Genomic DNA, 57,671 nt, shown 5'->3' with positions numbered 1-57,671 from the left:
TTCGGCGCCGCGCAGGTGCTGCTGGCCGCCGTCGCCGTGATCCTGGTGGGCGTCATCGGCTACGTCGGTGTCGCCGCCTACGCGCAGATCTTCGCCGCCGCGCTCGCGGGCGGAACGCTGGCCGCCATCGCGGCGCTGCTGTGCCTTGCCGGCATGGAACAGGTGGAGGCGGCCGCGGTCGCGCTGACGATCGCGATCGGTGGCCTTCCCGGTTACCCGCTGCTGTCGGCCTCGCTCGGCCGGATCCCGATGCCGGAACTGCCGGAACGGGCCGAGGACATGCTCGACGACAAGCCGTCGCCGAAGCGCTCGGCGGTGTTCGCCGCCGCCAGCCGGGCCCACCAGCTCCTCAACGGCCTGCTGCTCGCCGCGTCGGTGGCCACCCTGATCTGCACGCTGATGCTGCTCACCGAGCCGTCGCGCTGGGCGGTCCTGCTCGCCATCACCGCGACCGCGGCGATCCTGCTGCGGGCCCGGCTGTTCCCCACGGCCCGCCAGCGCCTGCCGATGCTCATCAGCGGCATCCTCACGGCCGGCGTGCTCGCCTGGGCGGCCGTGAGCGGCGAGTCGCCCACCAGCCGCCTCATCAGCTGGTTGGTGGTCATCACCGTCGTCGCCGGGCTGGTGCTCGCCGCCGGCCTGGTCTTCAGCCGCCGGTCGCCGTCGCCGCGACTGGGCCGCATCAGCGACATTCTCGACGTGGCGGCGATCATGGCCCTGGTTCCGTTGGCCTGCGGGGTGGTGGGGCTCTACCAGCGCCTGCAGGGAGTCTTCGCCGGGGTGGTGTGAGCCATGGCCACGCGTCGCGACCAGTTCCAGTCCTACCAGTTCCTGGTGCAGCGGGTGCTGTCGGCGTTCGTCATGCGCGAGACCGACCCGGCCCAGTCGCCGTTGCGCCGCGGCATCGGCGCCGTGTTCGCGGGCGCGATGATCGCGGTCATCCTGTGCGCGGGGTTCGCCGTCTTCGGCCTCATCACGAAGATCGGCAGCGGCAAGTGGCGGGTGCAGGGCGCGGTCGTCATCGAGAAGGAGACCGGCGCACCGTTCGTCTACCGCGACAACATCCTGTACCCGATGGTCAACTACACGTCGGCGGTGCTCGCCGGTGACCCGCCGACGAAGGTGTTCCGGGAGTCGCGACGCACGCTCTCGCGCGCCAACCGCGGCAACATGCTGGGCATCCCGAACGCGCCCGCCTCGCTCCCCGACGCCAAGAACACCGTCAGCGGTCCCTGGACCCTGTGCGCGGTGCCCGGGACCAACGTCGCCGGCCGGCCGTCCACCTCCACGTCGCTGATCCTCGGCTCCGCGCTGACCGGTCGGCAACTCGAGGCCGACGACAGCATGCTGGTCCGCAACATCGCCGACGAGTCGGTGCACCTGGTCTGGCAGGGCCGCCGGTTCGAGGTCAAGGAACCGGACAAGACGCTCGTCTCGCTCTTCGGCGCGCAGACCGCGCCGACGCCCGCCGCCCCGGGGTGGATCACCGGGCTGCCCCTCGGCACGCCCATCGCGCCGCTCACGGTCGCCGACGCCAACCAGCCCTCGAGCGTCACCGGTCGCCGGGTCGGCGAGCTCATCGTCGCGCAGACGGGGTCGGAGCAGCAGTTCTACGTCGTCATGAAGGACGGGCTCGCGGCCATCACCGAGCTGCAGAAGGCGATCTACACCGGGCAGACCAACAGCCAGCCGGTCTCCATCACGGTGTTCGAGGCGAACAGCGCACCGAAGAGCGCCCAGCTCACGAGGCCGACCGGCGACCAGGCGCCACCGGTGCGGGTGCCGCGGCTCGTCACGGCGGCGACCACCGAGTCCGCGTGCGCGCAGTTCCGCGACGCACGGTCGGCGCCCACGGTCTCCGTGGTGTCCGGCGCCCGGCAGCTCACCGCCGGGATCCCCACCGCGGGCGCGCTCGGTTCGGGCACCAGCCTCGCCGACCGCGTCTACGTGCCGCCGGGCAAGGCGGTCCTGGTCACGGCCGTCATCTCGGGGTCGGCCACGGCCGGTGCGCCCGGCGTCATCACCGACATCGGCATGCGGTACCCGATCGCGACGCCGGAGGTCGTGCAGGCGCTCGGCTACCCGCCGCAGCGCTTCGTGCCCATACCGGCGAGTCTGGTGAACCGGATCCCGCCGGGGCCGACGCTCGACCAGCAGGCGGCCCGGACACCGGTCGACCAACAGGTGCGGATACCGGGCCGCTAGACACCTTCAGGGGTCAGGGTTTCGCCGGCCACCGGCGCAGAACCCAACCATGATCGAAAGTGGTGGGACCTTCCTGCTGTTGTGGCCAGAACAGCAAAGGTCGCCACCACTTTCGATCATCAGCTGACGCGGCACCGCACGACAGCGATCCGTGCCCGGTCGTGGGTGCTGCACGGTCCAGCCCGGACCCTGACCCCAGAAGGTCTCCAGCCCGGCCCGTCCACGCCACCGTTCACCGGTTCCGGCTGGTCACGCTTGCCCGTACCGGTTACCGTGAGATGGAAGATCGGTGTCTGTCGCATCGATGTCGTGACGCCCTCGAAGACGGAGGATCACGTTGTACGGGGGCCCGTCCTACGAACGGGGTGTTCTCGTTGGGTCAACCACTAGGAGTAACCGCTGCCGAGGTGATCAGGGCCGCCGACGCGGCGGACGAGGCGGCAGCTGACATCCGCACGAAGTCGCAGTCCTTGGTCAACAGCATGATCAGCCGGTCGGCGCAGTTCCAGGGTGGTGCGGGAAATGCGTTCCGTAAGGTTCTCGTCGAGTTCGTCGACGACCTGAACGTCCAGGTCCTGCAGAAGCTCGAAGACCTGTCGAACAAGACGCGCACGTCGGCCAACGAGCTGTTCAGCCGCGACGACATCAACGCCGCGGAGCTGACCGCCAAGGGCAACAACTTCGGCGGGTCGGGCCCCGGTGGCCTGGCGGACTCCGGCCAGAGCGGCCACGTCAAGGGCGGTGGGGTCACCGCCTCGCTGGAATCCTAGTCCACCGCCCACTTTCGACATCGAGGTATCTACATGGCTGACATGACCTATGAGCACAGCGCCATCGAGCAGATGGTCGAGGAGCTCAAGGCATTCGTAAACCAGATGGACGTGCACCTGAGCCAGACGGTCGAGGCCGAGTTCAACAAGCTGGTGCAGGAAGGCTTCACGGGTGTCGCGGCCAACGCGTTCCACGACGCCTCCCGCTCGTGGAACGCCCTGGTGCAGGAGTACCAGACGGGCCTCACCACGTTCTCGACGGCCGTCCAGTCCACCAACCAGGACATGCAGGCCACCGACCAGAGGTTGTCGACGCTGTTCTGAGCCGTTCCGCCGGCCACGATGCCCCGTCCGCCGACCAGGCGGGCGGGGCGTTCTCATCAGCAGAAGGCGCACCCGAAGGCGCGACGGATCAGGTCTCCCGGTCGGCGAACAGGCGCACGGGCGGCTGCGGCTCCTCGTCCTCGTGCCGCTGGACGGGCCGCCGGGTGATGCTGGGACGCCAGCGCCGCCGCCGGCCCCGCGGCACGGCCGCGCCGAGGCCGATCAGCGCCAGCGCGACGAGCACGCCCAGGCCGGCCAGGAGCTTGGCCAGGTTCCCGCTCGACGTCCAGTTCCGCTCGCGGGCCAGGTCGCTGGCGTCCTCCTGCGGCATGCCCGGCACGCTGACCGGCTCGGTGTCCATCAGCTGGTCGGCCAGCGCGCCGTACGGGTTCACGATTCCGCCGCCGTAGCGCAGGCTGTCGACCCCGCCGGGCGCCGGCGCCGCCGTGGCCATCAGGCGCTTCGCGACCTCCGGGGCGGGCATCTGCGGGAACCAGCTACGCACGAGCGCCGCGGCGCCGGCCACGTACGCGGCAGCGAACGCGGTGCCCTCTGCCGGCGTCACCCCGCCGCCGCGCTGCGTGGACACGACCGCGACTCCCGGCGCGGCCAGGTCGACGAACGTGCCCTGACCGCTCTTCTCGCTGACCATCGTGTTCTGTTCGACGGCCGAGACCCCGAGAACACCGGTGAACGCGGCCGGGTACGGGATGCGGTTGAGCCCGTTGCTGCCGCTGTCCTCCCCGGCCGCGGCGACGACCAGGACGTCGTTGTTCACCGCCTCCGCGACGGCGGCGGCGAGGTTCGGGTCGGCGATGTACGACACCGGCGACACCGAGATCACCTTGGCCCCGCGGGAGACGGCGAACCGGATGCCGGCGGCGAGCCCGGCGACCCCGGCCGACGGCCCGTTGGTCTCGCTGTCGGAGACCCGCACCGGCAGGATCGTCGCCTGCGGCGCGAGGCCGTGGAAGCCGATGTTCGGCTCCTGCTGCGCGGCGATGATGCCCGCGGTCTGCGTTCCCCGGCCGGCGCAGTCGGCTCGACCGTCGCCGCCCGGAGTGATGAGGTCGGTACCGCCCGCCACCCGGCCCCGCAGCTGCGGGTGGTTCGCGTCGACACCCGAGTCGAGCACCGCGACCAGAACGTTGGCCCCGCGGGTGAGCGCCCACGCCCGTTCGATGCCGAACATCTTCTGCGGCCACGGCTCCGGGGCGTACGCGGTGCCCGGGTCGACACAGTTCGGCGCCGCCGACGCCGGAGCCGCCGGTACCGACAGGGTGCCGACGACCGTGGCTGCCACCGCCACGCCCGCGACCGCGCACAGCCGGGCCCGTATCAGCAGACCGCCCGCCATGTTCGCCCCCGTCTCGTCACCTGCCGGCCGCCTCAGTCGGCGACCACCTCGTTGCCACCGGCCACCGCGTCGGCGAGGAACTGGTGCAACCCGTACGCGCCCAGCCATTCGAGCCGGATGGACCTGCGTACCTCCTCGACCGGACGGCCGACGTACCGCTGCGTCCACGGTAGCTTGGGCGCCAGGTCGGCGACGGTCGCGTCGGCGAGCTCCCAGTACCCCTCGACCGGTCCCCGCGGGTCGGGCACGCGACCGGTGACAGCGCTGAACCGGCGCAGCCGCTCACCGGTCCACTGCGGCGGACTCTGGCGCCAGCCGTCGTTGTGCAGCCGGTCGAACTCGGCCAGAGCGGCCGGGTCGGCCCCGCCCAGCAGGATCCGCAGGACCTCCACCAGCTCGTCGGGCTTGTCCAGCTCGTCGACGGACCAGTCCTCGATGTCGGCCTCGTCGTCGTCCCAGAGCGGGATGAAGCCCGGCCGTACGGAGATCCATCGCACGGGCAAAGCGTAGCCACCCGGTAGGGTCGACGTCATGCCGCTACGAGTCGCGCGGACGAACGCCGAGGCACAGCTGTTCATGGAACTGAACCCGTGTGAGAACTGCGGCGAGCGCGAGTTCGAGCCGGCCGACACCATCATCGTCGCGGAGGGTGACCTGGCCAGCCGCTACAGCGGCAGCTGCCCCCGCTGCGGCATCCACCGCGAGTTCCTCTTCCGGATCCCGGACGAGCCGATCATCCCGAGCCCCGACGAACCGGTCTTCGGCGACGACACCCCGTCCACGCTGATCGACCCCGGCGAGTGGATGTGGATCGCCGACCTCATCGCCCGCAGCACGCCCGGGGAGCCGGAGGAGGGCATGAGCGCCGCCGAGCGGCAGCAGATCCGGCTGGAGCTGCGCACCGCGGCGGCCGCGGTCGGCGAGGCGGCCAAGTTCGTGCCGCCCGGTGGCGACCGGGTCCCCCACGACGCGGTGTGGAGCGACCGCGGCCGCGCCGTCTACGAGGACGAACCCGGCCGGTTCTGGCTACCGCGCCTGCAGGCGGTGCGGCGCACGTACCGGGAGATCGCCGACCGGTTCGCGGACCAGCCCGCATGACGGAGGCGCTGGTGCTGCCGGTCGGTCAGCTCGTCGGCACCTACCACGACCCGGCCGACGCCGGGGGTCACCACCACGAGGTGCGCGTCGGCGGGCAGATCCACGAGCTCACCGACACCGAACTGGTCACGTGGGTCTCCGCGCACGCCGCGCCCGACGACCGGGTCGACGACGGCCCGTGGACCACCGCCGCGCTGCTGCGCCAGCTCACCACGCAGGGCGTGCCCCGGCCGGCGGCGCTCGTCGACACGCTGTTCGACCGGCGGCTGCTCACCGAGGTCGTACCGGGCGGCGACGGCGCGGTCACCTTCGCCCGGGCTCACCGCGTGGTGCCGACGATGCTCGGCCTGGGCAACCTGCCGGACCAGCCGTGGCTGTACGCCATCGGGCTCATGGGACAGGAGCGGATCCGGGTCTCCCGCCTCGTCTTCGAGCTGTGGGCCTGGGGGCACCTCGACGAGAACCTCTGGCACGCCTGCGACGCGCTCGCCGCGCTGGAGAAGGCCGACGGCGAGGTCGCCGGCCCGGCCGAGGTCCTCGAGGGGTTCCTGCACACCCTGCACGGTCTCCTGAACGCGCAGGCGGCGTACCTCGACACCGTGGAGCGCGCGTGACGGACACCTGGGTCTTCCCGGTCGGGCACTACCTCGGGCCGCACCACCCCGCCGCGGGTGCCGCGCCCGACTCGCACCGCGTCCGCGTCGGCGACGAGGTGGTACGGCTCGCCACCGGGGCCGAACTTCTGGTGTGGGGGCTCGCCCACGGCCTCCCGGCCGCCTCGTCGACCCCCGGCGCGGTCTGGACCCGCGACGACGTCATCAGGCTGGCCGCCGAGCGGGTCACCGCCGACTTCTCCGGCGTCCTCGCCGACCTGCTCGCCGCCGGTGCGCTGGTGGAGGTGGGCCCCGACGGGGTCGCACCGGCCGTCTTCGCCCGGTCGCACCGGTTGCGGCCGCTGCTCTCGGGCCTCGGCAGCGGCGCGGGCCGGCCCGACCGGTACCGGATCGGCGTGTTCGGCGAGGAGCCCGTCGCGGTGGTCGACGTGCGGGTGTTCGACCTGTGGCAGTGGGCCACCCGCGTCGGGACGCTGGCCGACCTGAACGAGATGCAGGCGCTCACCGGTCCGCTGCTCGGCGACGACGACGACGGCGTGCCCGGCCTGCTGCACCGGGTGCACCTGCTGCTGGCGAACGGCTGCGGCTACCTCGACGTCGCGGCGTCGAGGGTCGCCACCGGCGCGACGTCGACGTAGACGGCGCTCACCGCCAGCAGCCGGTGCAGCTCGGCGACCATCGCCGCCAGGGCCGCCGCGGGCGCGCGCGGGTCGGCGTCGGCGCACGCCTGCCGGAGCGTCGCGAAGTCGGCGCCGCGCTCCCACACCGCCAGCACCGGCGCCCCGACGCTCACCCGGCGCCCCTCGGTGCCGAGCGCGAAGCCGCTCTCGTCGTACTGCCAGCCGACGCCGAAGGTCAGCGGCACCACCCGGTACCGGTCGGCGAAACCGTCGTCGACCTCGGCCAGCAGCCCGTCACGCAGAAGCGTCGCGAACGCGTCGACGGCGCCGGCCGGATCGGGCAGCAGGCCGAGGACCCGCTCGCGGGTCCACACCGTGCCGGGTGGCAGGTCGGGGTGGCTGTGCGCGGCCAACCACACCGCGGCCTCGACCGCCGTGTCGAGCGGCTCGGGCTCGCGGCCCACCCGCACCCGGAACCGCACCTGGCCGGCCGCCTCGTCGTGGATCGGGCCGAGGTAGTGGCCGACCGGAACGACCGCCGTCATGCCGGTGCCGCGTCGAGGCAGGCGGCGTTCGTCGACAGGAGCTGGTGCAGGGCGCCGAGGATCGTGGTGGCCAGTGCCCGCGGATCGCCGCTGCCGTCGGGCAACGCGGTCTTCGCGCCGCGTACGCACGCGGTCCACAGGTTGTCGTCGAGGCCGGCCCACGACCAGAGAAAGAAGATCTCCGCCGGAACAGCCACCAGCGCCGCACCCGGATGACCGAGCCGGAACCGGCGGCCCTCGACCGGATCGTTGCCCAGCCCCAGGGCCTGCGGCAGCAGGCGCACCGAGCGGGCGAACTCCTCGACCGGACCGGCCACCTCCAGCAGCAGGCCGCCGCCGACCAACCGGTCGATCGTCGCGTCGGCGCCGGCTTCTCCGGGAAGGTGCCGCATCAGGGCCGCGCGGTCCCATCCGCCGAGGTCGGGCGCGCCGGGGACGCCGTGCGCGAGCGCCCACACGAGCTGCTCGTCGTCGGCGAGCTCGACCCGCCGGCCACCCACCCTGACGACATGCCGCAGCCCCGCGCCGACCGGCAGCATGCCGAGATAGCGCCCCACCGGCACGACGAGCGGGCCGGTCACCAGCCGTTGCTCTCGCGGAGCGCCTCCACCCGCGCGGTGAGGTCGACGAGCACCCGGCGCCGCTCGGCCAGCGTGGCCTCCAGCCGCGACCGCTCGAACCGGCCCGGGTCGGCGGCGCGGATCGCGTGCCCCCGGCCCGACGTGAACGCCTCCTCCGGCACGGAGTCGGCGCCCGGTGGCAGGAACTTGAGGATCTCCTCGACGGTGGCGACCGCGTCGATCGCCGCGTCGTAGGCGTCGGCGACCTCGTCGGGCGACGCGTCCGGTGCGACCTTCAGCGCGCCGGCCGCCCACTCCCCCACCTCGAAGAACCCACCCGGGTCGATGATCGTGGACGGTTCGGGACCGCCGAGGCCGGGCGGCGGCAGGTTCGGGTCGAGCACGACGAACTCGAACCGGCGGTGGGTGCCGCACGAGGGGCAGTCACCCTCGTAGGACGAGATGCGCTGCCCGGCGCGTTCGGCCGCCTCGTGCACGGTCCACGGGAAGTCGGCCTCACCGCACCGCTCGCACGGATGGAGATCCATGTACATGTGGCACTCGGACATCGCGCGCGCTACCAGCACGGACCCCCACCTCCGCTCACTCGGCAGATATCCTCGACGATGTGATCGCCCCACTCGCCCGGACGCCCGCCGAAGCCAGGCTCTACATGGACATCAACGCCTGTCCGGCATGCGGTGGCAACGGCTTCCAGGGCACGAGCGTGGTCATGCTACAAGACGGTCAATTCTACGAACGGCACACCGGACCCTGCGAAGAGTGCGGCTCACCGCGCGAGTTCGTCTTCCGGATGCCGACGGAACTGGAGCTGCGGCTCGGCGCCGCCGACTTCGGCGGCCCCGAACCGTCGGAGCTGCTCGACCCCGGCGAGTGGATGACCGTGGCCGAGGTCTCGGCCGACCGCGACGCCGGCGCGACGAAGGCGGACCTGGAGTACGCGGCCGCCGCCGCCGAGGAGGTCCTCAAGTTCCTGCCACCGGGATCGGACGTCGCCGACGCGATCCCGGCGAGCGCGTTCCACAGCCCGGTGGGGCGCGACGCGTACGCGCGCATGCCCGAGCGGTACACCCGGGGACGGCTGATGGCCATCGCCAGGGCGCTGCGCGAAGCGGCCGAAGCCCCGTACGACGACCCGCCCGGGCCCGCGTAACCCGCGGTCACGAATACGCCGCGGGCCGGCGCAGCCACGTCGCCGGCCCGGTCGGCGGCACCCGCACCGACCACAGGGTCACCTCGGGACCCGCGGCGTCGGGATCCTGCCGGGCAGCGTGGAACGCCACCCACCGGTCGCCGTGCTCGTCGTCGAACACCCGCGGGGCCTGCACCGGCGGCGGCTCGGGCGCCCCGGCGGGCAGCGCCGCCCGCCACTCCCGCGGATCGGTGACGACCGCGCGCGGCCCCGGCCCCGGCCAGTGCCGCTCGATGAGGATCTCGGCGTAGGCGAGCGGGTCGAGCCCGTCGTCCCGCAGCGCGCGGCCGAGGCCGGCGACCTGCCGCGGATCGTCGAGGTCGAGCGGTGACCCGTCGTCGAGGAGCAGGAACATCCGCCGCGACGGCGGACCGTGCGTGTCCTCGTCCTCACGGGTGACGACCACGACCGCCGCCACCCACGGCGCCCGGCCCACCGACCAGTCGTCGGTGGTCTGCGCGAAGAGGATCCGCTCGGCGGTGCGCACCGACACCGCCGGACCGTCGGGAAACTCCTTCGCCCACGTGACCGCCTCGTCCGGAGGCAGAACCGCCTCACGCACGAGCTCGATCAGGTCCTGCGTGGTAACCACTCGATCCTCCCCGTCCGGCGCGTCCACCAGCCTACGACCGTCCCCCCGACGGTGCCCGCCGGGCGACGGGCCGCCACCGTCGATACGATGCCCGACGATGACACGTCTGGTATTCCCGGTCGGGCAGTTCGGGGGCGCGATCCGCCGCCCGTCGGAGGGCATCGGTTTCAGCATCCGGCGCGGTGACGCCGTCGTCACGCTCGAACCCGACCCGGGCAACCTGTGGCTGGCCGCTCACGGGCGTCCCGGAGAACTGGACACGACGGTCTGGACCCGCGACGCCGTCTCCGACGCGCCGGCGGCCCTGTGGAGCACGCTCACCGGTCCCGGCCTCATCGCGGAGGCCGACCCCGACGAACCGGAAGCGGTCGACTTCGCGCGCGCCCACCGGCTCCTGCCCCGGATGCACGGCCTCGGCAACCGGGCCGAGCACCCCGACCGGTTCATGGCCGGATACGCCTCCGACGGCATGGCGACGTTCTCCTGGCACCAGTGGCGGCTGTGGCGGGAGAGCCACCTCGAACCGTCGCTCTGGGACGGCTGCGAACGGCTCGTGGAGAACGAGCGCGGCGCCGGCCGCGAGGTCGACGCCCGCGCCCTGCTCGCCGACACGATGCGCAACCTGCACATCATGTTCGCGCTCAACCTCGCATACCTGGACGTGGCGCGATGACGGACCTGATCCTCCCGGTCGGGCACGACATGGGACCGTTCTTCCCCGACCACGACGTGCCGTTCGACTACTACGAGGTCTGCATCGGCCGCCGCGTGTTCGGGCTGCGCACCAACTACGACTACGCCGTGTGGATGCGCGCGCACGGTCCGATCGACGAGGCGCCGCTGACGTTCGCCCGGTACCACGAGAACCTGCGCAGCGACGGCATCCCCGACGGGGCGTCGCGCGCGCAGGGCCTGGCGTCCGACCGGCTGATCTGGGTGGTTCCGCTCAGCGGACCGGCCGCCGTGCGGTTCGCGGAGGCGCACCGCCCGATGCCGTTGGCCACCGCGATCGGCAACGTGGGTCCGGACGTCCCCGCCGGCCGGTACGCGCTGGGCCGCCCCACCACGGTGTTCCACTACGCCGACGAGGTCGAGTACTGGCTGTGGCTGTGGGGCGGCCACTACGACAGCCTGTGGCTCGCCGTCCAGGCCTTCGCCCGCACCGACCTGGGCGCCGCGACCGGCGGCGGCGACCCGCGCGCGTGCCTCGGCCCGGTGCTGCTCGCCGCGCAGAACCTGATCAGCCACTCGCTGCTGTTCTTCGACGCCGCCTGGGACCGGCGGTAGGGTCTCACAGCCAGGGGTCGGTTCCGGTGTCGTCGGCCAGCCGCGCGGGTGCGACCGGCGGTGCCGGCTGCAGATAGGCGCAGAACGCGTAGATGTCGGGTGCCACCCTCTCCAACGGCGGGGCGCCGAAGGTGGCGCCGAGCTCGTTGAGGAACACGACCTCGTCGAGGCCCGGGACCTCCGTGCGAACGGCGATCAGGCCGCCGGTCGCGACCGCGATCACCACGTGCTCACGGGTGAACCCCGCCGGCGCCCGCATCGGGCCGAGGCCGAGGTCACGGTGCGGCTCGTCGGGGTGGATGCCGAGCAGGGGACGCGCTTCGGACAGCCGGAACCTGAAGCCGGGCACGTGCACCGCTCCGGGCATGGTGGCCCCGTTGTTCTCGGCCAGCCACCGCCGGTAGCCCGGCGGCAGGCCATGAGCCAGACCCAGCCGTTGCTCCAGCGCGGCGATCGCGGCCTCGTCGACCGGGCCGGACGGCTGCAGCTCCACCCGGTTCCAGACCCGGTCGCCGTCGAGCGGCGGCGGCGTGAACGGAGGCGCGCCGGGCGGCACCGACCGGACCGTGGCGACCCAGCTGTCGGGGTTGGTGAAGTGGACGTCCTCGAACCGCCACGTGGTGCCGCCGAACTCGGCCGTGTCGCCGAGCGACAACCAGACCGGCTCCCGGTCGGCCCCCTCTACGTGCGCGGAGAGCAGCATCCGCGGCGGGTTGGAGCGCATCCGCAGCACCCCGAAGGCGATCGCGTCGTCTTCACTGAACCCGGGCGTCGACGGGCGCAGCAGCACCGTCTCCGTCACCGGTTCTCCAGATCACACCGTCGAAGCACACCGTCGACGACCGGGTGCTGCCGAAGGCCGGGAAAGTCGTGCAGCACCTTCTGTACCTCCCGTTGAACGAACGAGCACACGTCTGAGGGGAAGTCGCCGAACGACGCCGTCGCGACCCCGGGTGCGAAGGTGCATTCGACGGTCAGGACATCGTCGTTGCGTCGGAAGGTTATCTGGTCGTCGGTCTCCGTCAGCTGGTACTCGTAGCTCGAGACGCTGTTCCCGGCCAACGTGTCGCGGGCCGCGAGGGCGCCGGAGACGAAGTGCAGCAGGGGAATGGAGCCGAACTTCGAGACGAGCTCCGTGCCACCGGCGGTGATCCGGACGTCACCGAGGAAGTAGTACCAGAGCAGGTCCCCCGCGCTCGCTGATCCCGGATCCGACCGGTGCTCGAACCCGACCGGATCCGGACGCACCTCCGGCTGGAAACCCATGGTGAGCAAGAGACCGTCACTCCTCTCAGAGCGGGTGCATCGTCATCACGTAGCCGTCGGGGCTGACCCAGACCCGCAGCCTGGTACCCCCGTTCTCGCTGATGACGGTACCGGGGCCGAAGTCGTGGTCGTGTGCGTGGTTGCCCGTGATCGGGTCGATCTTGGAGGGCGCCGGCGAGCCGCTGACGGCCCGGTTGGCCAGGTCTTCGAAGTCGTCGGGATCCAGGTCCTCGTGGAACTTCGTTCCTTCGCTCGGTGTGCCGTAGCCGTGCAGCCCCAGGACGTGAACGGCGAGCCGCTCCGCCGTCAGCTTGACCGGCCCGGTGCACGGGGGTGCCACCGCCGGCAGAACGGTGCCCGTCACATGGCACGTGTGAACCTCGGCCGCTTCCTCCGTGTCCGCCACCGCGCCGGACGTCCAGTAGGCCCGCAGGGCCTCCCACAGGTCCCGCGCGGTCCGGTCGGCCAGTTCGGCGGCGGCGCTCTTCCGCGCCTCGTCGGCCGACTCCCGGGCGGCTTCGGCGGCACGCCGGGCGCGCTCGGCCGCCGCCAGCTTGGCGGCGAGAACGCCGGGCGGGAGGGGACCTCCCGCTGCGGACGGGTCGAGGAGCTCCCACAGCTCCCAGGACTCGTTCGGACCCAGGAGGCCGCTCAGAGCCGGATCGTCGAGGGTGACGGGACGGCCGTCGGGGCCGGGAAGGAAGCCCAGGAAGCGGATCATCTGACGGAGCAGAGCGTCTGCTTTCGCCCGCGTGAGGACGTCGTCGAGCCACTCCGGCGTGAGCTCGGCACCGGTCGACCCGCCGTCCGGGTCGTTACCTCCGGGGGCGGCGGTGACCGGTACGTGCGGGTGCAGCGGGCGACCCGGCGCCGGCACGGGCGTCGTCGACAGATCGAGGTGGACGTACTCGGGTGACAGGAGCCGGTACAGCATGAAGAACGGGATCTTCTTGGGCTGGTTCTGGCCCCACGGGTTGTCGAGCGTGACGTCGCCGGCGTCGTCGATCTCGACGAGCTCGTACATGTGGTTCTCGATCAGACGGTACTTGTCCAGGCCGTCACGGAGCTCGTCGTTCTTGTCCTTGTCCCTGTCGTTAAGACGCTTGTCGTCCTTCTCCACCCGGCGGGTGGAGACCAGCACCGGGCTGCCCCCGGCGATCAGCTCCTTCATCTGGCGCATGACGACGCTGATCGGCTTGCCCGGCGGGGTGAGCGCGGACGCGCGCGCCGGCAGCCCGGTCAGCGCCGTGAGCGTCCGCGCCGGGTCCAGCGGGTCGCTTCCGCTGCCGGACTGGGCGTACCCGGTCGGAGGCGCGTGCCACTCGTCGGGGTAGAGATCGGGCGCGATGGCGAGACCTTCGTCGGCCGCCTTCGTCTCCTCATAGTTCCGGTGCCGCCGGTGGTACGGACGGAACAGCTTGTGGTAACCGACCCGCTCGTCGAGGTCCCACAGCAGGCCGAGCACCGTGAGGGCCTTCTCCAGGATCGGACCCCACGCCTTCCCGTGTCCCCGGGCGTAGAGGGGGCTTCCGCTCCTGCCGACCGGCAGGTCCGCGGTCACGGTCATCTCGATGACGATGCCGGACGGTACGACGCGGCCGTTCTCGACCGTCGTGTCGTGCACGAGCACGGTGTAGTCGTCGCCGTCCGCGGTCACCACATCGGCGATCGCGGCAGGCCGCCGGCCGGCGACGGACCGGATCGCGCAGATCTGCCAGCAGTTTCCGATGATGCCCTGGCTGATGTCCTCGCGGCGGACGTCGTCGGTGCCCAACGGCATCCGACCGTTCGGGCCGTCGAGCGGACGGCCGTACACGACCTTGACGGTGCCGAGCGGTGCCAACCTCGGCCGGTCGGCGGTGAGCTGGACGACCTGCTTCCCGTCGGCCGCGGTTGTGGTCCTGATGGTGAACTGTCCGGTGGGACGGGTACCCGCGCCGGACGGGTCGGCCCAGCCCTCCGGCCGCAGCGCGTCGACCAGTCGTGCCGACACGGGCATCATCGACCGCCCGTCGGCGATGTGGTACATGACGTTCGACGGCAGCACCCGGATGGCCGACGCGCGGTCGTTCTCGACGTAGGTCGCCTCGGCCCGGACGACGTCCTCCTCCGCGTGGGCGAAGCGACCCTCCGCCGTCGTCAGGTCGAAGTTGTCGTTGACCGGGCCCAGATGCACCGCGTGCCACCCCCGCAGGGCGTACACCCGCAGGCTGATCATGCCGCTCAACGTGATGTAGACGCCGTCCCGCCGGACCCTCGCCGCCAGCGTGGGATCGCTGCGTTCCAGCCGGGCCAACGCGTCGTCGGGCACCGCGACGATCTCGCCCGCCCGGTCGGGCCGGCGGGGAAGGACCGTCGGCATCAGCTCGCCGTCGACCGCCGCCGCCAGCAGGATCTCCCGGACCCTGGCGTCGTCGAGCCGGTCGAGATGTTTGCCGAAGACCATCCGGAAGTCGGTCGTTCGGGTCCTCTCGACCGGGCTCGTGTCCTCGTCCCACGTCATGGTGCCGCGCACCTGTTCGGCGGTCAGTGCCGGCAGGACCAGCGAGCCGAGGAACTCACGCACGTCGTCCGGCGCATCCGCCGGTGGCCGCTCGATGACGTCGGCGAGCTCCCGGCGCAGTTCGATGCGACCGTCGCGGTCGGCCGCTGCGTACCGGGCCATCGCGTCGCGGAGGTCGACCGGCACCGCCGGGCCGCTGTCAGGGCCGGTTCCGCCGCCGCCGCCACCGCCGCTGCCGGGTCCGGCTTTCAGCGCGGGCACCGGTTGGGCGCCACCGGTCGGAAGATCGAGATGGACGAAGTTGGAGATGATCAGCGGCAGCAGCTCGTCCCACGGAACCGGCGGCGGCTGCTGCCAACCCCAGGGGTTGTACAGCCGGACGTGGCCGTCGTCGTCGATCGAGGCGACCTCGTAGCCGTGCCATCCGACGAGGTTCGCCGGGTTCGGCGTGCCGTCGGCGACCTCGTCGTCCGGCCGCGTGGTGATGAGCACCGGGCTGCCGGCGGCCAGCAGGTCACGGATGATCTGCTGGGCCTCACGCGGCGTGCGGTTCTCCGGGGCGACCTGCGAGACGCTCACCGGCATCCCGGTGAGCATCGCCAGGAGGGTGGCCTTCCCGTAGTAGCCGATCCCGCTGCCGATCTCGGCCCAGCCGACGGGCGGCGCGCTCCACTCGTCGGGGAACGGGTCGGGACCGAGCTCGACGTTGAGCTTCTCCGCCAGGACCTCGTACTGGGTCCGCGTGCGGCGGTAGGACGGACGGAACTCCGTGTGGTAGACGGCGGCCCGCTGGCCGGGCTCCCAGATCCGGGAGACGGCCAGCAGCGCCTTCTCGAGGACGGGTCCCCAGGCCTTCCGGCCCACCGGCTTGGCGTGGACGAAGCCGCCGCGGCGGTTGACCGGCAGCTCCGGGGTCACGTGGATCGTGAACATCTCGCCGGTCGGTACGAGGCGACCGTTCTCCATCTTCGTCATGTGCAGCCGCACGGTGTAGGTGCCGTCAGTGTTCTCGACGACCACGTCCGCGAGGAGGTCGCCCTGATGGTGCGCGAACGCCTGCATCACGTTGACCACCATGCAGTCGGCGAGGACACCCTGCCTGACGTCGTCCCGGCTCGGGTTCTCGGTGCCCAGGGGCATCCGGCCGAGCTCGTCGTCGAGCGGCGAGCCGTAGGTGAAGCGGAACTTGTCGGTCGGTGCCAGCTCCGGCCGGCGGACCCAGACCTCGGTCGGCCTGTCGGACGGTCCGGGCTCGGGGAAGCCAGCCAGTGACCGGACCACGTTCACCAGAACGGACGGCACCGGCCGCATCGAACGTCCGTCACCCACGTGGTAGACGGTGTGCACTTGCAGGAGGTCCCTCGCGTGGCTGCCCCGGTTCTCGATGTAGGTGGCCTCGGCCCGGTTGGTGTCCTCCTCGACCTGGTCGTAGCGACCGGCTTCCGTCGACGGGTCGAAGTTGGCGTTCGGCGGGCCCAGCCGGACCGGCGGCCAGCCGATCGCCGCGTACGGGCCGAGGTCGACCAGGCCGCGCAGGTCGACGTAGATCTTCTCCGCCTCGAGCTGGTCGGCCAGCTCCGGCATTTCCGCCCTGATCCGGTCGATCGTCTCGGCGGGAAGGCGCACGAGCCGGCCCGCGAGCCCGGGCAGCCGGGGAAGGACTGCCGGCACGGACTCACCGGAGACGGCCTGCGCCACGAGACGCTCGCGCACCACCGCCTCGTCGAGGCCGCGAACGTCGTCGGCCCCGAACACCCGGTGGTAGTCGGCCGCGGCCGCCGCCGCGACGGTGTCGGAGCCCGGGGTCGCCGAGAGGGCCCGGCGCACCTCGTCGGCGGTGATCGACGGAAGGACCAGCGCGGCGAGGAAGCCGCGGAGGTCGTCGGGCAGCGGGAAGGCGCCGGGGTCGGCCACGTACCGGTCGAGCGCCGGCATCAGCCGGTGGCGCAGCGCGATGCGCTCGTCCGGGTCTGCCGCGGTGTATTGGTCGAGCGCGTCGCGGAGGTTCACGCCCGTCGCGAGGTCGCTGCCGGGCAGCGCGGCCGCGAACCGGTCGTACAGGTCGGGCGCGTTCGTGGCGAACACGTCGATGCCGAACGGCAGGTCCCGCAGGAAGCCTGCGGCCAGTGTCGCCCGGTCCTCGCGCCCGGTGACCCGGTCGAGGATGTCGAGCAGCGCCATGCCGTACTCGCGGAGAAGGCCGTCGGGGTCGCGGCGCAGGCCCGCCGCCCGCCGCGCCACGTAGTCGACGTACGGGTCCGGGTCGGACGCCCGGTCGACGAGCGCCACCAGGTCCCAGCCGGCCGGCGTGACCCGGCCGCGCGCGGCGAGGTCCGACCGGCGCATGCCCCGGTAGATGTCGCCCCGGTCGATACCGAGCTCCGCCAGCACGGCGGGCGCCTCGAGGACCGCGAACACCCACCGCCACTCCGCCCGCGGCAGCGTGCGGAACGCCTCGCCGAGCGCGTTGAGCCGGTTCAGGGCGTCAGGGTCGAGATGCGGTCCGGCGGCGATCGGTGTCGGCGTGCCGTCGGCCCGCAGCGAGGGGACGGCCACCGCGAACGTGCTCAGCGTGTACCCGTTCGCGACCAGCTCGTCGGTGACGTCGACGACCGGCACCAGGGGCACCGACGCGAACACCGCCGCCTGACGCCGGACGTGCCCCCTGACCACGTACAGCGAGCCGGCGTACCGGACGACCTCGATCGGCTCGTCCTCCGGCCAGGTCCACCCGTCGGACCGCATCCGCTCGGTGTACCTGTGCAGCTGTGGGTCGTCCGCCTCCACCTCCCGGGTGGGCAGGACCGACTCCGGCGACACCCACTCGACATCCGCTCCTTCGAGGACCGCGTCGACGTCGCTGTGGTGGCTCGGTAGCCGGTCGGCCCAGCGCCGCCAGTCGGGGGCGAGGAGGTCGAGGTGCACGTACTCGGGGGCGAGAGCCGGCACGAGATCGCCGAACGGCACCGGCGGAACCGGCTCGCCCGACGCGCTGTCGAGCAGCACGTTCCCGGCCTCGTCGATCCCGACGATCTCGTAGGCGTCCCCAGGCCGCAGACCGTCGGGCAACGGGCCGCGGGTGACGGTGGTGACAGTGACCGGGCTGCCCGCGTCGAGGAGGTCGCGGATCGTGCGTTCGACGTGCCGGCGGGTGCCGCCGCCCAGGAGGCCGAGGTACGACACGCGCGCGGGCATCCCGGTCAGCGCGGTCAGCAGATGCGCCCGCTCGAGTGCGGTGCTCCCGGTGGCGTACCCGGTCAGGGCGGCGCGGCCCGTCCGGCCGCGGTGGCCGTTCAGACCGGTGACGCCCTTCTCCAGGAGCGGGCCCCACGCCGCGTCGCCGGTCGACCGGGCGAAGACGGGGTCGCCGTTCTCGTCGACCGGCAGGTCCGCGGTGACGTCGAGCTCGATGACCTCGTCGGTCGGGACGACCCGGTCACCGCGGACCGCGGTGCCGTGCACCCGCACGGCGTAGGTGCCGCCGGGAAGCTCCGCGACCGCCCACCGGATGTCACCGGGGCGGGTTCCGGCCACGGCCCGGATGACCGAGATGTCGCCGCGGTCGGAGTGCTCGCCCGCGCGCACGTCGTCGCGGTCGACCCGCTCCGTGCCGAGCCGCGCGCGTGACCCGGACCGGTCCAGTGGGTGGCCGTAGGTGACGAACCCGTCGATCGCCGGCAGCTCCGGCCGGTGGACGCGGACCGGTCCCCCGGTGACGGCCGGACCGGTGCGGCGCGCGTACGGGACCGGGCCACCGACCGAGCCGACCACGTCGACGAGCGCCGCGGGAACCAGACGCATCGACCGGCCGACAGGGTTGTGGTACGGCACGTTCCGGCTGAGCAGCGAACGCGCGCGCAGCCGGTCGGCCTCGATGTACATCGCCTCGGCCCGGCGGGCGTCCTCCGCCGCCTGTGCGGCCCGGCCCGCGGCCGTCCGCAGGTCGAAGTTGCCCGCGGTCGGGCCCAGCTCCACCGGGTCGGCGCCGGGCACCGCGTACGGGGTCAGGTCGATGACACCCCGCAGGTCGACGTACACGCCGTGGCGGTCGACCCGCTGCGCGAACACCTTGTCGACGTACATGAGCCGCGTGATCGCCGCCGGCGACAGCGCGATGACCCGGCCGGCGTGCTCCGGCAGCCGGGGCAGGGTCGTCGGCCGCAGCTCGCCGTCGACGAGCGCCGCCGCGAGCCGCTCGCGCACCTGCTCCGCGTCGAGCGGACCGTCGGTGCCGAAGACCCGCCGGTAGTCGGCGGCCCGGGCCAGCCGGTTGAACCGGTTCTCCGGTACCGGCGTGCCGAGCACCCGCTCGACCCAGCCGAGGTCGAGCGGCGGAAGCACCAGCGGGTCGAGCAGCGGCCGGACGTCGGCCGGCACGGCGTCGCGGCCCTCGGGCGTCCCGTAGTAGTCGAGCAGCGGGGCGAGGACGCGGCGCAGGAGGAGCCGGCCGTCCCGGTCGGCGGTGTCGTACAGACCGGCCCAGGTCCGCAGCGTGTCGACGTCGGACAGGTCGCCGATCGTCGGCACCAGGGCGGTGAGGCGTGCCAGGACGTCGGGTTCGTCGGCGGCCAGGCGCTCGGCGGCCGCCGGCGAGAGGTTGCGCAGGAACCCGTCGGCGAGGGTCGCGTCGCGCAGGCGGTCGGGCCGCTCGTCGGCGAGGGCGAGCAGGGCCGTCGCGTGCCGACCCACCCGGCCGGCGGCGCTGCGCACCCCGTGCAGGGAGTTCGCCCGGTACGCGGCCGCGTGGACGTAGGCGTCGGACCGGTTGGCCGGGTCGAGCGCGTCGAGGAGGGCCCAGGCCGCCGGCGTGAGCAGGCCCCGGTCGCGCAGGAACGCGCGGTGCGCGGCGGCCCGCGGGTCGGCGACGTGGATACCGAGGCCGGCCGTCACCTCGGCGGCGACGAACAGGGCACGCACCCACGGCCACCCGGTCCGCGGCAGGGTGTGGAACGCCGCGCCGAGGGCGTTGAGCCGCCGCAGGCCGTCGCGGTCGAGGTGCGGCGCCGCGCCGACCGACCGGATCGGTGGCGGTGCCGGGTACGCCGCGGGCGCGGCCGCCGGCCCGGCGGGTCCCGGCCGGCCCCCGCTGTGCCGGCCGTGCGTCCCGAGCGCGCCGTGCGCGCGGACGCGGGTGGCGATCGCGGCCCGGACGGCGGCGACGTCACCCAGCAGCCACGCCGACCGCGGCACCAGCCGGGCGGCCAGCGCGCCGGTCACCGGCCCGCCCGTCCGGCCGAGCAGGGCCAGGACGAACGCGCGCTGGACCAGGTAGGCGTCGGTCTCCCGCTGCCGGTGCAGCTCGCCGAGGCGGGCGTCCGCCGCCGCGGCCGACGCCTCCGACCGGAGCACGGCCGCGACCGCGTCGGCGCGGTCGGGCTGCTGGACGTGGCGGATCTCGTGGACGAACGCGGCCACGACGTCGAGGTAGTCGCGGTCGGGGCGCACGAAGGTCCGGTCGAGCGACCGCTTGTAGAACGCGCCGAGCACGGTACCGGCCTGCCTGGCCCGGGCCAGCTCGGCCGCTACCGCCGTGGCACCGGCGGCGCCGTCGACCGCGGCGGCGTGCCGCACGTCGAGCGGGACCGCCCGGGCCAGGTGCCGCACCAGGTCGGCGGCGAACCCGGCCGGCAGGTCCGCGGCCAGCTCCTCGGCCAGCGCGCCGATGACCGCCTGGTCCAGTACGTGCAGGTGGTGCCCGTCGATGGTGATCGCGTACCCGGCGAGCGCCTCGGCGTCGAGCGGGTCGGCGATGCCGGCGGCCCGGGCGAGGCGGCTCAGCTCCCGCAGCGCGGCCCGCAACGCCGCCGCGTCGCCGGTGCTCCGGGCCGGCTCGACGAGCGCCGCCACGCGTCCCGCCTGGGCCTTCGCCGCGTCCAGTGCGGTCCGTCGCCGGGTCGCGGCCGCGTCGGTTCCGCCGGCGAGGTGACCGAGGGCGGCGTCGACCTCGTCCCGCACCCGGACCGGGATGCTCGCGGTGCCGGGCCGGCCGCCGCCGGGCGCCGCCACGGGCGGCTCGATCAGGGCGTCGATGTCGGGTACCACCGCCGGTCCGGCCGCCATCGCCGCGCGGACCGTGTCGGCGAAGGTGGTCGACCCGTTGCCGACGGCGGTGTGGTGCCGCCACAGGTCGCGCAGGTCGTACCGGCCGGCCGTGGCGGCGGTGACCACGTCGGGCGGCAGCGCTGCGCGGGCGTCGGCGTAACCGCCGTCGGGGAACTCGGGAACGAGGACGCCGCCGGGCCGGGCCAGGTAGCGGTAGACCGCGCCGTCCCACTCGGTGACCTCGACCAGCACGTCGATGGTGCGAAGCGACGCGGCCGACAGACCCGCGGTGATCGGGTCGGGGCGGCCGCCGGTCACCGGAACCGTGCCGGCGACCCACTCGGCCGCGCCGAACGAGTCGTCGGTGAGCTGCCAGGCCGGTCGGCCGGTCCGTGCCTCCTGCGCCGCCCGGATGGCGTCGAGCTCGTGCTGGAACAGCGAGTACGTCGACCGGCTGAGCGCCGGGTACGGGTACGGGTCGCGGCTGACCACGAGCTCGCGGCCGGCGCTGTCGACGGTCAACCGGCGCAGGGTGGCGTTGAAGACGACGGTGACCGTGGCCGTGGCTCCGGTGCCGACCTGGGCGTTGTAGGCCTCGTCCCGGTCGCCGGCCACAGACCGTTTCTGGTCGGCGGCGCCGGTGCCGCGGGTGACCCGGCCGATGGCCGACGGGAGCTCGACCTCGTCGGCGTCGACGGCGTACGTGCGGTTGAACGGTGCCCGCCGCGTCAGCTCGTCGGCGGCGCCGGCGACGCGCTGGCTGGCGTCGTACTCGGCCAGTTCCAGACCGGGCAGGTTCTCCTGCCGCACGTCCAGGTCGACGGTCACCGCCTCGATCCAGACCTGCAGCATCCGGGTGGGGTCGTCGGGGACGGTCACGGTGACGGTCGGGTGGCCGCCGGTCCCGGCCATCCGCTCCCATCCGGCGAGCCCGGCCAGGGCCGACAGCTGGGGGTCGAGCTGGCTGCCCACCCGGACCAGCCCGTCGTTGCCGAGTTCGGCGCGGAGCACGCGGCGCACCAGCGCGCCCACGTCGTCCAGAACGTTGGTGTGGGGCGAGAAGATCCGCGGGACCGGCACCGACCGCGGGTCGAACGGGCGCACCGGATCGACGGCCGGCCGCGCGGGTCCGACCATCAGGATGTCCGGCATCAGCTCGACGATCGTGGTGCCGACCTCGCCGACCGAGACCGTCGGGGGTCCGGCGACCTGCGCCGCCTTGACGGCCATCTGGTTCGGCTTCCGGCGCACCTCGATCCGCAGCTTCAGGTCCCGCCGGATGCGGTAGGCGCCCTCGTACCCGGCTCCCAGCAGCCGGATCCGCTGACCGCTGACCGTGCTGGTGCTGGTCTCGCCACGGGCCGAGCCGGCGCTCATCTCCGGGGTGTCCAGCGCGGCACCGGACGACGCGACCGCGCCCGACGTCGACCGGCCCGTCATCTCGGCCGTGTCGTGCTGGGCGTATCCGGAGACCATGTCGTACTGCAGGATGTCGGAGCGGTGCCCGATCACCTTCCCGGTGCCGACGAACGCGTTCAACCGCACCGTGACGCGTTCGCTCAGGTACCGCCCGACCGGCACGTCGAGCTCGAACGTCCGGCCGGCCGGGGTCTGCATGGTGTCGAGCAGGTTGACCCAGTTCTGACCGGCGAGCATGCCGTCGAGGCCCTGCCCGAGCCCGGGGGTCCGCTCGAGCGCGTCGGGCGACACCGCCTCGATGTGCCGGGTCACCAGGTCGACGAACTCCACCGGCACGCCGGCCTCGGTCAGCGACGTCGGCTCGATGAGACCCGGGCCGAGGGTCGTCCGCAGGTGGTCGGGCACCCGCATCGCCGCCATGGCCGGACCGACCGGCTCCAGGCCGGCGTAGTTGCCGAGCAGCCAGGTCAGCCGGCCGGCCGGGTCGACGGACCGGTCCATCTCGGGGTGTTCGGCGAACGCGTCGGTGAGCCGGTCGGCGAGCCGTCCGGCGAGGCCGTCGGGGGTGTCGAAGGTGTCGTCCGGCAGGCCGGGTCGGTGACCGGTGCGCACCAGGTCGCGGTAGCGGTCGAGCACGGCCGCGATGTCGAGCCGGTCGAGCTCGAGGTGCCCGCCGGCGTAGCGGCGCAGCGCGTCGGCGACCTGTTCCAGCGGCACGTCGAGCCTGCCCCGGGCGAACAGGTCGAGCGCCACCCGCTCCGGCAGCGAGTAGACCATCGTGCGGTTGTCGATGCTCGCCGTGCGGGACGTGCCCCGGTCGAGGAGCCAGGGGTTGTGCCGGGTCCCGCGGAGGTCGAACCGCACCGGCGCCTTGAACACGTACTCCACGCCCTGGTCGATGAGCAGCCGGTCCCGGCTGTTCATGCGCGCGGTGGTGCGCGAGCGCCCGTTCAACCAGCTCCGTCCGGCGGCGGTCCGGGCCGAGCCGTCCGGGTCCTCGTCGTCGGCCTCGGCCCCGGCGGGGAGGTCGTACCCGCCGGTGAGGAACGCGTTCACGTCCTGGGCGACGAGGTGGCCGAACGTCACCGAGTGCGTGGACATCGCGACGACGCTGTCGCGCGTCGCGACGTTCATCGCACCGATGAACTCGGAGGCGCCCGTGGTACCGCGGATCGACAGGCTCGACCGGGTCGGCACCGCGCCGCGCGGATCGACCACGAGGTCGGTGCGGTACTTCGAGAACATCCAGTGCCGGAACGCGACGAGGCTGCGGAGGTTGGCGAACGACAGCAGGTGCGGGAAGCTCGCCGCGCCGGGCCGGCTCGCGTCCGGCAGCACCTCGCCGACCGTCTCCTTCACGCCCGACACGTCGAGGTGCATGATCCGGGCCGAGCGCAGCACCTCCGGATCGGTGTCCGGACGGGGCGCCGCCGGCCCCGGCACCGCCGGGGTCGCGGGCGCGTCGGCCAGTGGCAGCAGCTCGACGGGCAGCGACATCTCGACGCTGCCGGTCGTGGTCGCCGAGTCGATCGGCGTCTCGTTGCCGTCGCTGTCGAGGTAGGACGCCTCCATCGTGATCGGCACCGAGAACACGGCGGTGTACCGGGCGTCGATGGTGCTTCCCCGGATGACCAGCTCACCGGCCGACGAGCCCGAGCTGTCCGTCGTCGTCCGTCCGGTGTTGGCGTTCAGGCCGCCGACCATCACCGGGCCGGGCGCGGCGTCCTGGTCGATGCCGCCCTGGATCCGGCCGGTGCGGGCCGCCGTCTGCCCGCTCGTCTCGGCGAAGGTGCCGACCCCGGCGTCGGCGATAAACACGTTCTCGGCCTCGGAGGTGCCGATGAACTGCTCCTTCCCGACCCGGATCCGCAGGCGCAGCGTCGTGTGCCGGGGTACGCGGCCGCGCTGGTCGGAGACCAGTGGCAGGTCGAAGCCGCCGCTCTGGGCGAGCTGGTCGAACCGGGCCGCGAACTGGCTGGCGGCCAGTTCCTGCATGGCGGCGATGTTCGCCCACTGGCTCGCCCGCACGCGCGGGTGGCCCGAGAGCACCGGTGCGCCGTTGCGCCACTGCGGCAGCACACCCTCGGCCTGCAGGAGTTCCTCGAGCTTCGTCCGGAATTTCCTGACCATGGTGAACCGGTGCAGGGCGGCGGGACCCGGCCCGAAGAAGCCGTCCGGTCCGAACATCCAGTCGGGGAACCGGGCGACCCGGCCCTCCGGGACGGCCTTGACCGGGTCGTCGCGCAGGCGCACCTTCCCGTCGGCGTCGCGCGTGACCGCCGCCGCCTCCACCGGCCAGCCGGCCCGGTACGCGTCCTGCTCGGTCGTGAGCAGCGCCACCTGCCCGTCGACGATCCGGGTGGCGGGCGCCGACCAGCTCGACACCTCGTCGAACGGCACGACCGTGACGGTGTGCCGCAGCGCGAGGACGTAGGCCTGGGTGCGGCCGCTGAACCGTTGCAGGTTCGCGCGGCTCGCGGTGGTACCGGCGGAGATGCCCGACCGGCGACCCGTCCGCGGCGAGTAGGTCCCGCGTCCGTAGAGGTCGGTGTCGCCGTCGGGCACCTTCACGCCGACGGCCGCGTCGAAGCCCTGGCTGCCGCCGACGCTGGTGCTGCCCGAGATGCCGGCGTAGTTCACCACCCGCCGCTCGAAGTGGTTCAGGTCGCTGGCCCGGCCGAGCATGTCGATCCCGGTCGGCACGACCTCGGTCTTGATCGTCACCAGGGTCTGCGGGCGGCCGTCGACCCAGATCAGCCGCTGGAAGCCGCTGTCCTCGTTGACCGCGTCGAGCAGCCGGGCCGGCAGCTCCTCCAGGATGAACGTGCGGACCTGTTCACGGGCGTTGCCGCCAATGTGGTCCTGCCCGGCCGGCAGCAGGTCGAGCACGGCGTCGTTGAGGGCCTCCAGCTGGTTCATCCCGATGACGCTGTGGACGGGCAGGTCCCTGTCCAGAACCGGGTCGCGCTCGTGGTCGGTGATCGTCGTGCGGTCGGCGGCCGGTACGGCGGGCTCGGTGTACGGGTGCGAGACGAACACCGACAGGGTGGTCGCGTCGCCACGGGCCGGCTGGTCGACCCGGTTCCAGCCGCTCCACTCCGCGCCCGGCTCACCGGAGCGGATCTCGGTCTCGAAGTACCCGCTGACGTTGTAGACGTCGGAGACGCCGAGGTTGTCGACCACCGCGCCGGTCATGGCGAAGTCGTTGCCGGAGCCCTGTACGGCCCACTGCCGCCGCAGCTCGCCGCCGAGGTTGGCGATCGTGTGGGTCAGCACCGTCCGGATGGCCTCGGGCGTGCCGTCGAGGTCCGGCGGGATCAGGTTCGCCAGCAGGTCGGCGACCGGGAACACGCCGCCGCCACCGGCGAGGCGGTTCGCGGTGGCACCGATGACGTGGCTGCCCTGCGGGAACTGCGGCTGCTGGCCGAGTGTCTGCTCCGACCCGACGGTCGGCGGGTCGACGACCTCGGCGATGCCGGTCTGGCGGAACCGGATGCGCACCTCGACGCTGCCCAGCCCGAGCGGGAAGACGACGCCGTCCTCGCCGACGACCCACCGCCACTGCGACCGCAGCATCCGCCACAGCTCGTCGGGGTACAGCGTGACCCACGAGGTCCGCTCGGCGATCAGCTCGTTGATCCGGTCCGTCAGCGCGTTGATGAACGGCGGCCGGCCGGCCGGCACGGCGGACGGCATCGCGTCGAGCTGCGGCAGTGCGGACTCCACCAGCGCGGCGTAGGCGTCGAACGCGGACCGGGCCGCCGCGACGAGGGCGTCGAGGGCGCTGTCCGGCCACGGCCGCGCGCTCACGTCGGGGTCGCCCGCGGCGGCCTCGACCGCCCGGACGGCGTCGCGGGCGGCCGCCGCCAGCCGGGCCGCCTCCTCGTACCGGACCGCGATCCGCAGGTGGCGGTCGCGCTCGTCGGCGGCCCGCCGCGCCTTCTGGACCGACCGCCGGTGCCGCTCCCCGGCCTGGTTGTCGGTCCTGCGGCGCAGGTCGTCGGCCGCTGCGACGACCAGGCCGAGCTCCTTGAGGTGGTCGGTCTCGGACGCGGCCGCCCGGCGCAACCGGTAGGCGGACCGGTCGTCGAGCGCCCCGACGGCCCGGTCGAGCGTGTCCGCGAGGTCGGCGGCGTCGGCGACGAGCTCGTCGTCGGGCCGGTCGGGGTCGGCGGCCAGCCCGACGATGCGGAGCAGGTCGCTCGTCTGCGCGCCGATGCGCAGGTCGGCGAACTCGTCGACCGGCTCGGCCGGCGGGTGCTGGGCCGCCGCGTCGACCAGCTGCCGCGTCGGCGCCGGCATCGTGGCGGCGTCCCACGTGTCGGACGGGTTGTCGCGGACGACCAGGCCGGCCAGCTCCTCGACGGCCGTCCGGGTCGCGGTCGGCAGCGCCGGCGTGCTCCACAGGTCGGTCAGCGCGAGCAGGACCCGCTCCACCGCGTTCCGCTCGGACGCGCCGAACTCGCGTCCGAGCGTGGCCGCGGCCTCGGCCCGCACCCCGTGCACGTCGGTGCCGTCGGCGAACCGGGCGACGAGCGAGTCGCGGATCGCGGTCACAACGTCGGCGGACGCCTGCGTCAGGTCGACGCCGACCGCCGGCGCGACCTCGACCAGTACCGCCGCGACCAGCCCGCGCGCCACGTGGCGGCGCATCACCGGCGACATGGCCTCCGTGGCCAGCTCGGCGATCTGGGCGGGGCGCAGGCCGGGCAGCAGGTCGGCGAGCGCTTCGCGCCACTCGGCGCCCGTCGGCCTCGGCGCGGTCACCTCTCCCCGTACCAGCGCCACCGCCGCGGCCAGGGCCGGATCGTCCCGCCACGGCTCGCCGGAGCTGTCGCCGGCGAGTTCGACGATCGTCCGGACCAGCTCGGACACGGCCCGGGCCCGCAGCCGCTCGCCGTAGACCGGCGCGTTGGCGAGCCGGCGCACCAGCGGCCGGACGGGCAGGTCGACGCGCACGCCGGTGAGGGTCTGCACCGTCACCGCGAGGCGCGGCTGCGCGGCCGAGCCCGAACGGACCAGGCCGGAGCCGATCAGCACCGGCATCGCGTCGCGCAGGGCGGCCCATACGGCATTGCGCCGCTCCGACCGCGCCACCGCACGCCACGACGCGTTGTCGGCGGCCAGCATCCGAACCAGCGCGACCTGGTCCGCGGTCGCGCCGGTGGCCTCGAGCGCCGCGACGAACCGGTCGAGCCGGTCGGCGCCGATCCGGTCGACGATCGGGCCGATGCGCGCGTCGGTGCCGTACTCGAGCTCGTGCCGCAGCTCGGCGAGCAGCACCCGGTCGGTGCCGTCCAACGCCCGTCCGCGCCGCCGCGACGCCGGGGTGCCGCCGCGGCCGGCCATGGTCGCGGCCAGCCCGTTCACGACGACCCGCTCGGCGACGACGGCCCGGTCGGCGGGCGGCACCCGGTCCGGGATCAGCATCTCGTGCACGGGCACGCCGTCGTCGGTGGTGTCGGCCGTCGGCCGGGTCAGGCCGGCGATGCCCGCCGGGACGGGACCGGAGACGAACCGGAACGCGGCCGCCGGCCGACGGCCGACGGGCTCGGCCAGCAGGAGCCCGGTGCCGGCGTCGAACCGCAGCCGGTACCCGTCGACGACCTCGCCGCCACGCATGGTGGCCACGGCCTCGGCCGCGGTCAGCAGGGCCAGCCGGTTGACGTCGGGCTCCCGCGGGCCGCCGTGACCGGGCAGGCCCTCCACGACGCTCGTCGGCGCCGCCGGTTCCGGGGTGGGGTCCGGCAGCCCGAGGACGAGGTACTCCCACCCGGCCCGGCGCAGGTTCTCGTAGATCTCGCGCGCCGCCGGTGAGAGCCGGTCGGCCCGGACGCCGGAGTTGTCGACCAGTTCCCAGCGGTGGCCGGCGCCGGGTCCGGCGAGGCCGAGGTGGGCCAGGTGCGCCCGCAGGTCGTCGACGATCTCGGGCCGTCCGTCGGGCGGCGCGGCCACGAGCCGGTTCACCAGCGACTGCAGGTCGCCGAGGCCGCCGAAGTCGTGCTCGGTCAGCGTGTCGTGGGGGCCGGGGACGCGGCTGCCGGGCCGCAGCAGGTGGTCGGTGCTCTCGGGACGACCCTTCCGCGAGCGGGACAGCTCCCAGATCTCGTGGGTGAGGGTGTCGATGAGGGCGCCGCCGCCGGGGTGCCGGGCCGACAGCGTGACGTCGGCGGTCCGTGCCTCGTCCGGTCGCAGCCCCGACCGGGCGCGCAGGTCGGCGTCGAGGTCACCGACCGAGACCGTCAGGCGCAGGTCGCGGCCGCGCCACAGCCGCACCCCGAGCGAGACGGCGACCACGGCGCCGGTGTCGTCGCGGTGGAGGCCGGTCTCCCGTATCCCGCGGATGACCGAGTCCTGGATTCCGGCGCCGTCGAGGCGGGCGGTCAGCTCCTGCCGGAGGTCGTCCAGGACGGCGCCCGCGTCGGACGCCGCCCGCCACCGCGCCTCGGTGCTCGTGTTCTGCACCCGGGTCGCCGTCACCGCGGGAACGCGCTGCGGGGTACTCGCCCCCAGGGCGGCCCGGACGGTCTCGGCGAACGTCGCACTGCCGTTGGACGCCGTGGTGTGGTGCCGCCACAGGTCGCGCAGGTCGAGGCGCGCGGCGTTGACGCGGTCGACCAGGTTCGGCGGCAGGCCCGCGCGGGCGTTGGCGAAGCCGTCGTCGGGGAACTCGGGCACCAGAACGCCGCCGGGCTTCGCGACGTACCGCGTCACCACGCCGTTGGGTTCGGTGACGTCGACCTGCACGTCGACGTCGCGCTCCGACGCGAGGATGAGGGCACCGGTGATCGGGTCGGGCCGGCCCGGACCCGCGCCCACGCGACCGGCGAGCCGGAGCGCCGGCGGTGCGAGGCCGTCGACCGGCAGCGTCCAGCTCGACGGCGAGACGCCGGCGTACTGACCGGCCCGGATCTCCTCGAGCTCGTGCTGGAACAGCGTGATCGTGGCCCGGCCGGTGGCGACCCGCCCGAGCGACTGCCGGCTGGTGATCGTCTCCCGGCCGGTGAAGTTGTCGACCGACACCCGGCGCAGGGTGGCGTAGTAGCTGGTCGCCACCGAGACGGTGGCCGCGTCGCCCTTCTCGAAGCTGCTGGACTCGTCGCGGTCACCGGACACGATCGACGTCTGCTCGACGGCGGCGGCGCCGGCGGACCCCTTCAGGCCGACGTCCTCGACCCCGGCCACGTCCCAGTCCTCGCCCAGCGACCGGCTCGGCGGCGCGATCCGGACCCGCTCGTCGGCCTCGCCGGACACGCGCTGGTTCCGGTCGACCTGGCCCAGCTCGACGTCCTTCCGCTTCTCCTTGATCACCCGCAGGTCGGAGAAGACCGCCTCCACCCAGATCTGGAGCTGCTGGTTGGTCTCGCCGGGGACCTTGAGCGTGACGGTCGGGTATCCGCCCTCGCTGGCCATCCGCTCGAGCCCCGCGGTGCCGGTGAACGCCGACAGCTGCCCGGTGAGGCTGGCCTCCACCGCGGCGTACCGCCGGTCGCCGAGCTCGGCGCGTACCTGCGCGCGGATGAGCGCGGTCAGGTCGCTGAGGTCGTTGGACTCGGTGGTGAACATGCGCGGCGTCGGAACGGCGCGGGGGTCGACGGGCTCGCCCGGGTCGCGGACCGGCTCGGTGGCGTCGACGAGCAGCCCGTCGGGCACCAGCTGGACCACGTCGCCGGTCAGCTTCGCGACGGAGGTCGTCGGGACCCCGATCCGGTTGAACGTCCGCGCCACGGTGCCCGGCAGGTTGGGTGTCGTCCGGGTCGCCTCGATCCGGAGGGCGAGCCCGCGCCGGACCCGGTCGACACCGCTGAACGTGCTGAGGCGCTGGATGCGGGTCCGCTGGCCGCTGTTCGAGGCGATGCTGGTGTCGCCGCGGGCCAGGCCCATGCTCGCCTCGGGCGTGTCCAGCGCCGCGCCGTGCACCGAGTGCCCGACGTTGTAGGCCCAGCCGGACCGCTCGGTGAAGCTGTGCTCCGAGAACGCGTAGTGCTGGTCGATCAGGCCGGTGTCGTCGCGGCGCCCGACGACCGTGGCCTCGTCGCCGAGCGTGCCGGTGACCCGCACCGTCACCCGCTCCGTGAAGTAGCGGCTGATCGGAACCTCGACGGTGAACTCGAGGCCGTCGACCGAGAGGATGTCGTCGAGCCGGCCGCCCCAGCGGCGGTGGGCGAGCAGGCCGGCGAGACCCTGCGCCAGGCCCGGCGTGCGACTCATCGCCCGGGGCGACACCCGCTCGATCTGCCGGGTCACCGCGTCGAGCAGTTCGGCCTTCCGGTTGGCCGCGTCGAACAGCTGCGCCGGCTCCAGGCCACCCTGGCCGAGCTGCCTGAGCAGGTGCTCCGGCAGCCGCCGCCGGGCCGCGTCGGGTGCCACCGGAGCGAACGCGCGACCGTCGCGGAACTGCTTGAGCAGCATGTGGAAGCGCCACTCCGGCGGCGCGGTGGGAGCGATGTGCGTCGCGTCCGGGAACGCGGCGAGAACCCGCTCGATCAGCCGCGCGTCGAGGCCGTCGGTGGTCTGGAAGAGGTCCGACGGCAGGCCGGGCTGCGGACCGGCGGCGGCACGCACCTCGTCCTGGTACCGCTTCAGCACGCCGAGCAGGGTCAACCGGTCGAGTTCGAGGTGCTTGCCGGCGTAGCGGCGGATCGCGTCGGCGATCTGCTTCTGCGGGATCGCGAGCTTCCCGTCGGCGTAGAACTCCAGCGCCGTGCGCTCGGGCAGGGTGTAGACGACCCGGCGGTCGTTGACCCACCGCTCGACGGTGCGGCCGGCGTTGGTGAGGATCCGGTTGTACCTCGTGCCGGTGAGCTTGAAGTCGACCGGCATCTCGAACTGGTACTGCAGCCCGGTGTGCACGGCCAGGCGCTCCCGGCCGTTGATGCGGGCGGTGGTGCGGGAGCGGCCGGTCAGCCACGACCGCCCGTACGTCGGCATGCCGGTGACGTCGACGTTCTCCGCGTCGGCCGCGGCGCCGCCCGGCAGGTCGCCGAGCAGCGGCAGTTCGGCGCCGAGGTCGCCGGTCCGCGTCTGGCCGAAGGTCGTCGAGGCGTTGGCCATCGTGAGGTTGATGTCGCCGACGACCAGCGGAGCCGTGCCGATGAACGTCGACCTGCCGGTGTACCCGCGCACGGCGAGGCTCGACCGGGTGGGTCCAACCCCCCGGGGATCGATGACCACGTCGGTGCGGTAGTTCCCGAACAGCCAGTGGTTGAACGCGATGAGGCTGCGCACGTTGACGAACGACGACAGGTGGACGAAGCTCGCCGCGCCGGCCCGGCTGGCGCGGGGCAGGACGGACCGCACGCCCTTCCACAGTCCCCTGGCGTCCATGTGCAGGATCGTGGCCCAGCGCAGCACCTCGTCATCGGTGTACGCGCCCTGGCGCCGGGTCCGCCGGAGCGACACCGTCGGCTCCGGGATCGGGGTCGTCGGCGCGGGCGTGTCTGCGTCGGGCAGCAGCCCGGCCGGCACCGAGATCCGCACCGTGCCCTGCGTCGGATCGCCGATCCGCTTCTCCCGGCCCTTGCCGTCGATGGACCAGGCCTCGAGCTCGATCTGCACCTCGAACACGGCGGTCAGGGAGCCCTCGACGAGGGTCACCTGGTTGATCACGTCGAGGGTGCCCCAGCCGGCGCTCTTGGGAACGGCGCGGCCGCCGCCGACCCCGATGCCCCCCGCGAGGAACGGCGTCGGATCGCTGTCGCCGGACAGGCCCGCGGCGCCCCGGAGCTTGTGGGCGCCCGACTCTCCGGCGTTCCGCCCGAAGATGTTCGACCCGATGTCGAGGTTGACCACGGTCTCCGCGGTGGTGGTGCCGATGAACGTCGCGTCACCGGCGTTGATCTTCAGACGGACGGCGGTGTGCTTCGTCTGCCGGCCGGGCTGGTCGGACACCAGGGCCAGCACGATGCCGTCCTGGGTCGCCTGGTCGTATCCGGCCTCCAACCGGCGCGCCGAGAGTTCCTGCATCGCGCGCAGGTTCGACAGCTGGCTCTCGCGGGTCAGCGGGAACCGTGACAGCGACCGGCCGTCGTTGCCCTTCGCCGGCAGGACACCGTCCTTCCGGAGCGCGCCCTCGACCAGCTTCTGGAACGCTCCGACGCCGGTCATCCCCTGGATGCTCGCCGATCCGCCGCCCGGCATGCCGTTCCTACCCAGGTAGTCCGGCAACCGCTCGGCCTTGCCCGGCGGCACGCCTGGCTTCGGGTCGTCGCGGAGAACGAACCGGTTGTTCTCCGGTCTGCGCACCGGGTTGTCCGCCGCGTCGAACTCGACCGCGGCCTTCTCGACCGGCAGCCCGTACCAGAACGCGTCCGGCTCGGGCAGCCGGAAGACACCCTGGCCCTTGACCTTCCCCTTCCTGGTGACGGGCGGCGGCGCCGTCAGCACGCCGACCTCGGGCGCCCGGAAGATCTGGACCGTGACCTTGTGCTCCAGCTTCAGCAGGTAGCCCTGGGTGTAGCCGGAGTAGCGCTGGACGCTCGGGTGGATCGCCGTGCCGCCGACGGCGATGGAGGCGCTGCGGCTCGAACCCGGGCCGTAGGTACCGGTCGCACGGGCCGAGCCGTCCTCGACGGGCAGCTTGAAGCCCGCGGTGTAGTCGGCGCCGCGGCTGCCGCCCATGCCCAGGCTGCCGGACGCGCCGGAGAACGTCACCCGCAGCCGTTCGAGGTGGTAGCGGTCGCTGGCCCGGCCGAGCATCCGGGCACCGTCCCGCCTGACCCTGGTTTTGATCGTCACCATGGCGATGGAGTCGCCGCCGGTCGAGATGAGCCGGCGCAGGCCCGCCGGATCGTTGATGGTCTCGTCGAGCCGGGCCGGCAGCTCCTCGAGCACCAGCGTGCGGACCTGCTGACGGGCGAGGCTGCCGACCTCGTTGTCGGTGTCCGGCAGCAGGCTGAGGACCTTGTCGTTGAGCTCCTCCAGCGCGGTCAGACCGGTGACGACGTGCTCGGGGAACCGCCACTCGCGCTTGAGGTTCGGGTCGAGCTTGCCGAGCGACGTCTGCTCCGACTCCGGGACCGCCTCCTCGGTGTACGGGTGCGCCACGAACAGCTCCAGCCGGCTGATGTCGTCGTCGACCGGGGTGTCGACCCGCACCCACGAGCCCCACGGCGCGCCCGGCTCGCCGACGCGGACCTGCACCTCCCAGTAGCCGTTGCTGTTGTACAGCGTGGAGTCGCCCCGGTTGTCGGCAACGCCTCCGGTGAGCGCGAAGTCGGACCCGGAGCCCTGCACCGACCACTGGCGCCGGAGCTCCCCGCCGACGTTGGCGACGAGGTGGTCCAGCCCCTGCCGGATCGCGCCCGTCGCCCCGCCGAAGAAGTCGTCGAACGCCTCGGGAACGAGCGCGAAGGCGGACGCCGCGATGTCGGCGAGCGGCACCGGTACCCCGGTGCCGATGCCGACGTTGCGGCTCGCCGTCGCGCCGATGACACGGCTGCCCTGCGGGAACTGCGGCAGCTGGCCGACCATCTGCTCGGACTGGACGGTCGGCGTGTTGGCCACCTCGACCTGGCTGCCGTAGTGCCACCGGACCCGGGCCTCGACCGCGCCGTGGCCCAGCGGGAACACGGTGCCGTCCTTGCCGCCCGCCCAGCGGTACTGGGTGCGGAGAAGGCGCTGGAGCTCGGCCGCCTGGACCACGTCGGGTTCGGCGTCGGCATCCGCGCCGAGCACGCCGGTGTCGCGGATCAGGCCGTTGATGGTGCGGGTCAGCGCCTTGATCATCGGCATCCGACCGGCGGGCATCGCGGTGTCGAGCGCCTCGGAGACCGGGTCCAGCTCCTTCCTCGCCGCCTCGTACCGGGCGAACGCGTCCCGGGCGGCGACGAACGCCGCGACGAGCTCGGGATCGGGAGACGGGCGGTGCACCGCGTCGGGGTCCTCGGCGACCTCCTTGACCCTGCGGAAGGCGTCGCGCGCCTTGCCGGCCAGGTCGGCCGCGGTCGCGTAGCGCTTCTCGAACCGCGCGTGCCGGACCGCCTCCGCCTCCGCCTGGGCGGCCTCCACCCCGGCCAGCCGCTCCCGCTCGTGGACCTGGAGGTCCGCGACGCCGTTGCGGCGCTCCGTCTTGGCCGCGGAGATCTTCTCGTCGGCCTTGGTCTTGCGGTCGACGGCGGCGTCGGCCAGCTTCCTGCGGGCCGCGCTGCGCTCGAGGAGTGCCGGCGTGGCCTGGTCGAGCAGGTCGGCCAGGCCGTCGGCGGCGGTGGCGACGTCGGCGACGGGCCGCCTGTCGCGGACGAGCCGGCTGATCTTCTCCACCGACGCGGCCATCGCCTCGGTCCGCAGCGGCGCGTACGGGTCCTTCTCCGGCTCCGGCTTCGGGGTGGCCTCGCGGATCAGCGTCCGGGTCGCTTCGGGCAGCAGCTGGTTCTCGGCGTCGACCTCGAGGGACGGGTCGGCGTCCAGGTACTGGGCGGCCACCTCGCCCGCCGCCGCCCGGAGCTCGGCCGGCTGGTCGTCGGCGCGCAGGCGCGTCAGGGCGAGCATCACCCGTTCGACCGGCGGTGGAGCGTCGGGGTCGTCGCGGCCGACGGCCTCACCCAGCACCGCCGCGGCGCCGGCCCGGAGAAGGTCCGGGTCCAGCCCGCTGGCGATCCGCGCGACGAGCCAGTGCCGGATCCGCACCGCCAGGTCGTCGGGCAGGATCGCGAGGTCGACCCCGAGGAGGTCGGCGACCTCCCGGAGCGTCGCGTCGGCGTACGCCACGGACATCCGCTGCCGGGCGTCGGCCGACAGGTGCTCCCGGCGGAGCAGCGACAGCTGCCCGGTGGAGAGTCCGGGCAGCACGAGCTCCAGCTCGCGCGTCCACTCCTCGCGGAGCGGCCCCTGTGCCGCCGCCTGTCCGCGGGCCAGGACCCGGGCGGTCGCCAGCGCCGGGTCGGCCCACTCGGCACCGGCGGGTCCGCCGCCGCGGGCGACGATCGCGGCGGTCAGCATCGCCACGGCGGAGGCCTGCAGGCGTTCGCCGAGCGCCGGCGACAAGGCCAGCCGGTGGACCACCAGCCCGTCGATCAGCAGTGTCGCGCCGGACAACGTCACGACCTGCACCTGGGTGCTCGCCGGCAGCAGGGTGGCCTCACGGACCAGGCCGGCGTTCGTGAGGATCGGCAGCGCGTGGGTGAGCGCGCCCCAGGCCTCACCCGCGCGGTTCCGGGCGGCGGAGACGCGCCAGCGGGCCCGCGCACCCGTCTGCTCCTCGACGAACGCGACCGCCTCCGGTGGCAGACCGGCGGCGGTGAGCCGTTCGAGCACCCAGGGCAGCCGGTCGGCGCCCAGGCGGTCCAGGATCCCGCCGATCCGGGACGCGTGCGCGAACTCGCTCGCCGCGCCCGCGGCCCGCATGTCGAGCTCGAACCGGATCTCGGCAAGGGCGGCGGCCTCGGGCGTCGGCGGCCCGGCCGGCGCCGGTGCCGGCCGGCGGAACCGGTCGGCCAGGCGACGGCGCTGGGGCGCCGGCTCCGGCTTCGGCGGGAGCGTCGCCGCCAGGCCGTTGACGATCACGCGCCAGGCGCCGAGCCGCAGGTTCTGCGGCGGCGTGCTGTCGGAGATCGTCACCTCGTAGATCGGTGTACCGGCCCGCGCCACGTCGCCGGACGTCGTGACCTCGCCGGTCGGACGGGTCACGCCGCCGCTGTCCTCCGGCACCGGTCCCGCGGCGAACCGGAACGCGATCACCGGCAGGCCGGCGGACGTGGGTGTCGCCACCAGCAGGTCGCCGTCGGCCTGGTAGTGCAGCGTGTACCCGTCGGCCGGCGAGGGCATCGTCGTGAGGTCGCGCGCCGCCTGCCGCAGCGCGGCCACGGCGACGTCGGGGTCGCGCGGTCCGCCGTGTCCGGGTAGACCGGTCGCGACCGCGGCCGGTGCCGCCTCGACGTCCTCGCCGGGCCGCAGCAGGATCGGATGTTCCCAGCCGGGCCGGCGCAGGCTCAGGTAGATCCCCCGGGCCGTCGGGTTCAGCCGGCCCGCCTCGACGGTGCGGTCGATCAGGTCCCACCGGGCCTGGGCTCCCGGGCCGACCAGCCCGAGGTGGGCCAGGTGGGCCTTGAGGTCGGCGACGATCGCCGCCCGGCCCACCGGCGGGGCGGCGACGAGCCGGTTGACCAGCGACTGCAGGTCACCGATGCCACCGAGGTCGTGCGGCGACAGCGTGTCTTTGGCGCCGCGCGGCGTGCGCGCTGTGGGCGTCAGCAGGTCCTCCGCCGGGCCGGCCTTCCGCCGGTTGCGGGCCGCCGTGGCGACCAGTTCCCAGATCTCGTGCGTGAGCGTGTCGAGGAGGCCGTCGTCGGGGTGGAGGTGGGAGATCACCGTGTCCGTGCGGATGACGCCGGCGATCTGCACGGGGCGTTGGGTGTGTGCCCGCTTGAGGAGGTCGCCCTTCTTCCCCACGTCGCCGGCGGTGACGTCGAGCCTGATCGCGGGGCCGTGCCACGGAAGCACCTCGAGGGTGACGACGGTGACACCGGACGGCCCGGTGCGCTCGCCGACCACCCGGATGCCGCGGATCACCGAGTCCTGGCGGATGCCCGCGTTGAGCTGGTGCCTCAGCGCGTCCATCACCCCGGCCGGCTCGGGCTGATCGCGCCACCGCGTGTGGGTGTGGGTCCGCGGGACGACCGTCGCGTTGATGGGCGGGTTGAACGCCGGGCCGGTCAGCGGATCGTCCGGGTCCGGCCGTCCGGGCGAGCCGACCGGCGCGATGGTGTGCATGCCCGGCTGGTGACCGGCGTGCGGCGTCGGGTTCTGGTCGGCCGACCTGGCCCGCTCGGCCGCACCGCTTCCCTGTTCGGCCAGCTCGTGCAGGAACATCGTCTGCGCGCGGGCCTCCCGCAGCCGGCCCGCCTTCTCGACCTCGCGCTTCTTCCTGGCCGTGAACCACCGGTAGAAGCCCTCGCCGATGCCGAACGAGATCTGGTTGGCGGTCTGCGCGCCGCCGGTGACCCCGATCACCTTGAGCTTCTCGAGCACCGGGTCCACGGCCTGCGGCTTGTTGATCAGGAACCAGCCGCCGATGCCGATCGAGGCGAGCCGCAGCGTGATGCCCGGGAGGTACTTGAGCGTCAGCACCGTGAGCAGGTCGGCGTCGCGGGGCGCCTGGCCCGATCCGGCCTCCGGGCGCGAGGCCGGGTCGGCGTCGGCCTCGCCGAGGAGGTCGAGGGTGTGCTCGATGTAGTACAGCGCGTCCCGGGCGCGGTTGGCGGCGTGGATGCTCGCGAGGTCGTCCTTGTCGGCGACCTCGTCGTCGCGCTGGATCGCGAACCCGTAGCCGACGCCGAGGCTGCCCATGGTGCTGAGGATCGCGCTGAGGAGGGTGAAGCCGGCGCTGCTCGGGTCGATGGCGAGGTTGGCGGCGATGAAGCCGATGTTGCCGATGATCGCCGGCACGACCATCCGGCTCACGTAGAGGCCGGTCGACGCGCGGCCCGTGGGCAGCTCGCCCGCCGGGGTGCCCGCCGGCGGCCGCCGGTGAGCCACCCGGTTCAGCCACTTCACCGCGTCGACGGTCATCCGGGCCGGCCCGAGCACGCCCTCGCGGAGCAGACGACGCAGTTTCCGCCGTCGGGCGATGTCGTCGCGGGCGCCCTTCTCGATCCCGGCGACCACCGTCATCGTGGCGTCGAGGTCGGCGCGCGCCGCCCGCAGGTGTGCCAGCAGGTACGGCATGACCTCCGGCGGCACGGCCTCCGCGAGACGCCCGTTCGCGTGCAGCTCACGGACCCGCTCGTACAGCTCGACCAGGCTGAAGTACGCGTCGTCGATCGCGCCGTTGCGCTTGCCGTCGGGCCGCGTGCCGGCGACGAACTTCCGGTCCTCGCGGGCCTGTTCCTCCGGGTCCTCGACCTTCCAGTCGAGCACGCTGTAGGTGAAGGCCTGCCCGAGCGGTTGGACGAGGCCGAGCAGCCCCCTGGCACCGGCGTCGGTGGCCGTGGCCAGGTACAGCGCCTGGCCGGTCGCCGAGATGCCGGCCGCCGTGAACCGCTGCTCGAAGAACGGGCGGAACGAGGAGGGGTCGATCTTCGTCGCCTCGGTCGGTTCCTGGTCCGGCTCCGGCGGCCTCGCCGGCCCGTGCACCGGAACGAGCGGTCGCGCCCGCGCCGGCGCCGGTGCCGACTCCGGGACCGGTGCCGGCGGCGGACCGGTGACCGGGCCGGCGCTGCCGTCGGGCGCGTCGCCGGTGACCGCCTCCTCCTTGCGCGACGCCTTCGCGGCCTTCTCGTCGAAGGCGGCCTGGCGCAGCTTGCCGTCCTGGTTGGCCTGGACGAGCCCGTTGACCGTCGTCGACATGATCTGGGCGCTGGTGACCTCCGACTTGCGCCCGGCGACCTCGCCGTTCCAGTACGTGGTGACGCCGCCGACGATCGAGCCGAAAACCCGCCCGGGGTAGAACCAGAACTTCCCCGGCACCGGACGGTCGGTCTCGTGCGTCGCCGCCGACACTGCCGCCTCCGCCCGCGCGTCGGCCCGGCTGATCCGCACCCGACGGGCGACGTTCGCCACCAGCCCGCCCCGGCTGTCGACCCGGTCGACGAGCAGGGTGCCGCCCCGGACGGCCTCGGCGTGCCGGGGCGTGCGGCGCACGGGCGGGGTCTCCTCCAGCGCCGCCACGATCGCCTCCATCTCGGCGACCAGCATCGGACGCGCCGCGGAACCGGACACGCGGTGCAGGGCGTGGAGGTACTTCATCCGCGCGACGAGGCCTTCGAGCCACAGCGTGGGTGCCGCGGTGGCGCCGCCCGCGCGTTGCACGTACTCCGAGAGGGCACGGGCGAGGTCCAGGCCCAGCGCGGTGCGGCTCGCGTCGGGGCGCAGCCGCAGCCGCCAGCCGCCGCTGTCGTGGGTCAGGACCGCGTAGGGCAGGCCGGCGTCGGTGGGCAGGTCGGCGACGACGGGGAGCAGGTAGGGCCGGTACGACCGGTCGTCGAGCATGATCCGCAGCGCCGGTCCCGGTGTCGTGCCGCTGATCAGGTCGATACCGCGGGCGCCGACGTGCTCGGCGAGGAGCGGGGCCATCGCGCCCACCGACCCGACGGCCGTCTCCGGGTCGCTGTCGACGCGGCGGTCGGGGCTGAGCAGCCGGGACACGGTCTCGTCGATCGGGCGCCGGCGGGTGCTGCCCCGCGACAGCTCGCCGGCGTACCGCCGCTCGGCGAACTTCTCCTGACCGGGGAGCAGGCCCATGCCCCCGAGCAGGTCCCTGATCCGCGCCACCTCGTCCGCCCGCAGCGCCTCCAGCCGGCCGGCGACGTCGACCGCTCCCGCGTCGTTCGCCGCGGCGACCTGGCCGGTCAGCTCGGAGACCCGGCGGGCGGCGGTCTCCAGCCCGGTCCACTGGCCGATGGCCCGGCCGGTCAGCGTCGGCTTGCCCTTGGGAACCTCCGCGTCCGGGGCGAGCTCGCTCACCTTGCCGGCGGTGCGCCGCGTCGCGAAGATCCGCGGCCGCGAGCGCGCCTCCATCGCGCCGGCGACGAGGGCCGGAGCCACCGCGTCCGGTCCGAGTAACGGGTCGGCCAGCACGGCGTCGGGGACGATCACGGTCATCGAGCCGTCGGCGCCCTGCACCAGCCGGTACAGCGAGCCGGCCGGCACCGCGCCGCCGCGGACCCACAGCTCGAACCGGCCGCCGCGGATCTTCCGTACCAGCGGGCCGCCCGGGCCGCGCTCGGCGTCGATCCGGACCCGGCCGTCGCCGAGGAGGTCCGCGTCGCGGATGAACTGTGCGCCCCCGAGCCGGTCGACCGCGTCGACCAGCACGCGGTTGGCCGGCCACCCGGTCAGGCGCATCGCCCGCAGGTGCCGCTGGACCGTCGCCGGCACGGTCCGGTCCGGGTCCACCTGCCACTCCTGGACCTGCCGGTCGACGAGGTCCCAGCGCCAGCCGGCCGACGGGCCGTCGAGGTCCGGGTCCAGCCCCAGCTCGGCCCGGCTGGCGTCGATCTGTTCGCCGAGCCGCGTCCGCGTCTGCGGGTCGACGGCGCGGGTGTACCGCCCGATCAGCTCCACCAGGTCGCGCACGGCGTTCACGTCGCGCGTCGACAACGCCCGCGCGCCGCCGCGACTCCACAGCTGGGAGCCGCTGACCAGCGCGTCCTGCGGGCGGACCACGGGCGCGCCGGTGCCGGGGTCGCGGGGGGTCGTCGCGTCGACGGCCTGCCGCAGGAGCGCGACCTCCGCCGGCGCCAGACCGTCGGCGAACGCGTCGAACGCCCGCCCGCCGCGGTCGAGGCGCAGCGGCGCGACCAGCCGGGACAGGTCGGCGACGATCGCCGGCAGCTCGGTGTGCAGCGCCCGCACGGTCTGCGGAACCCGCGGGTCGTCCCAGGCGAGCGACCGGCCGTCGATGAACGCGAACTCGATGGTGTCGACGTCGACGCCGGTGACGAACTCGTGGAGCGGCCGCTCGCCGGGTACGCCACCGGCGACCGGAGCCTCCTCGTCCCGCTGCGGGTCGAGGATGTACACCGCGCCCCCGGCCGGGCTGGCGAGGGCGTAGATCCGCCGGTTGCCGCCGGTGTCGGTGACGACCACGACGGCGGAGGACCCCGGCCGCGCGCCAACCTGCCCCACCAGCCAGGTGAGGTTCGCCCGCGCCTCGTCGACCCGCAGCGCCGGGTCGGTGGCGCCGGGCCCCCAGGGAAGCTCGACGAACCCGGTGCCGGGCAGCCGGCCGACGATCTCGGTGCGCGGGTCCCGGCCACGCAGGCCCATCGCCGCGTACGTCTCGACCACGGCCTGCCGCAGCTGCGTGCCGGTCGGGTTCGCACCCGCGAGCCGGTCGGTGCCGGGTTCGCGCCGCAACCCGTAGCGGTTCAGCTCGGCCTCGAGCAGCCGGTGCGCGCGTTCGTGCTGCTCGGCGAGGAGGCGGAACTCCTCGCGGCGGGACAGTCCCTCGGTGTTCAGGCGAGGGGCGAACGGCCGCGGGCGGGTGGTCGGAACCGTCGGGACCGGAACGGCCGCGGCCACGGCGGCCAGCACCGACCGGGCGACGGTCCACCGGTAGACGTCCGGGCCGCTCACGGTGGCCGGGTCGACGAACGCCGGCACGACCCGCACCCGTACGCCGTCGGTGGTGACCGCGTTGACCGCGTCGCCGTCGCGGCCGATGTCGGCCAGCCAGCGCCGCAGGTACGGCATGGCGGTGTCGACCGCCTCGTTGAACGCCGTCCGGTCGGGCCCGCCCTGTACGGGCGCGCGGCCGACGACGACGCCCTCGCGGCGGGCGCTGCGCCGCCCCGCGGGCCCGGCGATCTGGCGGGCCACCGCGCCGATCACCGGCCGGTACCAGCGGTCCCGCGGCGACGTGTCGGCGTCGGGGACGAGCCCGTTCTCCAGGGCGTCGACGACGCCGGTGAACGTGGCGCCGCCCGGTTCCAGGTACGGCTGGTCGCCCGGCGCGGGCAGCCGGATGACGTCCGGGTACCGGGCCGGGTCGGGCCCGTGCCAGCCACCCACCCCGGCGAGGTCGCTGCTCCGGCGGGCGGCGGCGACCCGGACGTCCGCCGGCAGCCGCAGGTCGGCCACCGAGGCGACGTCGTGGCCCAGTCCCGGCGTGCCGAGCAGCACGAGCTGGTCGAACGTGGCACCGCGGCCGGCCGCGAACCGCACCGTGAGGCCGCCGTAGCCCTCGCCGATCGCGGTGACCCGCGCGCCCGCCGCCAGGTGGCCGGCCAGTTGGGCCCGCACGTCGCGGACCAGTTCCGCACGGTCGGCCGCCGGTCGGACGCGCCGCCGGTCACCGGGCTGGAACGGCCGGTCGACCACGGTGACGACCGCGAGGCGGTCCGGGTCGGCGGCGGCGTTCCGCAACCCCCGGGCGGCCTCGACCGCCCGGCCGGCGTGTGCCAGGCCACCCTCGGCCGGGACGAACACCGCCACCGACGACGCCGTGGCCAGGTCGCCGTGGACGTGGACGACCTGTCCCCCGCCGGCGAGGTCGAGGTGCAGGATGCCGCCGTCGCCGCGCGACAACGCCACCAGGTCCGTCAGCGCGTCGACGGTCGCCCGCTCGTCGGCGGTCGCGGTGCCGTCGGCGACCTTCGGCGCGAGCCGGCCGACGACGTCCCGGGCCAGTGCGGCGTTGGCGGCGGTGCGCAGCGGTACCGGTACCCCGCCGAGGTTTCCGAGCAGCGCCGGGTAGGCCTGTGCGAGCCCGTCGGCGGTGCGCCCGTCGAGGGTCCGGAAGTGCTGGGCGACCCGCGCGGCGGTCGCCGCCGGCCGGTTCGGGTCGACCAGCGGCAGCAGGTCCTCGTACGCGTACCGGACGACGGTGTCGAACCCGCCGTCGGGTCGCCCGTGCCACTCCGGCCGGGCGCCGTGGGCGTTGATCGCGTCGGTCCAGGCAGCACGCGTCCGGGCGTCGGCCAGGGCCGCGCGCCGGTCGGCCTCGGCCAGGTGGTCCGCGACCCGCGCCCGCAGCGCGTCGGCGTCGGCGTGCCGTCCGGCCGCGTCGGCGTCGAGGGCGGCCCGGTGGTCGCGGGCCGCGTCGGCCAGCGGGGCCGCGAGTGCGGCCTGCCGCCGTTCGAGGACGCGCAGCCGCGGGTCGGCGGTGCCGGCGGCCAGCCGTTGCCGCTCCTGGGCGTGGATCCGTTGGAGGGCGTCGAGCCGGCGTTCGAACTCGGTCCGGGCCGCGTCGGCGTCGCCGGCGGCCAGGGCGCCGACGTAGTCGTGGTAGGCGGCGGCGACCCGTTCGGGCGTGGCGGTGCCCAGCGCTCCGAGGTCGAACGGTTCGACGGTCCCGGCGCCCCGGGTGCGGCGCGGATCGGCCGACCATCCGCCGGTGGCGAGCCGCTCGAACAGTGCCCGCGCCGGTGACGGCAGGTCGGCGGGCAGGTCGACGCGGACCGGGCCCTCCCAGTACCGCGCGGCCAGCATCACTTCGAAGAAGGCCCGTTCGATCGCCGCACGCGCGGGGTCGGTGCTCGCGCGCGCGTCGTACATCCCGCCGAGAACGGCCAACGCGTCGCTGCGTCCCTGCGTGGTCACGGTCGCCGGCGCGAGTGCCGGCGGTCGCGCCGCGGGGTCGGCCGAGCCGAGACCGCGCAGCCGGCCGCCGACCTCGACCCCGGCGGCGGCCACCACCGTGGGCACGCCGGTGGTCGCGGCCAGCCGGGCCAACCGGTTGATCAGGTCGGTGACGGGCTCCTCGCGGACCGGTCCGCGGTGCGGCACGATCCGGATCCGCTCGCCTTCCACCAGGTCGGCCGAGCGCACCGGCAGGGTCCGCGACCGGCCGCCGGCCTTCGTCAGCGCGTCGGCGACCGCCCTGACCGCGATCTGCCGCCAGACGACCGGCAGCAGGTCGGGCACCACGCCTTCGGGCAGGAGCCAGGACAGGTCGGCCGCGGTCTCGGGCGGCAGCCCGGACACGAGGTTCCCGAACTCCCGGGCGGCCTCGCCGTTCCAGTGGCCCGCCAGGTGTGCCGAGGCCTGTAGCCACGGCGCGACCAGCGCGGGGTCGCCGAGGGACCGCACGCGGGGCGTCGGCGGTACGCCGCCCAGCAGCCCGGCCAGTTCGGTCAGGGCGCGCGCCCTGAGCCGGTCGTCGTAGAGGTTGGCCTGCGACAGCCGCCGGACGGCCGCGGTGACGTCGACCGGCGTCGTCCCGCCCGCGTGGTCGGTCACCTCGATGAGCCCGCTGTCGATCCAACGCAGCCGGTAACCGAGACCGGTGACGACCCGGAACCCGGCGTCGATCGCGTCGACGACCCGGGCGGTCTCCGTCGGCGGAAGCGGTGCCGATCGCCACGGCGCGTCCGGCGCGGCCAGTCGGTAGACGGTGTCCGCGACCTCGCTCGGGATCTTGAGCAGGGCCCAGCGGGCGGGGACGTGGCGCGCGTCCGGGTCGTTCGGGTCGGGCATCCCGACGCCGATCTCGTCGAGCAGGTGGCCGAGCTGGCGCTCGATCTCGGCGACGAGGGACGGCTCGGCGGCGTCGCGCAGCAGCTTCGCCAGGTCGACGATCTCGGCGCGGTGGGAGTCGTCGTGCGGGCTGCGCCGGGCGCCGGGCGCGACGCCCCGGTGCAGCGCGTCGGGCCAGGTCCGTCGGCCGCTGTCGAGCCGGGGACGCAGCCAGCTGAACATGCCGCGCGGCGTGACGGCCGCCGCCTCGGTGACCTCGTGCACGACGATCCGGCGGATCCACAGGTCGCGCTGGAAGTAGCCGGGAGCCAGCTCGTCGCCGAGGGGCAGCGTGTCGGGCACGAGCACGTCGACGATCGGCAGCCCCGACGCCGTCATGCTCCGGGTGCCGTCGGTCTCGTAGGCGTCGCGGCGCACGCTGCGCAGGCCGGCCGGCACCTGGTCGCTGACCCGGAACCGCAGGGCGTACCGCGCGTGTGTCGGCACGACCACGACCGAGCCGTCGGGCTGCGGCACCGGCAGGCCGGCGAACAGGGTCCGCAGCGCCGCCATGGCCTGCCGGACCGTCGTGGCGATCAGGTCCGGCTGGGCCGGCCCCCGCCCACCGGGCCCGGCGGCCATCTCGACGGCCGTGTCGGCCGTCCCACCCGGCCGCGCCGCGGTTCCCGGCCCGGGCCCCGGCGCCGGGCCGGGCCGGGGCGCCGGTGGCGGTGCCGCCGCGCTTCCCGGGTCGTCGTCGCCCCTGGTCGCCAGCGCCCGGTACAGCGCCTTGGCCAGGTCGTTCAGGTTCCGCGCGTCCAGCGGAAGCTCGTTGTCGAACTCCTTGTTCCTGGGACCGGTGTGCCCGCCGGACCGGATGCCCTCCGAGTAGTCGATCTGGTCGGTGATGTCGGTCTCGCCGCCCAGCAGCAGCTTGAGCTTGCCGGGATCGACGTTCTCGCGTTCGAACGCCTCGCGGGCCTTGTCCAGCTGCTCCTGCGCGCGGACGGGCGCGTCCTTGCGACCGCTCTTGACCTGCTCCTGGTGGACGACCTCGGCCTTACCATCGGCCTTCGGCACGATCAGCAGCAGATCGATGTCGGTGAGCTCGTCCCAGTCCTGGCCGTCGATGTTCCGGGGCCGGGTGCGCTTGCTTCCCGGGCGGATGGCGAGCGGGTCGCCCTGTTCGATCAGGTTGAGGACGGCGACCTCTTCGAGGATCCGCAGGCCCTCGATGTGCTTGTACTTCTCCGTGAGCCGGTCGATCGCCAGCTTCACCGCGATCAGGGACCTGATGACGTTGAGGAACCGCTCCTCGGGGACCTCGGGGTTGCTCTCGTCCCGGATCCGCCTCAGCTTCGTGCTGTTCTCGATCCGCTCCCGCAGCCAGGCCAGCAGCTCGGGGTCGTTCGCCAGCTGCTCCAGGACCGCCTTCTCGGCGGCGATGGCCGCCTCCCGGGCGCGGTAGTCGGCGGCGACGGCCCGCACCTTGTCGACGAGCGCCTGGACGTCACCCGGGGTCTCGATGTGCGCCCGCTCGGCCGCCTTCTCGAAGGTGACGCCGTAGAAGCGGGTGAACGTGTCGAGGAACCTGGCCTCCACCTCGTCGAGGCCGGCGTCGCGGACCGCCTGGTCCCAGCTCTCGAGATCGGGCGCGATGGCGCGGCCGTCGGCCGGACCGCCACCCTCCGCCGGCGCGCCCTCTTCTGCCGGCGCACCGCCCTCGGCCTGCGCACTGCCCTCAGCCGGCGCCGCCTCGGCGCTCTCCGCGGGCGCGCCATCCTCGGCGGGTGCCGCGCCGCCGCCGTCCGCCGGCGTCTCCGCGGCGTCCTCCGCCGCGGCCCGCGCCGGAGCCGGGCCGGGCGCCGGAGCCGGGTTCCGGGCCGTGTCCGGGTCGGGCCCGCCGGGCGACGCCGCGATCACGCGGCCGAGGAACCGCACCCCGTCCGGACCGACGTCGACGGCCAGCTTCCCCTGCAGGTCGACGTCGGGCCGCACGCCGGCCGCGGCCACGTCGGCGACGGTGCGCTCCACCAGAGCGGTGCGCTGGCCGATGGTCTCCTCGACGCGCTGACGAACGGCGCCGTCGTCGACCACCCGGACCGCGGTGGGTGTTCCCGGGTACCCCGCGAGCAGCTCGTCGACGCCGACGTCCAGCGAGGCGGGATCGACCCGGGTCGGGCGTCCGCCCCCGATCGCGCCGACGATCCGGGGCGCCCCGCCCGCGGCCGGGTCGACCACCACCGCGATGATCAGCGGGTCGCGCTGCCCGCCGATGGTGACCGACAGGAACGCGATCCGGGGTCCGGCGTCGCCGGACAGGCCGGCCAGGTACTCGTCGATCTTCTGCCGGGCGACACCGGGCGCCTCCGCGATCGTCCGGAAGGGCACGCCGCCGAAGCGGTCGACGAGCACCGAGACGATGTCGGTCTGGCGGGTGGCGGTGGCGGCGGTGTACGCCCGGATCAGGGTGGTCCGGGCCGCGTCGACCGGTGACCGCTGGGGCGTGAAGGCGTCGGTCTGCCGGTCGAACTGCCAGCCGATCGCGGTGGCGTCGCTCTCGATGGTGTCGCCGAGGTCGGTGAACTCGCGACCGAGCTGCAGGAAGATCCGGCGCCCGATCTCCTCGGGACTCGGGGCGCCCGGCTGCGCCGGAACCTCCGGTTCCGCCGGTTGCGCCGGCTCGGGGGCGTCCGGATCGGCCGGCGCGTCCGGATCGGCCGGCGCGTCCGGATCGGCCGGCGCGTCCGGATCGGCGGCGGGCCTGACGGGCGCGTCCGGTCCGCCGGGACCGTCCGGCCCGTCGGGACCATCCGGACCGTCGGGGCCGTCCGGCCGGACGTGGGGCCCCGGCAGCAGCGCCACGGCGGCCTCGGCCAGCGGACCTGCGGCGGCGACGTGCCGGCCGACGAGGTCCCACGAGCCGCGGGCGTTGCCCCGCTCGACCTCGGCCTCCCAGAGCGCGCGGTGGGCCGCGTCGAAGAGGTTCTCGATGTCGACGCGTGCCGTGCCCGGCGAGGGGTGGGTCGCCAGCTGTTCGGACCTGGCGGCCGCGGCCTCGAGCCGGTCGGCCGTCCGCGCCGACTGGTGTGCCCGCGTCCAGTGCCAGTACGCGTTCTCCAGCTCGGCGAGAACCAGGGCCAGCGCGTCGATCGCCGCGCCGGGTGGGTTCTCCAGCGCGGCCAGCCGGTCGGACTCGCGGTGGTAGGCGTCGATCCGTTCCAGGAGGACGGCACCGAAGTCGGGCCAACCGTTGGTGTGCGCCTCGGTCACCTCGACGAGCTCGAGGCCCGGCAGCTGCGGGCGCAGCTCGGTCGCCTCGGTGACGGCCGGCGGAAGCGGGTCGGGCGCGGGCCCGGCCAACGACCGCTCGTACAGGGCGTCGGCTTCGGGCGTCAACGAGCCGGCCAGGCGCTCCGACCCGGTCGGCGCGACCGTCCGCCGGATGGCGTCGAACCGCTCCCAGGCCGCCGTCGCGATCTCGCTTCCGGGTTCCGCGCCCGCGTGGAGGCGGCCGAGGGCCAGCAGCGCGCCGCGGTGCATCCGTTCGGCCCGGTCGGCCGCGCGGGCGGGCGTCAACCGTCCCCGGTCACCGGCGACGGACGCGACCAGCGCGCCGGCCTCGGCCGCGGCGGCGGCCGTCAATCCGGCCGTGGAGACGCCCCGCGCGGCGAGGTCGGCGAGGTGCCGGATCGACCGGGTGAGGTCGACCACCTTCGTCGCGCCACCGTGCGGCGTGATGCTGAGCGAGTCGCCGCGGACCGACGCCGACCGCGCCGGGTACACCAGCCCGGCGCCGCCCGCGTTGCCCGCCTGTTCGATGAGCAGCTGCCGCGCGACGTGCTCCCACAGCGGCACGTACAGGTTGCGGACGTCGGCCGGCAGCCTCCGGGCGAGGTCGGTGGCTTCGGGGACCTGCAGCCCGGCGATCTGCCGCACGAACTCGGCGGCGACGTGCGGCCGGGCCGGTACCGGCCCGGTCCGGTAGGCGTGGGCGAGCGCGTGGGCCGTGATCGGCGCCGCAGGGCCGTCTCCCGCGAGCCGCTGTCCGAGGACGTCGATCGCGGCGGCGGTCAGGCCGGCACCGTACTCGCCGCGCTGGGCCAGCGTCTCCGCCAGTTCCTTCAGGTTGACGACTTCCGAACGGTCCGCTGCCGTGAACGTGACCGGGTCGGCGCCGCCCTCGGGCCACTCGTACTCGAAGCCGACCGGCCGGAAGAACTCCGCCGCCGAGCGCAGGGCCGCGCGGAAGCCGGCGGCGTCGCTCGCGGATACGTCGGGACGCGCGTCAGCGGCCGGAACCGCTCCGACGGCCGAGCGCTCCTCCGGCCGGAGCTGGAGGGCGTCGAGGTCGGCGATCGTGTCGCGGAGGTCCCTCAGTTGCCGCTCGATCTCGTGCCGCAGCGGGGTGTCCGGCTCCGCGGCGTCGAGCTCCCTGAGCAGGAGCCGCAGTTCCGCCCGCTGGCCGGCGAGGTGGGGGGAGAGGGGGGCCTGGCGCCCCAGGCGGGGCCCGACCACCGTCGAGATCCGGTGGGCCCGGTCGCGCAGCTGCGTACCGGCGAGCTCCGCCGCGATCTGGGCGATCTGGTTGACGACCGTGCGGTCGAGCCAGAGGTCGCGCTGGTACCGGCCCGCGTCGAGGTCGACACCGGTGACGGTGTCGGGTACGACCACCCGGATGACCCGCCGGTCGCCGGGTCCGGACTTCGCGCCCGCCACCGGTGTGCCGCGGTAGGCCCTGATCCCGTCGCGCACCGGTCCGACGACCCACTCGACGGCGACGTCCAACCCGTGCGGGAGCGTCATGACCGATCCGTCGCCGGCGTTGGACGTGACCGAGTCGAACAGGTCGGGGTGCCGCTTGATCGACCGTTCCAGCGCGCTGGCGGTCGACTCCCACGTCGCCGGAACGTCGAGCGCCGGCTCACCGGGCAGCGGCCGGCCGCCCACGTCGGGGATCGTCCATTCGACGGGCGCGGGCCCCGCCGCCGCTCGCCGGCCGGCCGGTACCGCCGCCGCTCGCTGACCGGCCGGTACGGCCGCCGGCCGCTCGGCGGCCGGCACCCGCAGGGCCGGAACGTACGGCGCCACCTCGGCGGCCACCTGGTCGATGTCGGGAACGTGCGCGGTGACCAGCCGCCACTGCGCGTCGGCGCCCAGGCTGCCCGCCGGGCGGAGCATGCCGTTGAGGGCACGGGCGATCTCGAACCCGAGCACCGCCCGTCGGCCGTCCTCCGATGCCGCGCGGAACCGGGTGATGAGCCGGCTGAGCGCGTGGAGGGCGGCGATGTCCGCCGGCTGCGGCCCGGTACCGGACGTGGCGTCGGCGCCGAGCATCGGCTCACCGGCGGACGGCGGCGCGAACATCCGGGCGAACCTGTCCCGCAGCCCGCCGGCACCGGCCGCCTCCCGCTGCTGGCGCAGGAGGATCTCCTCGACCATCTCCCGCAACGCGACGGGGTCGGCGGCGACATCGGTGTTGATCCGCACCAGCCAGCCCGGTGACTGCGGCGTCCCCTCGGCTTCGAACCCGGGGAACGCCGACCAGCCGTACGACACGGTGTCGGACTCGAGGACGGCCGGCACGATGCGGACGGGGCGGGCGCCCTCCACCGTCACGATCGACCCGTTGCCGCGCGGGTCCGCGGTGACCGTGCCACCCATCTCGGCGACGGCGTCGCGCACGGCCTCGATGACGTTCTCGCGCTGGGTCAGGGCCGACGCCTGTTCGGCGACCTCCCGCATGGCCGCGGCGTCGTTGCCGATCCGGGTCCGCAGGACCTCGTTGAGCCGCTTGGTGAGGAGTTCCGATGCCAGGGCGGCCAGGTCGCCCGGAGGCACGTCGGTGCGTCGGAGCAGAGCGGGCAGCATCCACAGCAGGTTCACCGGCATCGGCCGCCCGTACAGGTGCATCACGGCCTCGAAGTCACCGGTCAGTTCGAGGCCCCGCACGAGGCTCGTGCCGCCGTACGCGTTGAGGACTGCGTTGCGCAGCCCTTCGCGGATGGCGGCGTGTGCCCGGACCAGCTCGTCGTGGGTCACCACCGACACGGTCTCCGCGCCGTCGGTGTCGGCCAGGCTGATCCCGAACGGCGTGTTCACCCCGTGCGAGCCCAGCTGTTCGAACAGCCGCACGAGCTGACTGCGGTCGGTCTTGAACGGGCTCCTGACGTCGAGGTGCACGGGGACGCCGTTGATGACCTCGATGTGGCCGCCGGCGATCACCTCCTCGCCGCGGGCCAGCGAGTGGTGGTTCTCCACCCGGCTGCCGATGTCGGCGACCGGGAACTCGCCGTGGCTCACGTAGAACGTGCCGTCGGCCATCGCGACGAACTTGGCGAGGCCCAGCCGGTCGATGTCCCGGGTGTTGAGCGGCTTGCCGTTGGCGCCGTAGAACCGCGCCGGGCCCGTGCCGTCACGGTCGCGGCGGAGCTCGACCCGGGACCGGGCCAGCTCGCCGTCGTCGAAGAAGTGCACGCCGTCGCGGAGGCTGTCGGCGAGCTGCGTCGGGTCCGACGCCGCCAGGCCTGAGATCACCGCGGCGAGCTGATGCCGTTGGGCCTCGCCGAACTTCAGGATCTGCTGGAGCGCCGGTTCGCCCGTCAGCACCCGCGGCAGCGGCAGCGCCGTCATGGGACCGTCGTCGCCGCCGGTGCGGACCCATCCGATTCCGAGCCACCGGAACAGCGTCGCGGTCTCGGTGAGGTCGGCCTCCGGCAACGCGCCGCCGGCGGCGTCGTACTGCGCCGACAGGTACCGCAGCCGCACCAGGATCATCTCCCGGCTCAGGTACTCGCGGGTGCCGCCGCGCTGGATGCCGCCGCGCTGGAGGGCGACCGTGCCGCCGATGGCCGTGTTGAGCTGGCGGGCCACCGCCGCCACCAGGTCCGTACCGCTCAGGCGGGTCCGCTCGGGAATGACGATCGTGCCGTTGTACTCGCCGCCGTTCTCGGGCATCTCCACGACGAGCGCACCGTCGACGGCCTTGTCGCCGCCCTGCCTGAGCCGGAACCGGTGCTGATGGGTCCCGCGTGACCCGTCGTCGACCTCGACGACGAGAACCTTCTCGCCGGTGCGCTGCCCGTCTTCGACCCGGGCGCTCACGACCCCGCTGCCGGGGTTGTCGACCAGCTGGTTCAACGCGTCCCTGACCGCACCCTGCAGCTGCGCGCGGGCGGCTTCGAGCTCGGCCCGCGCCCGCGCCCGGGCCGCCGCCCGCCGCGGGACGGGCCCCTCGGCCGGCGCGTCGGCCTCGGCGAAGCGCAGGACCGACGTGTAGATCCAGCTGGGTTGCCATCCGCCGCCGCCCCGGTGCGAGCTGAACGGGTTGCGGTACACCTGGTTGATCAGCCACGTGTGCTGCTTGTCCGTCGCGTCCGTACGCGTGAAGCCGTCGGGCAGCGGCGGAGGTTCGGCCGGCGCGTCCGGTTGGCGCCGGACGTGGTACGGCCGCTGCCGGAACGCGGTCTGGTCGAGGAGCACGCCCATCAGCTCGGCCATCATGGCGTACAGGTCGTCGTCGCTGAGGTCGAACCGGTCCGGCAGGGTGACGATCGCGGACGTGCTGCCGACGCCGCTCTCCGGGATCGTCGCCTCGATCGAGGTGTGCTCGCCGTTCAGGACGAACCGGAACGTGTACCTGGCCCCGGTGTGGTCCATCCATTTCATGCCGGGGTTGGGGTTGTCGGGGTCGCGCATGAAGACCTCGACGTTCCATTCGCCGGGGCGCGACCCGCGCCGGACGACGAACCACTCGACGCCGTCGGCGGACCTCATGCGCTTCAACGCGGCCCGGACCGCCTTCATGATCCGGTGTTCCTCGTTCTCCCGCGCCTCCTTGAGCTTCTCCTCGGCCTCCTGCCGCTGGCGCATCGCGTCCTGGTAGGCCTTCTCGGCGGCCGTGGCCAGCCGGTACGCCTCGGCCGCTTCCCGGTCGGCCCGCTCAGCGGCCGCCTCGGCCGCCTCCTCGGCTTCCCACGCCGCTTCGGTGGCCGCCCACAGGGCCTCCTCGGCCGCCTTCTCGGCGCCCTGCGCGGCCCAGAGCGCCTGCTCGGCCAGGTCGTCGGCCCGCTCCTGGGCCCGGTCGGCCGCGTTGGCGAGCTCGTTGGCGCGGCGGTCGGCCTCGTTGGCCCTGGCACGGGCCTCTTCGGCCTTCCGACGGGCCTCGTCGGCCCGTTCCCGCGCCTCGTCGGCCTTCTTCTGCGCCTCGTCGGCCGCCTTGCGGGCCTCCGCGGCCTCCTTCCGGGCCACCTCCGCGAGCTGCCTGGAGATGATGACGCTCGACCCGCCGGGCCGGTCGCCGCCGAAGTTCGTCTCGTAGGGCGACTGCGGCCCTCCGCCGCCGTCGAACGACCTCTCCGACTCCTCCTCGGACCGGCGGATGCGCTGGAACTCCAGGAACATGTACGGCGTCATCACGCGGTGGACGTCGGGGTGGTCCAGGCTGATCCACGTGCCGTCGGGTCCCGGAATGACGCCCATGCGGATCATCTGGCGCAGCAGCCCGTCGGTCTGCGCGTCGAAGAGGATCTTCTCGAGCCACCGCTTCATCTGTTCGTCGGGCGACTCGGGTTTCTCGACCTTGTACGAGAGCAGCCCCATCTTCGGCTGCATCTCCCGGTGCAGACGGTCCAGCGCCGTCCAGACCTGGCCGGTGACCTGCCGGGTCATCGCGGCCGGGTTCGCCGGCGCGTACGCCGACACCGCGATGACCGCCGGTTCCTGTGCGGCCCAGGTTCCGCCGGTCCGGACCATCGACGGCACCGAGAGCAGCGTCTGGCCGGCGGGCAGCGACGACTCGACCGACATCCGCACCTGCGCGGTGAACCCGTCGCGGTAGCGGACCGACATCGTGGCGTCGCCGTCGTTCCAGCTGGCCGACACGGGCAGCCGCAGGCCGGCGCCGAGCCCCGCGTCGTGCATCGCGTCGGAGACCGGCGTGTAGCCGCCGCCGCTGCGGGCCTCCTGCAGGTACCCGGTGACCGCACCGGTGACCGCGTTCGACCGGTCCTGCACGGCGTAGGGCGGCACCTGGCCGGGCAGGTGGATGATCCGGCGGGGGATCTCGACGGTTTCGGGCCGGATGTCGAGTTCGGCCGGCGCCGGTCCCGGAACGAGGTCCGCGGCGCCCGGGTTGAACTCCGCCGGAACCGGCGGGGTGATCTCCGTCGGTACCGGCTCGGGGATCTCGACCGGTTCCGGCTCCGGCCGGGTGACGAGCCAGCCGTGCACCTCGTTCAGCTGCGCCAGGATGCTGCGCCGCACGAGTGCCGGCACCTCGCCCGGCGGCACCGTGCCGAGAGCGGCGCCGAGCCGCACGCGGACCGGCCCGGTCGGGTGGCCGTGCGGGGCGGCGCCGAAGATCAGGGCCGGGAAGACGAGCTGCGCCTCCTCGCCGTCGAGGTCGGCCGGCTCGAGGACCACCTCGGCGGACGCGCCGTCGAGGAAGTAGACGAGCGACGTGGCGTCCCTGTCGGCGACGACGAACGCCGCCCAGCTGCCCACGCCCAGCGGCTGCCGGACGGCGCCGCCGTTGTTGCCGGTCTGCGTGAGGAACTCGTCGATCCCGGCCCGCACGGCGTCGATCGGCGCCGGTGGCTGCCTGCCGTTGGCGCCGTTCTGCCCGGGCGCGACGTTCTGGCCGGGCGCGACGTTCTGGGCCGGCGGGCCGGGCTGGCCGGGCTGGCCCGGCGCGCCGTTCTGGCCGGGGGCGCCCGGTTGACCGGGCGCCGGCTGGGTTCCCGGTGCCGGCTGGGTTCCGGGCGTGGGCTGGATGCCCGGGCCCGGCACCGCCGCCACGTCCGGTGGTTGCGGGAACCCGACGACCGGCGCCTCGGGGAACCCGACGTCCGGCGGCTCCGGCAGCACCACGGCCGGCCGGTCCGGGAACCCGACGACCGGCCGGTCCGGGAATCCCGGCTGCGGCGGCGCCTGCGGGTCCGCTACCGCGCCGGCACCGTCGACGAGGGGCGGAACCAGCACGGTGTCCCGGATGCCGCTGATGAAGTCGCCGAGCCGTTCGAGCTGTTCGTCGATCAGCTCCGGCAACCGGGCCGGGTCGACCGTCTCGTCGACGGTGACGCTGGCCTGCCACCGCTGGTCCGGCGATCCGGGAACCGGTGCCAGGTCGATCTGCGCGGTGATCGCGACCCCGGGCGGCAGGGTCCCGATCAGGACCGAGACCGGAATCCGGGGACCGCTGACGAACGTCACGTCGCCGGAGCGCGGGCCGGTGGGCGTGTACTCCTCGACCGCGCCGCGCGGCGTCTGCCCGAGGCCGTCGACGTGGTCGTCCACACTCCGGGCGAGCTGCTCCAGCTCGGCGTCGCTGGGTTGTCGTCGCGGCGGGGCGTCGGTTTCGGTGCGTACCGGCTCCGCGGTGCCCCGGTGTCCCGGGGTGAGCTCGGTGTGAACCGAGTCGAGCGCCTCGCGGACCCGGGCGTCGATCTCCTGGCGCAGGCGTACCGGGTCGGTGCTGCTGAACCGGGTGTCGATGGAGATCTCGACGGGACGCGGCGTGCGGCCGGTCAGGGCCTCGTCGAGCGACCTCTCCCCGACCCGGATGCTCACCTCGCCGGCCGGGCCGCTCGACTGCTCGGGACGGAACGTCACCTCGATCGGCCGGGATCCGCCGGTGAACTCGACGCTGAACACGCCGGGTCCGACCCGGGTGATGTTGGTGACCGTCGGTGGGCGGCCGGACCCGCCGACCACCGACTCCTCCGCGAGGGTCCGCACCACGTCGATGTCGACCGTGCGCAGCGGCTCCGCCTCGATGGGCCGGATGACGACAGTGTGCTTCAGCTCTCCGACGCGGACCTCGCCGATCGCGGCCGGTTCGTACGGTCCGAGCTGCAGCAGGCCGCCATGCTCGTCGCGCAGGACCATGACGTCCCGCGGGTCGTGCGCACGTGCGGGTGCCGGGGCGCCGGCCTCCGCGCGACCGGCCAGGACGGGCTCCATCGGCCGCGCGGGCGCGCTTCCCATGACGGGTTGGCCGGACCGGGTCGCGCCTTCCACCACCGCGACGGCCGTGCCACCGCCCTCGGTCCGCATCGCGGCGCCGCCGTCGGCGCGCATCGCGGCGCCGCCCCGTCCGGCGCCCTGGCCGCCTCCCTGCGGCGGCGGCCGGTCAGGTCCGTCGGGACCGCCGGGCCGTGGCGGCGGCGGTCCGCTGTCGGGACCGGGTGGTGGCGGGGAGTCGTCCGGACGGCGCCCCGGCGGTGGCGCCTCGCCCTCGCGTGGCCAGAACTTCTCGATCCTGGCCGGCAGCTCGTTGGCGATCTTCGGTGTGCTGTGGCCCGAGGTGTTGAACGTGACCCGGATCGGCCCCTCGGGGACGACCGTGCCCTTCTCGATGACCAGGCCGTCGGGACGGGTGATGGTCTCGGGTGCCCGGTGCCACTCCGGCATCCGGATGGTCATGTCCTTGCCGCGGAGCTGTTCGTGCACCTTGCCCTGCGCGTCGCGCGGGAACGTCGGTTCCGGGCGCAGGTCCCCGGCGCCGAACCGGACCTCGACCTGCCGGACCCCGGACCCCTCGCGGAAGGTCAGCAGCACACCACCGTCACCGGTATGGTCGGCCCGTTCCAGCCGCCCGCCGCCGACCGAGGACTCGAGCTGCCGGACCATCTCCTGCCACTTGGCGTTGTCGACCAGGCTGTCGACGTTTTCGCGCACGACCTCTTCGGGCGGGCGGTGCGCCTGGTGGTGCCGCGACTCGGCCGGGCTGATCGGCCTGTCGGCGGTGAGGGTGGTCTGGCGGTTGGGGTCGTTCGGCCGGTAGTTGCTACGCACCGCCTCCAGTTCGGCCGCCATGCGCGCCGGGTCCCCGGGCTCGCGCACCGCGTTCGGCTCACGGCCCCCGTCGATCATCTCCTGCCGCGGCGGCCCGTCCTCGCGCGCTTCCGCAGCGGGTTCCTTCGCTGCGCCGTCGCTGTCGCGGGGCCCGGTCGGTTCGGGGTCGCGAGCCTCCGACCCGGCGGGTGGCGGATCCTCGTCCTCCCGCCGCGGCGGCCCGTCCTCGTCCCGGCGCGGCGGCCCGTCCTCATCGCGAAGCGGGCCCTCGTCGTCGCGACGCGGCGGCCCGTCCTCATCGCGAAGCGGGCCCTCCTCGTCGCGACGCGGCGGCCCGTCCTCGCCGGGCCGATCCTCGGACCGTTCGCCCGGGCGGCCCCCCTGCTCCTCCCCGCGATCCCCACGCCCCTCGGGCCCACGGTCCCCACGACCCTGCGCCGCACCGTCGCCACGACCCTGGCCCGCACCATCGCCGCGGCTCTGCGCCGCACCGTCACCACGACCCTGGCCCACACCATCGCCACGGCCCTGCGCCGCACCGTCACCGGTGCCCCGGGCCGGGCCGTCGCCCGTGCCGTCGGGCGCGCGGGTCCGCGTGTCCCCGGACGGCCGGTCGCCGCGCCCGTCGGCGGCACGCTCCACCGGTGTCCGTTCGCCGGGACCGGTCCGGGGGGTCTCGGCGACCTCCGGGGTCCGCAGCTCCGTGCGGATCTGGTTCACGGTCTCGGCGAACGTGTGCGGGCCCCGCTGCTGGGCGGTCTGCAGCCGGTCGAGGATCCGCGTCGCCTCGGTGGCGCTCACCGGGCTGCGGGATCCGTCGGCGGCGGTGCGGGAGAACAGGTCGCGCACGATGGCGCCGTCGTCGGACCGGGCGACACGGGCGCTGATGTCGTTGTGGAACCGCTCGGTCGCCGCCGGGTTGTCGGCGCGGGGCGGCTGACCGAGGTCGCGCATGAGTGACTGCGCCCGCGCGGCGTCGGCGGCCAGCGGCTGGCTGTGGCTGGCGGCGATCTGCTCGATCTCGGCGACGCGTTGGCGGATCTCGAACGTGCCCAACGGCCGGTGGACGCCGTCGCCGCCGCGTTCGGTGAAGAAGTTGCGGAACGCCTCGACGACCTCCGGCGGGAACCCGCGCGGGTTGTTGACGACGGCGTGCACGGAGCGGGCATCGAGCCGCGCCTCGGCCGCTCCCGGCCGCTCACCGACCACCGACCGCACCGCGTCGGCGACCCGTCCGGCCTCGGCACCGGAGAGCCCGCGCACCTCGGCCGTCGCGAGCGTCGACGCGTCCTGGTAGGCGCCCGGGCCATCGCCGTCGCGCGCCGGCGACCCGTCGCGGCCCGCCGCCGCGTCTCCATCACGGCCCGCCGGGCCTTCCGCGCGTGGCGCGGAGGCGTCGCCTTCGCTCCGTGGCCCCGGACCGTCGCCACGCCCCGGAATGTCGTTCCGGAGCGCCGCACCATCGCCGCCGCGCACGGGCATGTCACCCCGCGGCCCCACCTCGCCGGGACCGCGCTGCGCCGGAATCTCGGGGCCACCACCACGCGGCGCCGGGCCGTCCACCGGGCCGCGCTGCGCCGGAATCTCGGGACCACCACCACGCGGCGCCGGGCCGTCCACCGGACC

The 57,671-nt window shown here is 74.3% G+C and carries 19 protein-coding genes (1 of these 19 running past the window's edge); 10 read left to right on the top strand and 9 right to left on the bottom strand.

All coding sequences use genetic code 11. The annotated features are described in order from the left end of the window. From eccD to Voc01_RS14085, 4 genes are all read left to right on the top strand, one after another. A protein-coding gene (gene eccD, locus Voc01_RS14100) for a type VII secretion integral membrane protein EccD (protein ID WP_203927850.1) crosses the window boundary here: on the top strand, nt 1-789 show its 3' portion. It extends 615 nt beyond the left edge of the window; the window shows 789 of its 1,404 coding nt (coding positions 616-1,404); its start codon lies beyond the left edge, outside the window; its stop codon occupies nt 787-789. A 3-nt stretch (nt 790-792) separates the two neighbouring features. After that, nucleotides 793-2,205 (top strand): type VII secretion protein EccB, encoded by a 1,413-nt coding sequence (gene eccB, locus Voc01_RS14095; RefSeq protein ID WP_203927849.1) that lies wholly within the window; start codon nt 793-795, stop codon nt 2,203-2,205. 278 nt (nt 2,206-2,483) lie between these two features. Beyond that, the gene (locus Voc01_RS14090) at nt 2,484-2,975 is read left to right on the top strand and encodes a WXG100 family type VII secretion target (protein WP_275423715.1); all 492 of its coding nucleotides are present in this window, start codon (nt 2,484-2,486) and stop codon (nt 2,973-2,975) included. Nucleotides 2,976-3,008: 33 nt separating this feature from the next. Further along, nucleotides 3,009-3,299 carry a WXG100 family type VII secretion target gene (locus Voc01_RS14085; RefSeq protein WP_203927847.1) on the top strand — a complete coding sequence of 97 codons (291 nt, stop codon included), beginning with the start codon at nt 3,009-3,011 and terminating at the stop codon, nt 3,297-3,299. An 88-nt stretch (nt 3,300-3,387) separates the two neighbouring features. Here the strand turns inward: Voc01_RS14085 and mycP are convergent, their stop codons facing one another. Continuing rightward, nucleotides 3,388-4,656: a type VII secretion-associated serine protease mycosin gene (gene mycP / locus Voc01_RS14080; RefSeq protein WP_203927846.1), complete on the bottom strand. Its 1,269-nt coding sequence runs from the start codon at nt 4,654-4,656 to the stop codon at nt 3,388-3,390. A 32-nt stretch (nt 4,657-4,688) separates the two neighbouring features. Continuing rightward, nucleotides 4,689-5,153, bottom strand: coding sequence for a hypothetical protein (locus Voc01_RS14075; protein WP_203927845.1), 465 nt, complete (start codon nt 5,151-5,153; stop codon nt 4,689-4,691). 34 nt (nt 5,154-5,187) lie between these two features. Here Voc01_RS14075 and Voc01_RS14070 point away from each other — a divergent pair, with 34 nt between their 5' ends. From Voc01_RS14070 to Voc01_RS14060, 3 genes are read left to right on the top strand one after another with little or no spacing between them, the layout of a single operon-like run. Further along, nucleotides 5,188-5,754: a hypothetical protein gene (locus tag Voc01_RS14070; RefSeq protein ID WP_203927844.1), complete on the top strand. Its 567-nt coding sequence runs from the start codon at nt 5,188-5,190 to the stop codon at nt 5,752-5,754. Continuing rightward, complete coding sequence (locus Voc01_RS14065) at nt 5,751-6,368, top strand: hypothetical protein (RefSeq protein ID WP_203927843.1); 618 nt, start codon at nt 5,751-5,753, stop codon at nt 6,366-6,368. Before Voc01_RS14070 ends, Voc01_RS14065 begins: the two co-directional genes overlap by 4 nt. Continuing rightward, a complete protein-coding gene (locus Voc01_RS14060; RefSeq protein WP_203927842.1) occupies nt 6,365-7,006 on the top strand; it encodes a hypothetical protein in 642 nt (213 codons plus the stop codon). The genes Voc01_RS14065 and Voc01_RS14060 overlap by 4 nt, the downstream gene beginning before the upstream one ends. Here the strand turns inward: Voc01_RS14060 and Voc01_RS14055 are convergent. Genes Voc01_RS14055 through Voc01_RS14045 form a run of 3 tightly spaced genes read right to left on the bottom strand, consistent with a single transcriptional unit; the run spans nt 6,955 to nt 8,680 of the window. Then, on the bottom strand, nt 6,955-7,533 hold the full coding sequence (locus tag Voc01_RS14055; RefSeq protein WP_203927841.1) for a hypothetical protein: 579 nt from the start codon (nt 7,531-7,533) through the stop codon (nt 6,955-6,957). The two genes, Voc01_RS14060 and Voc01_RS14055, sit on opposite strands and share 52 nt — an antisense overlap. Next, on the bottom strand, nt 7,530-8,114 hold the full coding sequence (locus tag Voc01_RS14050; protein ID WP_203927840.1) for a hypothetical protein: 585 nt from the start codon (nt 8,112-8,114) through the stop codon (nt 7,530-7,532). Before Voc01_RS14050 ends, Voc01_RS14055 begins: the two co-directional genes overlap by 4 nt. Then, nucleotides 8,111-8,680, bottom strand: a complete 570-nt coding sequence (locus Voc01_RS14045; RefSeq protein ID WP_203927839.1) for a hypothetical protein — start codon at nt 8,678-8,680, stop codon at nt 8,111-8,113. The genes Voc01_RS14050 and Voc01_RS14045 overlap by 4 nt, the downstream gene beginning before the upstream one ends. Before the next feature lie 41 nt (nt 8,681-8,721). On the opposite strand from Voc01_RS14045, the gene Voc01_RS14040 reads away from it, so the two are divergent. Next, nucleotides 8,722-9,267 (top strand): hypothetical protein, encoded by a 546-nt coding sequence (locus Voc01_RS14040; RefSeq protein ID WP_203927838.1) that lies wholly within the window; start codon nt 8,722-8,724, stop codon nt 9,265-9,267. 7 nt (nt 9,268-9,274) lie between these two features. On the opposite strand, the gene Voc01_RS14035 is transcribed toward Voc01_RS14040, so the two are convergent. Further along, a complete protein-coding gene (locus tag Voc01_RS14035; protein ID WP_203927837.1) occupies nt 9,275-9,898 on the bottom strand; it encodes a hypothetical protein in 624 nt (207 codons plus the stop codon). A 97-nt stretch (nt 9,899-9,995) separates the two neighbouring features. Here Voc01_RS14035 and Voc01_RS14030 point away from each other — a divergent pair, with 97 nt between their 5' ends. Further along, nucleotides 9,996-10,571, top strand: coding sequence for a hypothetical protein (locus tag Voc01_RS14030; protein WP_203927836.1), 576 nt, complete (start codon nt 9,996-9,998; stop codon nt 10,569-10,571). Then, entirely contained in the window at nt 10,568-11,185 is a 618-nt protein-coding gene (locus Voc01_RS14025; RefSeq protein WP_203927835.1) for a hypothetical protein, read from the top strand. The genes Voc01_RS14030 and Voc01_RS14025 overlap by 4 nt, the downstream gene beginning before the upstream one ends. Before the next feature lie 4 nt (nt 11,186-11,189). Here Voc01_RS14025 and Voc01_RS14020 read toward each other — a convergent pair whose 3' ends face one another. From Voc01_RS14020 to Voc01_RS14010, 3 genes are read right to left on the bottom strand one after another with little or no spacing between them, the layout of a single operon-like run. Next, on the bottom strand, nt 11,190-11,987 hold the full coding sequence (locus tag Voc01_RS14020) for a DUF6406 domain-containing protein (RefSeq protein WP_203927834.1): 798 nt from the start codon (nt 11,985-11,987) through the stop codon (nt 11,190-11,192). Beyond that, a complete protein-coding gene (locus Voc01_RS14015; protein WP_203927833.1) occupies nt 11,984-12,451 on the bottom strand; it encodes a hypothetical protein in 468 nt (155 codons plus the stop codon). The genes Voc01_RS14020 and Voc01_RS14015 overlap by 4 nt, the downstream gene beginning before the upstream one ends. 25 nt (nt 12,452-12,476) lie before the next feature. Then, nucleotides 12,477-57,521, bottom strand: a complete 45,045-nt coding sequence (locus tag Voc01_RS14010; protein ID WP_203927832.1) for a C2 family cysteine protease — start codon at nt 57,519-57,521, stop codon at nt 12,477-12,479. Nucleotides 57,522-57,671: the final 150 nt, after the last annotated feature.

Source organism: Virgisporangium ochraceum, assembly GCF_016863655.1.
GTDB lineage: Bacteria > Actinomycetota > Actinomycetes > Mycobacteriales > Micromonosporaceae > Virgisporangium > Virgisporangium ochraceum.
Note: the sequence above shows the minus strand (reverse complement) of the source record. Positions and strands in the feature narration are given on the sequence as shown.

What these genes read in the sequence shown, in the direction of transcription:
- Voc01_RS14030 (WP_203927836.1), top strand. Translation starts at nt 9,996, where the DNA reads ATGACACGTCTGGTATTCCCGGTCGGGCAGTTCGGGGGCGCGATCCGC.
- Voc01_RS14070 (WP_203927844.1), top strand. Translation starts at nt 5,188, where the DNA reads ATGCCGCTACGAGTCGCGCGGACGAACGCCGAGGCACAGCTGTTCATG.
- Voc01_RS14065 (WP_203927843.1), top strand. Translation starts at nt 5,751, where the DNA reads ATGACGGAGGCGCTGGTGCTGCCGGTCGGTCAGCTCGTCGGCACCTAC.
- Voc01_RS14015 (WP_203927833.1), bottom strand. Translation starts at nt 12,451, where the DNA reads ATGGGTTTCCAGCCGGAGGTGCGTCCGGATCCGGTCGGGTTCGAGCAC.
- eccB (WP_203927849.1), top strand. Translation starts at nt 793, where the DNA reads ATGGCCACGCGTCGCGACCAGTTCCAGTCCTACCAGTTCCTGGTGCAG.
- Voc01_RS14090 (WP_275423715.1), top strand. Translation starts at nt 2,484, where the DNA reads ATGGAAGATCGGTGTCTGTCGCATCGATGTCGTGACGCCCTCGAAGAC.
- Voc01_RS14055 (WP_203927841.1), bottom strand. Translation starts at nt 7,533, where the DNA reads ATGACGGCGGTCGTTCCGGTCGGCCACTACCTCGGCCCGATCCACGAC.
- Voc01_RS14085 (WP_203927847.1), top strand. Translation starts at nt 3,009, where the DNA reads ATGGCTGACATGACCTATGAGCACAGCGCCATCGAGCAGATGGTCGAG.
- mycP (WP_203927846.1), bottom strand. Translation starts at nt 4,656, where the DNA reads ATGGCGGGCGGTCTGCTGATACGGGCCCGGCTGTGCGCGGTCGCGGGC.
- Voc01_RS14025 (WP_203927835.1), top strand. Translation starts at nt 10,568, where the DNA reads ATGACGGACCTGATCCTCCCGGTCGGGCACGACATGGGACCGTTCTTC.